Source organism: Diaphorobacter nitroreducens (assembly GCF_002214645.1).
GTDB classification, from domain to species: Bacteria; Pseudomonadota; Gammaproteobacteria; order Burkholderiales; family Burkholderiaceae_C; genus Diaphorobacter; species Diaphorobacter nitroreducens.
Map to the genome: position 1 here is coordinate 1689015 of NZ_CP016278.1, position 57671 is coordinate 1746685.

At 64.8% G+C, this 57671-nt stretch carries 49 protein-coding genes, 7 tRNA genes and 1 pseudogene (2 of these 57 cut by a window edge); 20 read left to right on the plus strand and 37 right to left on the minus strand.

From position 1 onward, the window contains the following. The 13 genes from BA022_RS07910 to BA022_RS07970 form a co-directional block, all read left to right on the plus strand. Positions 1-1596, plus strand: partial view of a heavy metal translocating P-type ATPase gene (locus tag BA022_RS07910; protein ID WP_088887099.1) — the 3' portion only. The gene continues 426 nt to the left of window position 1, outside the view; only the last 1596 of its 2022 coding nucleotides appear in the window; its start codon lies off the left edge, out of view; it ends in the stop codon at positions 1594-1596. After that, positions 1593-2012 (plus strand): DUF3703 domain-containing protein, encoded by a 420-nt coding sequence (locus tag BA022_RS07915; RefSeq protein WP_088887100.1) that lies wholly within the window; start codon positions 1593-1595, stop codon positions 2010-2012. Before BA022_RS07910 ends, BA022_RS07915 begins: the two co-directional genes overlap by 4 nt. A gap of 147 nt (positions 2013-2159) precedes the next feature. Further along, positions 2160-2786, plus strand: a complete 627-nt coding sequence (locus BA022_RS07920) for a YitT family protein (RefSeq protein WP_011805791.1) — start codon at positions 2160-2162, stop codon at positions 2784-2786. A gap of 75 nt (positions 2787-2861) precedes the next feature. Continuing rightward, complete coding sequence (locus BA022_RS07925) at positions 2862-3263, plus strand: hypothetical protein (RefSeq protein ID WP_088887101.1); 402 nt, start codon at positions 2862-2864, stop codon at positions 3261-3263. 103 nt (positions 3264-3366) lie between these two features. After that, the gene (locus BA022_RS07930; RefSeq protein ID WP_088887102.1) at positions 3367-3714 is read left to right on the plus strand and encodes a hypothetical protein; all 348 of its coding nucleotides are present in this window, start codon (positions 3367-3369) and stop codon (positions 3712-3714) included. Next, positions 3711-5144, plus strand: a complete 1434-nt coding sequence (locus BA022_RS07935; RefSeq protein WP_088887103.1) for a TolC family protein — start codon at positions 3711-3713, stop codon at positions 5142-5144. The genes BA022_RS07930 and BA022_RS07935 overlap by 4 nt, the downstream gene beginning before the upstream one ends. A 1-nt stretch (position 5145) precedes the next feature. Next, a complete protein-coding gene (locus BA022_RS07940) occupies positions 5146-6534 on the plus strand; it encodes a multicopper oxidase family protein (RefSeq protein WP_088887104.1) in 1389 nt (462 codons plus the stop codon). 16 nt (positions 6535-6550) lie between these two features. After that, complete coding sequence (locus BA022_RS07945; RefSeq protein WP_088887105.1) at positions 6551-7033, plus strand: cupredoxin domain-containing protein; 483 nt, start codon at positions 6551-6553, stop codon at positions 7031-7033. 67 nt (positions 7034-7100) lie between these two features. Then, entirely contained in the window at positions 7101-7562 is a 462-nt protein-coding gene (locus tag BA022_RS07950; RefSeq protein ID WP_172209192.1) for a DUF411 domain-containing protein, read from the plus strand. Further along, entirely contained in the window at positions 7562-7969 is a 408-nt protein-coding gene (locus BA022_RS07955) for a copper-binding protein (protein WP_088887106.1), read from the plus strand. Before BA022_RS07950 ends, BA022_RS07955 begins: the two co-directional genes overlap by 1 nt. A 55-nt stretch (positions 7970-8024) precedes the next feature. Next, a complete protein-coding gene (locus BA022_RS07960) occupies positions 8025-10235 on the plus strand; it encodes a copper-transporting P-type ATPase (RefSeq protein WP_088887107.1) in 2211 nt (736 codons plus the stop codon). 55 nt (positions 10236-10290) lie between these two features. Further along, positions 10291-11304: a P1 family peptidase gene (locus BA022_RS07965; protein ID WP_088887108.1), complete on the plus strand. Its 1014-nt coding sequence runs from the start codon at positions 10291-10293 to the stop codon at positions 11302-11304. Between the two features lie 2 nt (positions 11305-11306). Then, on the plus strand, positions 11307-12644 hold the full coding sequence (locus BA022_RS07970) for a TAXI family TRAP transporter solute-binding subunit (protein WP_088887109.1): 1338 nt from the start codon (positions 11307-11309) through the stop codon (positions 12642-12644). A 29-nt stretch (positions 12645-12673) separates the two neighbouring features. Here the strand turns inward: BA022_RS07970 and BA022_RS07975 are convergent, their stop codons facing one another. Next, positions 12674-14902, minus strand: coding sequence for a DUF1631 family protein (locus BA022_RS07975; RefSeq protein ID WP_088887110.1), 2229 nt, complete (start codon positions 14900-14902; stop codon positions 12674-12676). 57 nt (positions 14903-14959) lie between these two features. Then, positions 14960-16621 (minus strand): energy-dependent translational throttle protein EttA, encoded by a 1662-nt coding sequence (ettA, locus tag BA022_RS07980; protein ID WP_015912846.1) that lies wholly within the window; start codon positions 16619-16621, stop codon positions 14960-14962. Positions 16622-16877: 256 nt separating this feature from the next. On the opposite strand from ettA, the gene BA022_RS07985 reads away from it, so the two are divergent. The 3 genes and pseudogenes from BA022_RS07985 to BA022_RS07995 all read left to right on the plus strand — a co-directional run bounded on the left by BA022_RS07985 (position 16878) and on the right by BA022_RS07995 (position 20853). Then, entirely contained in the window at positions 16878-18611 is a 1734-nt protein-coding gene (locus tag BA022_RS07985) for a DEAD/DEAH box helicase (protein ID WP_088887111.1), read from the plus strand. Positions 18612-18746: 135 nt separating this feature from the next. Next, positions 18747-20566 (plus strand): annotated as a pseudogene (locus BA022_RS07990) (M14 family metallopeptidase). A 210-nt stretch (positions 20567-20776) separates the two neighbouring features. Continuing rightward, a tRNA-Arg gene (locus BA022_RS07995) sits at positions 20777-20853 on the plus strand. A 179-nt stretch (positions 20854-21032) separates the two neighbouring features. Here the strand turns inward: BA022_RS07995 and BA022_RS08000 are convergent. The 5 genes from BA022_RS08000 to hsdR all read right to left on the minus strand — a co-directional run bounded on the left by BA022_RS08000 (position 21033) and on the right by hsdR (position 28043). Next, a complete protein-coding gene (locus tag BA022_RS08000; RefSeq protein ID WP_228403747.1) occupies positions 21033-21293 on the minus strand; it encodes an integrase core domain-containing protein in 261 nt (86 codons plus the stop codon). Between the two features lie 128 nt (positions 21294-21421). Continuing rightward, the gene (locus tag BA022_RS19110; RefSeq protein WP_148665145.1) at positions 21422-22291 is read right to left on the minus strand and encodes a hypothetical protein; all 870 of its coding nucleotides are present in this window, start codon (positions 22289-22291) and stop codon (positions 21422-21424) included. 2 nt (positions 22292-22293) lie between these two features. Continuing rightward, positions 22294-23967: a restriction endonuclease subunit S gene (locus tag BA022_RS08005; protein WP_148665146.1), complete on the minus strand. Its 1674-nt coding sequence runs from the start codon at positions 23965-23967 to the stop codon at positions 22294-22296. 11 nt (positions 23968-23978) lie between these two features. Then, on the minus strand, positions 23979-25460 hold the full coding sequence (locus BA022_RS08010; RefSeq protein ID WP_088887113.1) for a type I restriction-modification system subunit M: 1482 nt from the start codon (positions 25458-25460) through the stop codon (positions 23979-23981). Positions 25461-25559: 99 nt separating this feature from the next. Next, on the minus strand, positions 25560-28043 hold the full coding sequence (hsdR, locus tag BA022_RS08015) for an EcoAI/FtnUII family type I restriction enzme subunit R (protein WP_088887114.1): 2484 nt from the start codon (positions 28041-28043) through the stop codon (positions 25560-25562). A 371-nt stretch (positions 28044-28414) separates the two neighbouring features. Here hsdR and BA022_RS08020 point away from each other — a divergent pair, with 371 nt between their 5' ends. Further along, positions 28415-28717: a hypothetical protein gene (locus BA022_RS08020; protein WP_088887115.1), complete on the plus strand. Its 303-nt coding sequence runs from the start codon at positions 28415-28417 to the stop codon at positions 28715-28717. Between the two features lie 562 nt (positions 28718-29279). Here BA022_RS08020 and BA022_RS08025 read toward each other — a convergent pair. From BA022_RS08025 to BA022_RS08100, 16 genes are all read right to left on the minus strand, one after another. Continuing rightward, positions 29280-29355: transfer RNA gene (locus BA022_RS08025), tRNA-His, on the minus strand. 49 nt (positions 29356-29404) lie between these two features. Then, positions 29405-31327, minus strand: a complete 1923-nt coding sequence (locus BA022_RS08030; protein ID WP_015912839.1) for a SurA N-terminal domain-containing protein — start codon at positions 31325-31327, stop codon at positions 29405-29407. A gap of 59 nt (positions 31328-31386) precedes the next feature. Continuing rightward, positions 31387-31462: transfer RNA gene (locus tag BA022_RS08035), tRNA-Val, on the minus strand. A 14-nt stretch (positions 31463-31476) separates the two neighbouring features. After that, positions 31477-31749 carry an HU family DNA-binding protein gene (locus tag BA022_RS08040; protein WP_011805814.1) on the minus strand — a complete coding sequence of 91 codons (273 nt, stop codon included), beginning with the start codon at positions 31747-31749 and terminating at the stop codon, positions 31477-31479. Positions 31750-32155: 406 nt separating this feature from the next. Further along, positions 32156-32722, minus strand: coding sequence for a CDP-diacylglycerol--glycerol-3-phosphate 3-phosphatidyltransferase (pgsA, locus tag BA022_RS08045; RefSeq protein ID WP_015912838.1), 567 nt, complete (start codon positions 32720-32722; stop codon positions 32156-32158). Between the two features lie 48 nt (positions 32723-32770). Then, positions 32771-34744, minus strand: coding sequence for an excinuclease ABC subunit UvrC (uvrC, locus tag BA022_RS08050; RefSeq protein ID WP_088887116.1), 1974 nt, complete (start codon positions 34742-34744; stop codon positions 32771-32773). A 100-nt stretch (positions 34745-34844) separates the two neighbouring features. Further along, positions 34845-35465 (minus strand): DUF6806 family protein, encoded by a 621-nt coding sequence (locus tag BA022_RS08055; RefSeq protein ID WP_015912836.1) that lies wholly within the window; start codon positions 35463-35465, stop codon positions 34845-34847. A gap of 12 nt (positions 35466-35477) precedes the next feature. Continuing rightward, positions 35478-35569, minus strand: a tRNA-Leu gene (locus tag BA022_RS08060). Between the two features lie 133 nt (positions 35570-35702). Continuing rightward, a tRNA-Gly gene (locus tag BA022_RS08065) sits at positions 35703-35778 on the minus strand. 115 nt (positions 35779-35893) lie between these two features. Beyond that, positions 35894-35967, minus strand: a tRNA-Cys gene (locus BA022_RS08070). Between the two features lie 53 nt (positions 35968-36020). Next, positions 36021-36096: transfer RNA gene (locus BA022_RS08075), tRNA-Gly, on the minus strand. 97 nt (positions 36097-36193) lie between these two features. Next, complete coding sequence (gene lon / locus BA022_RS08080; protein WP_088887117.1) at positions 36194-38614, minus strand: endopeptidase La; 2421 nt, start codon at positions 38612-38614, stop codon at positions 36194-36196. Positions 38615-38752: 138 nt separating this feature from the next. Further along, positions 38753-40018, minus strand: coding sequence for an ATP-dependent Clp protease ATP-binding subunit ClpX (gene clpX, locus BA022_RS08085; RefSeq protein ID WP_088887118.1), 1266 nt, complete (start codon positions 40016-40018; stop codon positions 38753-38755). A gap of 97 nt (positions 40019-40115) precedes the next feature. Then, positions 40116-40724, minus strand: coding sequence for an ATP-dependent Clp endopeptidase proteolytic subunit ClpP (clpP, locus tag BA022_RS08090; RefSeq protein ID WP_015912823.1), 609 nt, complete (start codon positions 40722-40724; stop codon positions 40116-40118). A gap of 122 nt (positions 40725-40846) precedes the next feature. Beyond that, positions 40847-42157 carry a trigger factor gene (gene tig / locus BA022_RS08095; protein WP_011804640.1) on the minus strand — a complete coding sequence of 437 codons (1311 nt, stop codon included), beginning with the start codon at positions 42155-42157 and terminating at the stop codon, positions 40847-40849. A gap of 220 nt (positions 42158-42377) precedes the next feature. Beyond that, positions 42378-43043, minus strand: a complete 666-nt coding sequence (locus BA022_RS08100) for an SOS response-associated peptidase (protein WP_088887119.1) — start codon at positions 43041-43043, stop codon at positions 42378-42380. Between the two features lie 66 nt (positions 43044-43109). Between BA022_RS08100 and BA022_RS08105 the strand changes: the two genes are divergently transcribed. The 3 genes from BA022_RS08105 to BA022_RS08120 all read left to right on the plus strand — a co-directional run bounded on the left by BA022_RS08105 (position 43110) and on the right by BA022_RS08120 (position 45970). After that, on the plus strand, positions 43110-43538 hold the full coding sequence (locus BA022_RS08105) for a LexA family protein (protein ID WP_088887120.1): 429 nt from the start codon (positions 43110-43112) through the stop codon (positions 43536-43538). A 22-nt stretch (positions 43539-43560) separates the two neighbouring features. Next, complete coding sequence (locus BA022_RS08110; protein ID WP_088887121.1) at positions 43561-44859, plus strand: Y-family DNA polymerase; 1299 nt, start codon at positions 43561-43563, stop codon at positions 44857-44859. Positions 44860-45343: 484 nt separating this feature from the next. Continuing rightward, positions 45344-45970 (plus strand): class I SAM-dependent methyltransferase, encoded by a 627-nt coding sequence (locus tag BA022_RS08120; protein WP_088887123.1) that lies wholly within the window; start codon positions 45344-45346, stop codon positions 45968-45970. A gap of 152 nt (positions 45971-46122) precedes the next feature. On the opposite strand, the gene BA022_RS08125 is transcribed toward BA022_RS08120, so the two are convergent. The 14 genes from BA022_RS08125 to gp17 form a co-directional block, all read right to left on the minus strand. After that, positions 46123-46683 (minus strand): hypothetical protein, encoded by a 561-nt coding sequence (locus BA022_RS08125; protein WP_088887124.1) that lies wholly within the window; start codon positions 46681-46683, stop codon positions 46123-46125. After that, the gene (locus BA022_RS08130) at positions 46680-47291 is read right to left on the minus strand and encodes a glycoside hydrolase family protein (RefSeq protein WP_088887125.1); all 612 of its coding nucleotides are present in this window, start codon (positions 47289-47291) and stop codon (positions 46680-46682) included. The genes BA022_RS08125 and BA022_RS08130 overlap by 4 nt, the downstream gene beginning before the upstream one ends. Further along, entirely contained in the window at positions 47288-47611 is a 324-nt protein-coding gene (locus BA022_RS08135; RefSeq protein ID WP_088887126.1) for a hypothetical protein, read from the minus strand. Before BA022_RS08135 ends, BA022_RS08130 begins: the two co-directional genes overlap by 4 nt. 34 nt (positions 47612-47645) lie before the next feature. After that, complete coding sequence (locus tag BA022_RS08140) at positions 47646-48299, minus strand: LamG-like jellyroll fold domain-containing protein (RefSeq protein WP_187306027.1); 654 nt, start codon at positions 48297-48299, stop codon at positions 47646-47648. Beyond that, the gene (locus tag BA022_RS19310) at positions 48296-49114 is read right to left on the minus strand and encodes a hypothetical protein (protein ID WP_187306028.1); all 819 of its coding nucleotides are present in this window, start codon (positions 49112-49114) and stop codon (positions 48296-48298) included. Before BA022_RS19310 ends, BA022_RS08140 begins: the two co-directional genes overlap by 4 nt. Next, the gene (locus tag BA022_RS08145) at positions 49114-51957 is read right to left on the minus strand and encodes a phage tail protein (protein WP_088887128.1); all 2844 of its coding nucleotides are present in this window, start codon (positions 51955-51957) and stop codon (positions 49114-49116) included. Before BA022_RS08145 ends, BA022_RS19310 begins: the two co-directional genes overlap by 1 nt. Beyond that, positions 51945-52376 (minus strand): NlpC/P60 family protein, encoded by a 432-nt coding sequence (locus tag BA022_RS08150; protein ID WP_088887129.1) that lies wholly within the window; start codon positions 52374-52376, stop codon positions 51945-51947. Before BA022_RS08150 ends, BA022_RS08145 begins: the two co-directional genes overlap by 13 nt. Further along, complete coding sequence (locus BA022_RS08155) at positions 52373-53218, minus strand: DUF2163 domain-containing protein (protein WP_187306029.1); 846 nt, start codon at positions 53216-53218, stop codon at positions 52373-52375. The genes BA022_RS08150 and BA022_RS08155 overlap by 4 nt, the downstream gene beginning before the upstream one ends. Beyond that, complete coding sequence (locus BA022_RS08160; protein ID WP_088887131.1) at positions 53215-53793, minus strand: DUF2460 domain-containing protein; 579 nt, start codon at positions 53791-53793, stop codon at positions 53215-53217. The genes BA022_RS08155 and BA022_RS08160 overlap by 4 nt, the downstream gene beginning before the upstream one ends. 17 nt (positions 53794-53810) lie before the next feature. Beyond that, positions 53811-56264, minus strand: a complete 2454-nt coding sequence (locus tag BA022_RS08165) for a hypothetical protein (protein WP_088887132.1) — start codon at positions 56262-56264, stop codon at positions 53811-53813. A gap of 3 nt (positions 56265-56267) precedes the next feature. Continuing rightward, positions 56268-56552, minus strand: coding sequence for a phage tail assembly protein T (locus BA022_RS08170; protein WP_228403749.1), 285 nt, complete (start codon positions 56550-56552; stop codon positions 56268-56270). 38 nt (positions 56553-56590) lie between these two features. Then, positions 56591-56938 carry a hypothetical protein gene (locus tag BA022_RS08175; RefSeq protein WP_088887134.1) on the minus strand — a complete coding sequence of 116 codons (348 nt, stop codon included), beginning with the start codon at positions 56936-56938 and terminating at the stop codon, positions 56591-56593. Continuing rightward, a complete protein-coding gene (locus tag BA022_RS08180) occupies positions 56935-57591 on the minus strand; it encodes a phage tail tube protein (RefSeq protein WP_088887135.1) in 657 nt (218 codons plus the stop codon). The genes BA022_RS08175 and BA022_RS08180 overlap by 4 nt, the downstream gene beginning before the upstream one ends. A gap of 67 nt (positions 57592-57658) precedes the next feature. Beyond that, positions 57659-57671, minus strand: the 3' portion of a protein-coding gene (gp17, locus tag BA022_RS08185) for a tail completion protein gp17 (protein ID WP_088887136.1). Its footprint extends 371 nt past the window's final position; 13 of the gene's 384 nt are visible here — the last part of the coding sequence; its start codon lies beyond the right edge, outside the window — the gene reads right to left on this strand; the stop codon is at positions 57659-57661.

Sequence of the window (57671 nt, forward strand, 5' to 3'; positions counted from 1 at the left end):
ATGGACCGCGCGCGCCATGCCATACGCCAGCTGCTGCAACTGGCGCCCGCCACGGCCGACGTGCTGCAGCCGAATGGCAGCACCCTGAGCCTGCCTGTGGACCAGGTGCCGCTGGGTGCCACCGTGCGCATCGCCCCGGGCGCGCATGTGCCGCTGGACGGCACCGTCACCCACGGCAGCAGCAGCGTGAACCAGGCCCCCATCACCGGCGAGAGCCAACTGGCCGACAAGGCCGCCGGCGACCCGCTGTACGCGGGCAGCGTGAACCAGCAGGGCGAGCTGCTGATGCAGGTGAACACCCCGCCCGGCGACACGCTGATTGCGCGCATCGTGCGCGCGGTGGAGCAGGCGCAGGCCAGCAAGGCCCCCATCCAGCGCTTCGTGGACCGCTTTGCCGCCATCTACACACCCGTCGTGTTTGCACTGGCCGTGCTGCTGGCGCTGCTGGCCCCCCCGCTGATGGGCTGGACCTGGACGCAGTCCACCTACCAGGCGCTGGCGCTGCTGGTCATCGCCTGCCCCTGCGCGCTGGTCATCTCCACGCCGGTCACGGTGGTCAGCGCGCTCACGGCCGCCGCGCGGCGCGGCATCCTCATCAAGGGCGGCAGCGCGCTGGAGGCCGCGCGCGGCCTGCGCGTGGTGGCGCTGGACAAGACCGGCACGCTGACCACCGGCAGCCCCGCCCTGGTGCAGTGGCGTGCCCTGAACGGCGCCGATGCCGACGCCGTGGCAGATGTGGCTTGGCAGCTGGCCAGCCGGTCTGAGCACCCCGTCTCGCGCGCCATCGCCGCCGGCCTGCCCGCGGCCCCCCACAACGGCGTGCAGAACTTGCAGGCCCTGCCCGGTCGCGGCGTGCAGGCCGAGGTGGGCGGCCAGCGCTGGTGGCTTGGCAACCTGCGCCTGATGCGCGAACAAGGCCTGGCCGACGCTGCGCTCGAAGACGCCCTGGCCCAACAGGAGCAGCAGGGCCGCACCGTCACCTTGCAGGCCGACGCGCAAGCCGTGCGCGCGCTGTTCGCCGTGGCCGACCCGCTGCGCGGCCACGCGCGCCAGGCCATCGCCGAACTGCGCGCGCTGGGCGTGCACCCGGTGGTGTTGAGCGGCGACAACCCGGCCACCGCACAGGCCATCGCGGCCGAGGCGGGCATTACCGACGCGCAGGACGCGCTCGGCGGCCTGCTGCCGCAGGACAAGCTCGACACCCTGGCCGCGCTGCAGCGCACGCGCGGCCCCACCGCCATGGCGGGCGACGGCATCAACGATGCGCCCGCGCTGGCCCAGGCCGACGTGGGCTTCGCCATGGGCGGCGCACACAGCACCGGCATGGCCATGGAGACGGCCGACGTGGTGCTCATGAACGACGACCTGCGCCGCATTCCCGACACCGTGCGGCTGGCACGCCGCGCACACGCCGTGCTGTGGCAGAACATCACCCTGGCACTGGGCATCAAGGCCGCGTTCTTCACCCTGGCGCTGCTGGGCATGGCCAGCATGTGGATGGCCGTGGCAGCCGACATGGGCGTGAGCCTGCTGGTGGTGGCCAACGGGCTGCGCCTGCGCCGCGGCGCCTCTATCGCGGCGAAGGAGGCCGCATGACCATGACCCAATCACCACAAAGCCGCCAGCGCGCCGCCTACGACTACCTGCTGCAGCGCTGGCGCACCAGCGTGGACGCGCCCGCGGAACAGCGTTGGCGCTACCTGGAGGCCGCCCATGTGGTGGGCCAGAACCGCCTGGGCCTGCACTGGCGCGCGCACTGGCAGATGCTGCGCTTTGCGCGCCAGTTGGGCGACGCGCCGGAGGCTCGGGGCCAATGGGCGCGGCTGGGCCTCACGCTGGTGGGCCACCTGGTGCGCCGGCTGCCGCAGGGCAACATCGGCCGTGCCAGCGTGCCCGCGCTGCGGCCCATGGTGCCCAGCGTGGCCGTGCGCGCATGCATCACCGAAGCCATGCAGGCCACCCAGCCCCCCGGCACGCCGGGTGCGCAAGAGATGAGTCCAATCGACCTCTAGCGCCCGCCTGACAAGCGCACACAGCTCATCTTTTAGGAGCATTACACCACCCAGACCCGGAAATTTGACCCAGCGCAAGACACACCGACCGATGCCGTGGTGCAATCGCGCCCCCGCCGGTCACCACGGCGACTGCCGATCCCGCCCATGTCCACCACCACCGCCAACGCCGCTCCCGCCATGGTCCCGCACACCCGCACCGAAGACGCCGTGGCGATTGGCGTGGGCGTGACGCTGATCTCCGTGGGCGTGGCCTTCCTCGCCAGCGCCGGGCTGCTCACCGGCGGCATGGCGGGGCTGGCCTTCGTGCTGCACTACGCCACGGGCATCGGCTTCGGCAAGCTGTTCTTCGCGCTCAACCTGCCGTTCTACTGGCTGGCGTTGCGCAAGCTGGGCCTGGCCTTCACGCTCAAGACCTTCGCGGCCGTGGCGCTGCTGTCGGTGCTGTCGGAGCTGCAGTCGCAGTTCCTGCAGATCAGCGAACTGCAGCCGCTGTATGCGGCCATCACCGGCGGGCTGATCATGGGTATGGGCTTTTTGGTGCTGTTCCGCCACCGCTGCAGCCTGGGGGGCGTGGGCATCATGGCGCTGTACCTGCAGGACCGCTTCGGCTGGCGCGCCGGCAAGGTGCAGATGGCCGTGGACTGCTGCATCGTGCTGGCGGCGCTGGTCACAGTGGAGCCGCTGCGCGTGCTGTGGTCGGTCATCGGCGCCGTGGCGCTCAACCTGGTGCTGGCCATGAACCACCGGCCAGGGCGCTACATGGCGGTCTGACGGCACGCGGCCGGGCCATCGCCGCGCGCTCGCTCTGGCGGGAACTTCCTGCACCGCGCCGGTATCATTCGCTGCATGCGCCACGCCGTTGCCATGATCCTGGGTCTGCTGCTGGTCCTGCGGGGCCTGCTGGGCGACGCCATGGCCATGGGCGTTGCACCGGCCACGCCCGCGCAGCCAACCATCGCGGCAGCTGCTACCCACCACGCTATGGCAAGCGACACGCATGACCACGGTGGTCATGACGGCGACCATGCCAGCGCATCAGCACAGCCGCACTGCTGCGATACCGGCGGGGCGGTCCACGCGGAACACCCAGCCGGCTGTTCGGCCTGCGGCGCCTGCCATTCGGCCTTCTACGCGCCGGTCTGGGCGCCCCCCTTCCATGGACGGCACGACAGCACGTTGCAACCGCACCATGGCACCCACTTTGCCAGCGCCACGGCTGCGCAAGCCATCAAGCCACCCATCTCCTGAGCACTGACGCCCGAAGTGCGTCCGCAATCGGCTGCATGTCCCCCAACGGGGCCGCAGCCGAGTGTCGCGGACGCGGTTGTGTCATGTTTGACGGGAGACTCCCATGCGCTTCGCGCACCCCACCAGCCCTGCGGCCATGATGGCCCTGGCGGCCCTGGCCGGCATCGCACCGCCGACCTGGGCGCAGGTTGACAATGTTCCTGCCGCCCCATCGCAGACCGCCACCGCCGACTCGGCACAGGCCCCCAGTCTGCCCTTGCACCACCAGCCCCTGCCCCCCAGCGGCGACGTGCCCGAGGCCGACATCGGCTGGAAGGCCGCCAACACCGCCGTGGGCGCCTTTCCCGGTGGCCACTCCGACATCGTGCGCTGGGAAGCCGAGCAGGCACGCGCCGCGCCGCCCAGCCATGCCATGCCCACCCCGAAACACCACCACGGAGGCCGGCCATGAGGCGCCCTCCGCTCGCCCTGGCTGCGCTGGCCGCTGCACTGGTGTTGGCCGGCTGCGCCAGCGTCGCCCCCGATGGGCTGCGCGGCGACGTGCAAAGCCATGTCCGGCCCCGCCTGCCCGACGGCGCGCAACTGCCCGCGCCCGATGCGCAAAGCCGCAGCGACGCGCAGGCCCAGATCACCGAATGGCTGCGCCTTCCCGTGGATGCGGACACCGCCGTGCGCGTGGCGCTCTTGAACAGCCCCGCGCTGCAGGCCCGCCTGGCCAATCTGGCCGCGCAGGATGCGCAGCGCGCACAGGCGCTGACCCTGTTCAACCCCACGCTGACGCTGGGGCGATTCACCAGCGGGCATGAGCGCGAGATCGAGCGCCAGCTCGGCTTCAGCCTGGTCAACGTGATCACCCTGCCCTGGCGCACGCGTTGGCAAGGCTGGCAGATGGAGCAGGCCACGCTGGCCGCCGCACAGGACGTGCTGCGCCTGGCCGCGGACACACGCCGCGCCTGGCTGCGCGCCGTGGCCGCCCGGCAGGTGCTGGCGGCGCGCGAACGCATGCACGAGGCGGCCGAGGCCGGCGGCGAGCTGGCGCGGCGCATGGCGCGCGTGGGCAACTTCAGCCGGCTGCAACAGGCACGCGAAATCGCCATCACACAGGACGCGGCAGCACAGCTGGCCCGCGCGCGGCTGAATGCCGCGCTGGAGCGCGAGCAGCTGGCGCGGCTGATGGGGCTGTGGGGTGCGCAGGCCGACTTCACGCTGCCCGATGCGCTACCCGCCTTGCCCGCGGCGGATGCACTGCGCAGCGGCGACGACGCCGAAGCCACGGCCCTGCGCGAGCGGCTGGACCTGCGCGCGCTGCGCCGCGACCTGGACACCACCGCCGACCGCAGCGGCTGGGCCGGTGTTGGATCCGTGTTCGGCGACATCGGCCTGAGCTACAGCCGCAACACTGCGACCGAGCGCGCCTCCGGCCACCGCGAGACCACACGCGGCTGGGAGGTAGAGCTGCCTCTGCCGCTGTTCGACTGGGGCGGAGCTGCCACGGGCCGCGCGCGGGCCGAGTTGCAGCACAGCGCCGCGCAACTGCAGGATGCCGCCATCCGCGCGCGCAGCGAGGCACGCAGCCACTGGCTGCGCTACCGCACCGCCTGGGACCTGGCGCACCAGCAGCAGGCCGAGGCGCTACCACTGGCGCGCTTCATGCAGGACGAGGCCGTGCTGCGCTACAACGGCATGTTCATCAGCGTGTGGGAGCTGCTGGCCGAGGCGCGCCGCGCCAGCCAGGCCGTGGCCGCCGCCACCGAGGCGCAGCGCGACTTCTGGCTCGCCCAGACCGACCTGCAACTGGCTCTCACGGGCACATCGCCCGGCGCGCCCACCGGCCTGCCGTCCGCTCCCACCACCCCCAACGCCCCTTCGGAAGGCCACTGACATGCAGCGCCGCCATTTCTTCTCCGGCGCCGCCACGGCCGTGGTCGCCGCCTCCGCCGCATCGGTGAGCCGCGTGGCCTTGGCCGCACTGCCCGAGGCGCCCTCGCAATCCTCTGCCGACACGGCCGCGCCGCTAACCCCGTCCAGCGGCCGGCCCTACCAGCCCGTGGTCACGCTCAACGGCTGGACGCTGCCATGGCGCATGAACGCCGGCGTCAAAGAATTCCACCTGGTGGCCGAGCCGGTAGTGCGCGAGGTAGCGCCCGGCTTCATGGTCAACATGTGGGGCTACAACGGCCAGAGCCCGGGCCCGACCATCGAGGTGGTGGAAGGCGACCGCGTGCGCATCTTCGTCACCAACCGCCTTCCCGAGCACACCAGCGTGCACTGGCACGGCCAGCGCTTGCCGAGCGGCATGGACGGCGTGGCCGGGCTTACCCAGCCGCACATCCCCGCGGGCAAGACCTTTGTGTACGAGTTCACGGCGCGCCGCCCCGGCACCTTCATGTACCACCCGCATGCGGACGAAATGGTGCAGCTGGCCATGGGCATGATGGGCCTGTGGATCACGCACCCGAAGGCGCGCCACCCCCTGATCGCGGAGGTGCAACGTGACTACGCCTTCCTGCTCAGCGCTTACGACGTGGAGCCGGGCAGCCTCACGCCCAAGGTCAACACCATGACCGACTTCAACATCTGGACCTTCAACAGCCGGGTGTTCCCCGCCATCGACCCGCTGGTGGCACGACAGGGCGACCGCGTGCGCATCCGCGTGGGCAACCTGACCATGACCAACCACCCCATCCACATCCATGGGCATGAGTTCGAGATCACGGGCACCGACGGCGGGCCGACCCCGAAGGCCGCGCGCTGGCCCGAGGTGACCACCGACGTGGCCGTGGGCCAGATGCGGCAGCTGGAGTTCATCGCCGACGAGCCCGGCGACTGGGCGCTGCATTGCCACAAGAGCCACCACACCATGGGCGCCATGGGCCACGGCGTGCCCACCATGATCGGCGTGGACCATCGCGGCCTGGTCGGGAAGATCCAGAAGATCATTCCCGACTACATGGTCATGGGCGAGCGCGGCATGGCCGACATGGGCGCGATGGAAATGCCGCTGCCCGACAACACCTATCCCATGATGACCGGCACCGGCCCCTTCGGCCCGCTGGAGATGGGCGGCATGTTCACGACCTTGAAGGTCCGCCAGGGCCTGGCCGCCCAGGACTGGCGCGACCCGGGCTGGTACCAGCACCCGGCGGGCACGGTGGCGCACGAATGGGCCGGTGCGCCCTTGGACGCCACAGCCCCGCGCCAGACCCCGCCCGGCCGGGTCCCCGGCGCCCCCAGCGTGCGCAAACCGGGCGCTAGCCACGAACACCATTGAACTCTCGGAGAAACCCATGAAATCTATCAAATTCATAGCTGCTTGCGCTTTATTGGCGGGCGCTACAGCCAGTTTTGGTCATGAGAACATGCACAACAGCCACCCTGCCGTCGCCCCGCAGCAGCAGGAATGGGGGATTGCGGGAGAGGCCAAGGGCGCAAAGCGCACCATCACCTTGCACATGACGGACGACATGCGCTTTACCCCGTCGCACTTCACCGTCAAACAGGGCGAGACCGTGCGCCTGCGCGTGGAGAACCAGGGCCAGGTCATGCATGAGGTGGTGCTGGGCACACAGGGCACGCTGGACCAGCATGCGGCCATGATGCGCCAGTACCCCGACATGGAGCATGCCGAACCCCACATGGCCCACGTGGCCCCGCGCGCCAAGGAAGATCTGGTCTGGCACTTCAACCGGCCCGGCCGCTTCGACTTCGCCTGCCTGATCCCCGGCCACTACGAAGCAGGCATGCGCGGCACCTTCACCGTCACGCCCTGAACAACACCACCACCCGCATCATCAGGAGTCCACCATGCGAATCACGCAACCCACCCGCCGCCAATGGATGACGGCCCTCGCCGCCGGCTTGGCCGGCGCTGCCCTGCCCGCCCTGGCCCGTGCCGCCGCCCCGCAGACTGCCGTGGAGGTCTGGAAAGACCCCAACTGCGGCTGCTGCAAGGATTGGGTGACCCACATGCAGGCCAACGGCTTCACGGTCACCGTGCACGAAACGGGCAACGCCGCCGTACGCGCCAAGCTCGGCCTGCCCACGCGCCTGGGCTCATGCCACACCGCGCTGGTGGGCGGCTACCTGCTCGAAGGCCATGTGCCCGCTGCCGACGTGCGCAAGCTGCTCAAGGACAAACCCAAGGCCCTGGGCCTCACCGTCCCGGGTATGCCGGTGGGCAGCCCCGGCATGGACGGGCCCGAGTACAACGGCCGCAAGGACCCGTACGACGTGCTGCTGGTCACCAAGAACCTGATGAACAGCGACGTCTCCACGCGCGTATTCACCAGCTACCGTTGATGCACACCATGAAAGGCCACGCCATGCCATCGCACACCCTGCCTGCGCGCGCGCCGCGCATCGCCCTCGCACCCGTGGCCGCTCTGGCACTGCTGGGCCTGCCCGGCAGCTGGGTACATGCCCAGGGCTCGGACCACGACGCCCATCACACCGAAACGCCCGCCGCGTCCGGCGACAGCACGCAGGATCTCAGCGAGGGTGAAGTCACGCGTTGGGATGCACGCAGCGGCAAGATCACGCTGCGCCACGGCGAGCTCAAGAACCTTGCCATGCCGCCCATGACCATGGTGTTCACGTTGCGCGACCCGGCACAGGCGGCCACCTTCAAGCCCGGCGACAAGGTGCGCTTTCGGGCCGAACGGGTGAAGGGCGTATTCGTCGTCACCCATATCGAACCATTGCGCTGACGCCCCACGGACCGGGCGGCAGTTGCCCGGCCCCTTGCCGCACCAAGGAGCCCTCATGCATTCCCACAGCACGCCGCCCGCAGCTGCCCCACACGGGCAGCACCTACACCACAGCCCCCACGTGCCCCGGCCATCGGCCGCTCCACCCGCCCCACCAACCGCCGACACGGTCTACACCTGCCCCATGCACCCGCAGGTGCGACAGAGCGGCCCCGGCCACTGCCCCAAGTGCGGCATGGCGCTGGAGCCGGTACTGCCCAGCCTGGACGCAGCCGATGACAACCCCGAACTGCGCGACTTCTCGCGCCGCTTCTGGTGGACGCTGCCGCTCACCATGGTCGTCACCACGCTGGCCATGGCCGGGCACCGGCTGGGTTGGGTCGGCATGGCCACGCAAAGCGGGGTAGAGCTGGTGCTGACGCTGCCCATCGTGCTGTGGGCCGGCGCACCGTTCTTCGTGCGCGGTTGGCAATCCGTGGTGCAGCGCAGCCCCAACATGTGGACTCTGATCAGTCTGGGCACGGGCGCGGCCTTCCTCTACAGCGTGGTGGCCACCGTGGCGCCGGGCGTGTTCCCGGCCTCATTCCAGTCCATGGGCCGCGTGGGCGTGTACTTCGAGGCGGCCGCGGTCATCATTTCGCTGACGTTGCTGGGCCAGATGCTGGAGCTCAAGGCGCGCTCGCAGACCTCGGCCGCCATCCAGTCGCTGCTGGGCCTGGCACCAAAGACCGCGCGCCGCATCGCCGCCGATGGCGGCGAGGAAGACGTGCCGCTAGCCCACGTGCATGTGGGCGACCTGCTGCGCGTGCGTCCCGGCGAGAAGGTGCCGGTGGACGGCGTGGTCGTCGAAGGCAGCAGCGCCGTGGACGAGTCCATGCTCACGGGCGAGCCGCTGCCAGTGAGCAAGCGCACGGGCGACAAGCTGATCGGCGCCACGCTCAACACCAGCGGGGCGCTGGTCATGCGCTCCGAACTCGTGGGTGCGGCCACGATGCTGTCGCAGATCGTGCAACTGGTGGCGCAGGCCCAGCGGTCGCGCGCGCCCATGCAGCGCATGGCCGACCGCGTTGCGGGCTGGTTCGTACTGGCCGTGGTCGGCGTGTCTGTGCTCACGCTGCTGGGCTGGGGACTGTTCGGGCCCGAGCCCAGGTGGGTCTACGGCCTGATCAACGCTGTGGCGGTTCTCATCATCGCCTGCCCCTGCGCGCTGGGCCTGGCTACGCCGATGTCCATCATGGTGGCCACGGGGCGCGGCGCCACGCAGGGCGTGCTGTTCCGCGATGCGGCCGCCATCGAGCATATGTGCCGCCTGGACACGTTGATCGTCGACAAGACCGGCACCCTGACCGAGGGCCGGCCACGCTTTGAGCGCACCGTGGCCGCGCCCGGCTGGCGCGAGGCAGAGGTGCTGCGCCTGGCCGCCAGCCTGGACCAGGGCAGCGAGCATCCGCTAGCGGCGGCCATCGTCGCTGCGGCACGCCAGCAGGGGCTGGCGCTGGACGCGGCCGAGCAGTTCGACTCGGCCTCGGGCATCGGCGTGCGCGGCCGGATCGCGGGCCGCACCTTGGCGCTGGGTAACACGGTGCTGATGCAGCAGTCCAACGTGAATACGGGACCGCTGGCGCAGACCGCCGAGGCATTGCGCGGCGAAGGCGCCAGTGTGATGTTCCTGGCCGTGGATGGGCAACTGGCGGGCCTGCTGGCTGTCTCCGACCCCATCAAGGCCAGCACGCCCGACGCGCTGGCCGCCCTGCATGCGGCCGGCCTGCGCATCATCATGGCCACCGGCGACGGGCTGACCACGGCAGGTGCCGTGGGACGGCGCCTGGGCATCGACGAGGTGCACGGCGAGGTATTGCCCGCCGATAAGCTGGCCCTGGTCGAACGCCTGCAGGCCGAGGGACGCACCGTGGCCATGGCCGGCGACGGCATCAACGACGCACCGGCACTGGCGCGCGCCGACGTGGGCATCGCCATGGGAACCGGGACGGACGTGGCCATGAACAGCGCCCAGCTCACCCTGGTCAAGGGCGACCTGCGCGGCATCGCCACGGCGCGCGCGCTGTCGCAGGCCACGGTGACCAACATGCGCCAAAACCTGGGCTTTGCCTTCGTCTACAACGCGCTGGGCGTGCCGCTGGCCGCCGGGCTGCTCTACCCATTCACGGGCTGGCTGCTGTCGCCGATGATCGCGGCGCTGGCCATGAGCCTGAGCTCGGCCTCGGTGATCACGAATGCCCTGCGGCTGCGCCGCGCACGGCTTTGAGAGCACCCCGCAAGACGCGGGGACAGGTGCCGGCGCGGCACCATAATCGGCGCCCATGCAAGCTTGCTCCCTGCACAGCGCCTGCGGCGCCATCACCGACGTTGCCGGCATCGAGGTCGGCCACTTCACCGACCCACGCCGCCCCACCGGCTGCAGCGTGGTGATTGCGCGCGAGGGTGCCGTGGCAGGCGTGGATGTGCGCGGCGCCGCCCCCGGCACGCGCGAGACCGACCTGCTGGCCCCGGGCAACCTGGTGGAGCAGGTGCACGCCATCATGCTGGCGGGTGGCAGCGCCTGGGGGCTGGAGGCCGCCACGGGGGCCGTGCGCTGGCTGGAGGAGCACGGCGTAGGGCTGGACGTGGGCGTGGGGCGCCTGCCACTGGTGCCAGCGGCCGTGCTGTTCGACCTGCACGTGGGCGACATGAAGGTGCGTCCCGATGCGGCGGCCGGCTATGCGGCCTGCGCCGCCGCCACACACAAGCCGCCAGCCGAGGGCAACGTAGGCGCCGGCGCTGGCGCCGTGGTGGGCAAGATGTTCGGCCTGCAGCACGCCATGAAGGGCGGCGTAGGCACAGCCTCGGTCACCGTCGCGGGCGTCACGGTGGGTGCGCTCATTGCCTGCAACGCCGTGGGCGACGTGGTCGACCCGGACACCGGGCGCCCACTGGCAGGCGCCCGCGCTGCCGACGGACTGACGCTGCGCGATACACGGCACGCGCTGCTGCGCGGCGAGCCCCCTCATCCCCTGCTGGCCGGCAGCAACACCACGATCGGCGTGATTGCCACCGACGCGCGGCTGACCAAGGTTCAGGCTCAGCGACTGGCCGTCGCCGGCCATGACGGCCTGGCCCGCAGCATCAACCCCGTGCACACCATGAGCGACGGAGACACGCTGTTCACGCTGTCGACGGGTCACGTGCCGCACCACCCCGGCATGATGGTGTTGGCCACGATGGCGGCCGAGGCGGTGGCCCGCGCCACCGTGCGCGCCGTGCTCGCCGCGCGCACCCTGCGCACGGCCGATGGCCTGGCACTTCCGTGCCATGCCGATCTGGCTGCCGGGAGCTAACCATGGGACAGATGTCACGCCGCCTGCGCACGGCGCTGCTGTCGCTGCGCGACCTGTTGGTGTCTGCCGGGCCGCTGGCGCTACTGGGCGCGGGCCTGGTGCTCCTGGCCTATTGGTGGCTCAACCCCACGCCGCCGCGCACGGTGACGCTGGCCACCGGCCCCGCGCAGAGCGCCTACGAGGCCTTCGGCCAGCGCTATCGCGACGCACTGGCGGCAAGCGGGATCAACGTGGTCTTGCTGCCCAGCGATGGCTCGTCATCCAACCTGCAGCTGCTGCGCGATGGCCACGCCGACCTCGCCTTCGTGCAAGGTGGCACGGGTGAGTTGCGTCCCGAGGACAGTGATGAGCTGGTCTCGCTGGGTAGCCTCTTCGTGGAGCCCATTTGGCTGTTCTACCGCGGCGATGTGGCGCGCCGCATCCACCGATCGGCCCGGCTGGAGGGGCTGCATCAGCTGCGCGGGCTGCGCGTGAACGTCGGCTCGCCCGGCAGCGGCGTACCAACGCTCATGGAGCGCCTGCTGGACGCCAACCACATTCCGCTGGATGCCCTGACGCTCACGCGTCTGGAGCAGACGCCCGCCACGGTGGCGTTCCTGGCGGGGCGGCTGGACGCCCTGGTGTTCGCCTCCGCCCCCGAGTCATTGATGGTGCAGATGCTGCTGCAAACGCCCGGCGTGCAGCTCATGCACTTCCCGCAGAACGAGGCCTACAGCCGCCGTTTTCCGTTCCTCACGCCGGTAGTGCTGCCACGCGGCGTGGTGGACCTGGCGGCCAACGTACCTCCGCGCGATGTACGGTTGGTGGCATCCACCACATCCCTGCTGGCGCGTGAAGGTACCCACCCTGCCCTGCTGCAATTATTTGCCCAGAGCGCGCAGGGCATCCATGGCAATGCGGGCTGGTTCAACCGTGCGCGCGAATTCCCCAGCACCCGGCACGCGGAACTGCCCATTGCCAAGGAGGGCGAGCGCGCCATCAACGAGCCGGCGCCGCTGATGCAGCGCTATCTGCCATTCTGGATCGCCAACCTCATCGAGCGCATGTGGCTGGTATTGGGTATCTTGATTGCGGTCATGCTGCCGCTGTCGCGCGTGGTGCCGCCGCTGTACCAGTTCCGCGTGCGCTCGCGCGTGTTCCGCTGGTATGGGCATCTGCGCGACATCGAAGACGACATGGAACGAGGAGAGGCCACCCCCGACGCGCTGCGCGAACGGCTGGACCGCATGGAGGCGCAGGTGGAAAAAGTGAGCGTGCCACTGTCCTATGCCGACGAGCTCTACGCCCTGCGCAACCACATCCAACTGGTGCGCCGGCGCCTGCCACGCGCGGCAGGCTGAACGGCAGTCCCCGCGACCGGCGGAGCGCCCTAACGCAGCTTGGCCGGCTTGGTGCGCACGGCGCGCAAAGCGCGGTCCACCACCGGCTGGTCGGAAATCAGGCGGAATGCCCCGTCAGAGGACAGTTTGTCGATCATGCGCCGCGTCATGGACTGCGTGCTCGCGTCGGCTCCGGTGAACAAAAACAGCGTGTTGTGCGGGCTGCACCAGGTGAGCTGGGTTCGCACCGCACGCTGGTTGGTGATGATTTCCACCCACTGGCCGATGCGCAATGCGGGCTGAGCCACTGCTCCGGCCATCGACGGGTCCGCCGCGGCGGCCGTATCGGAAGACAGCACATCGTCAGCGCGGGTTTCAGGGCTGACCTCTTCCGCCGGCGTGTCGCCGAAGACGCTCGCCGCTGCGTAGTTCAGCGCTTCACCCTGAAGCTGCGCCAAGCGCTGCGTCACTTCGGCAATACGCTCGATCGGGTGGTCAATGCTCTCCAGCCCACGCACCAACACCGGCACCATGTCAGCAATGGCCTGCCCCAGGCGCTCCGGGTCCGAGCGCAACTGCTCGGGCTGCGCGCAGCACAGCAGCAGCGGCACCAACGCCAAATAGCCTCCGGGGTCTCCGCCGGTTTCTTGGGGCTGGCTGCTTTGCGCCTGCGCCACCACGTCCGCCCACGGGCCGGTCACGAAGGCCAGCAGGTCGGCCGGTACCTTGTCCGCATCGGGCAGGCGGCGGAAGTCGGCGGCAATCTTCTCGGCCAGCAATTCCCGCTGCTCCCGCTGGAGCAGTTCGCGCTGCTGCGCTTCATGGCGCTCAAGCTGGCGACGCTCCTGCGCGGTCCAGGCCTTTTCCAGCGCCTTGAGCACTTGGGCGAACGGTGCGGCATCCCGGATCTCAATGGAAGCCAGGTGGCCTACGGCTTCGTTCACCAGCCGCATGAAGCGGCTGAAGGCGGGCCCATCCTCGGCGTTGAATGCCAGGCTGCGCTGGGTCAACTCGTCCAGCAGGCGCCGGGCGGGGTGCTGCTCATCCGTGAAGAACCGCGTGTCGTGCTGCACCAACTCCTTCAGCGCGGGCTCCAGGCTTTGCACGGCACGCTGCATGGGGGGCAGCAGCCGCGAATCCTGCGCAATGTTGTCCATCATGCGGCTCACGACCTCATGCGCCGTCCGCGTGGGGGATGCCGCCACCGGCGCATGTGCAGAGGTGCCGTTCCAGCCCGTCACCGGGACCGCGGCCCCTCCCGACAGACGGCCCACGATGCGTTCCAGCTGCGCAATGTCTTCCATTGCTTCCGCCGCGGCCGGCGTGACGTACGCGTTGGCCGGAGCAGCTGCCGTATAGCCGCCGCGTGCATCGTAGGCGAAAGGATCCCCACCACCGGCCAGCATCTGGCGCAGGATACCCACCGTCAGCAGCGCTTCTTCGGCCTGCGGCGCCAAGGCCACGTTGCCCGATGCGCCTCCCCAGCCTGCCCCGTAACCTTGGCCATAGGCGCTCGCGGCACCATATTCGCTAGCCGGCGCACCATAGGCCGAGGGCGGCGCGTAGCCCACGCCCATCTGGGAACTGTGGGCATATCCACCACCATGCCCGCTGCGCACACCCGGGGCTCCCGCCACCGCATAGCCCACGGGCTCGACGCCATGCTCGCGCAGGCTCTGGGCGGCGCGCTTATAGGCGCTTACCAGTTGCATGCCCAGCAGTTCGCGCATCTGGCTCATCCATAGCTGCCGCACTTCCCCGCTTACACCGGTATCGCTCACCACTTGCTGCAGCGCGCGGATGTAGTTCTCGGGGCGAAAAGGGTTGCTTTCGGGTTGCACGCTGTGCAGGCCCTGCGCCGAACTGACGAGCGTGTTGAGTTCCGCCAGCGTTGCCTCTGTCGCCAGAGCGGCGATCTGCTGCGCCCGCGACAACTCCACCTGGACCAGCACGTCGGCATCGTCCATGAGGGCGAGCTCGCCCAGGTCCATTCCGCCGGGCTGCCCGGCCCTCGTCTTCGCGGCCGAGGGGCCTTCGGCAAAAATCTCCAGCAAGGCCATGGGGTAGGCCTTGGGCAACGACGCCTCGTGCTGCTTGAGCAGGCGCAAGGCATCGCTGATCTGGGTGCGCTTGTGAAGGTCGCGGGTGGAGGATTCCTGCGCCGTGAGCGCTTCGCGCGTACCAGTCACCAGCGCCTCCATCAGGGCCTCGCTGTCCCTGACGGCGTTGACAACGCAGGCGCGAAAAACCGTACGGGCGCGGGACGCGGAAAGGGACATGGTGGGGACGGACGAAGAATGGGCGGCGGTCCGCCCGATGCTACTACCTGTAAGTGCTTATTTGAGGGCCTTGTAGCGCATACGCTTCGGTTTCGCACCCTCTTCACCCAATCGTTTTTTCTTATCAGCTTCGTATTCTTGGTAATTGCCGTCAAAGAATACCCATTGGCTGTCGCCCTCGGCTGCCAGGATGTGCGTCGCGATACGGTCGAGGAACCAACGATCGTGGCTGATGACCAGCACGGTACCAGCGTATTCCAGCAACGCGTCTTCCAGCGCACGCAGGGTTTCCACGTCCAGGTCGTTGGACGGTTCGTCCAGCAGCAGCACGTTGCCGCCCTGGATCAGCGTCTTGGCCAGGTGCAGGCGGCCGCGCTCGCCCCCGGACAGGTTGCCCACCTTCTTCTGCTGGTCCTGGCCGTTGAAGTTGAAGCGCCCGGCATAGGCGCGCGACGCCATTTGGAACTTGCCCACGTTGATGATGTCCAGCCCGCCGGAGATGTCCTCCCACACGGTCTTGTCATCGGCCAGTGCGTCGCGGTGCTGATCGACAAAGGCCATCTTCACGGTCTGACCGATTTCCACGGTACCGGAATCAGGTTGCTCCTTGCCCGCGATCAGCTTGAACAGGGTCGACTTGCCGGCACCGTTCGGGCCGATGATGCCGACGATGGCGCCGGCAGGGATGTTCATGCTCAGGTTGTCGATCAGCAGGCGGTCACCAAAGGCCTTGGAGACATTCTTGAATTCGATGACCTTAGAGCCCAGGCGATCCGCTACAGGAATGAAGATCTCCTGCGTTTCGTTGCGGCGCTGGTATTCGTAATCGCTCAGCTCTTCGAAGCGGGCAATACGCGCCTTGGACTTCGCCTGGCGGCCCTTGGCGTTCTGGCGCACCCACTCCAGTTCCTTCTTCAAAGCCTTGGCGCGAGCCTCCTCGCCTTTTTGCTCGGCTTCCAGACGGTTGCCCTTCTGGATCAGCCAGTCAGAGTAGTTGCCCTTGTAGGGGATGCCGTGGCCTCGGTCCAGTTCCAGAATCCACTCAGCGGCGTTGTCCAGGAAGTAGCGGTCGTGGGTGATCGCCACCACGGTACCGCTGAAGCGGTGCAGGAATTGCTCCAGCCAGTCCACGGATTCGGCGTCCAAGTGGTTGGTGGGTTCGTCCAGCAGCAGCATGTCGGGCTTGGACAGCAGCAGCTTGCACAGGGCCACGCGACGCTTTTCGCCACCCGATAGCTTGCCGATCACCGCATCCCACGCCGGCAGACGCAGCGCGTCGGCCGCAATTTCCAACTGGTGTTCGGAATCGGTACCGGCCGCGGCGATGATGGCCTCCAATTCACCCTGCTCTTTGGCCAGCGCGTCAAAGTCGGCATTCTCTTCCGCGTAGGCAGCGTATACCTCTTCCAGGCGGGCTTTGGCGTTGTTCACCTCGGCCATGGCTTCTTCCACGGCCTGGCGCACGGTGTGCTCGGGATTGAGTTGGGGCTCCTGGGGCAGGTAGCCGATCGACAGCCCGGGCATGGGCAGTGCCTCGCCTTCGAATTCCTTGTCCACGCCCGCCATGATCTTGAGCAGAGAGGACTTGCCGGAGCCGTTCAGGCCCAGCACGCCGATCTTGGCGCCCGGAAAGAAGCTAAGGGAAATGTCCTTCAAGATCTGCCGCTTGGGCGGCACGGTCTTGGTGACGTGGTTCATCGAGAAAACGTATTGGGCCATGGATTTATTCAGGAAACGGGCAGAAGAAGGCGCCAAAATTTTTTGCGCACAAACGCGGATTATCGGCGCATGCGACAATAGACCCCGTCTTGGGCTCCAGTTGCCCACGGCATCAGCCTAGACAAGCTGGGGACGAAGGAAGAATTTTCCGGGCTCCCACCCTTGCAATCATCTGCCTAACAAACTGGCTCGGCGGCCCGTAAAGTCGCCTGCGACAGGCCGATACCCAGCGCCCCGGATGGGCGCATCCAATTACATGACATTTGAAGAACTGAAGCTGGCGCCGACCATTTTGCGGGCCGTGCAAGAACAAGGCTACGACAACCCGACCCCTATCCAGGCCCAGGCCATCCCAGCCGTCCTCGCTGGACACGACCTTCTCGCCGGCGCACAGACCGGCACCGGCAAGACCGCCGCGTTCACGCTGCCTATGCTGCACCGCCTGGCCGAAGGCCAAGCCCCACGCAGCCAGTTTGGCGGCAAGGGGGTGCGCGCCCTGGTGCTCACGCCCACGCGGGAGCTGGCAGCGCAGGTCGAAGAATCCGTGCGCGGCTACGGCAAATACCTGGATCTGAACTCCACCGTGATCTTCGGCGGCGTCGGTATGAACCCGCAGATCGAACGCATCAAGCGCGGCGTGGACGTGCTGGTGGCCACCCCTGGCCGCCTGCTGGACCTGCAGCAGCAAGGCTTCATGGACCTGTCCACCGTCGAGATCCTGGTGCTGGACGAAGCCGACCGCATGCTCGACATGGGCTTCATCCACGACGTGAAGAAGGTGCTGGCGCTGCTGCCCCAGTCCAAGCAAAGCCTGCTGTTCTCGGCCACGTTCAGCGACGACATCCGTGAACTGGCCAACTCACTGCTCAAGAACCCGCAGAGCATCCAGGTCACCCCGCGCAACACCACGGTGCAACGCATCAGCCAGGTGATCCACCCCGTGGGGCGCGGCAAGAAGAAGCAGGTGCTGCTGCACATCATCCAGGAGCACGACTGGAGCCAGGTGCTGGTGTTCACGCGCACCAAGTTCGGCGCCAACAACGTGGCCGAGTACCTGACCAAGAACGGCGTTTCGGCCATGGCGCTGCATGGCAACAAGAGCCAGAGCGCCCGCACCCAGGCGCTGGAGGGCTTCAAGACGGGCCAGATCCGCGCCCTGGTGGCTACCGACATCGCGGCACGCGGCATCGACATCGACGACCTGCCGCACGTCGTGAACTACGAAATCCCCAACGTGCCCGAGGACTACGTGCACCGCATCGGCCGCACGGGCCGCGCCGGCCGCGAGGGCCATGCCGTAAGCCTCGTCTGCATGGACGAGGAAGGTTTCATGATGGAGATCGAGCGCTTCACCAAGCAGGAAATCCCCGTTCAGGTGATCGACGGCTTTGGCCCGGACGAGGGAGAGAAGGCCGAGCCCATCGCCATGGGCCGCCAGACCATCTGGGGCGGCGCGGGCAAGCCGCCCAGCCGCGAAGTCATGCAGGCAGCGGCCAAGGCGGCACGCCAGGAGATGATGGAGCGCATCCGCACCAACAAGGCGGCCACTGGCGGCCAGCGCGGTTCGCGCCAAGGCGGTGGCCAGGGCGAAGGCCAGCAGCGCGCCGGGGGTCAGAACGGCAGCGGGGGCCGCGGCGGCAACGCAGGCAATGCAGGCCGTACTGCCGGTCCACGTGATCAGCAACGTCCGCAGAACACGGCCGGTGGCCGCCGCCGCGGCGGTCCCGCTGGTGCAGGCAATGGCGGGGGTAATGGCGGAAATCGCCGTTTCGACGACAGCCAGCCTCGCAGCGAGAACGCCCACCTGGGCACGCAGCTCGGCAACATTGGCATCGGCCCACGTCATGGCAGCGGCCGTGCCAGCCAGCCGGACCCCATGCGCACCAGCGTGGACAGCATGGCGGACCGCGGGCGTCGGGGCGGCTTCGGCCGTGGCAACGGCGGCGGCGGTGGTGGCCGCGGCCCACGCGGCGGCGGCTTCGGCCGCTGAGACCTTCACGACAACAGAAAGCCCGGCACAGCCGGGCTTTTTCCATGGCCCCTGAGCCGACCACCCCGCCGCACGCGCAGGTCATCAAAGCTGCCGGGTAACATCCGCCCCAGCACCACTTCCGCCACGCCCACCATGACGCCGAAGAATCTGCTCTCCCACACTTACGCGCTGCCAATCGCCGCAATCGCTGCACGGCACCGCGCTACCGCACTGCTGGGCGCATTCCTGCTGTCCGCCTGCTCCAGCACGCCCCTGCCTCCGTGGCCCGCGCAGTCCTCCCCCCCGCGCCCACTGGTCCGCAAACGTCCCGCGCCGTACCGCCGCCGCTGGGAACAGTGCAGCGTGGCGAAGTCGTGCCCAGCCCAGTCACGGTAACGCCCGTCGCCCCGGCCACCGAGCCGGCCTCCACCGCGCTCCCCTACAGCGCGGCTGTCGCGGCACGCTTTCCCGCGCCTTCCGTGCGGTACGAAACGCCGGGGCTCGCCGAGGGGCGCCAGGCTTTCACCACCAACGCAGAACTCACCCAATGGCTGCGTAATCTGGCCACGGCGCAGCGCGGCACGACCCGTGTGCAAATGCTGGACCTGGGGGTATCGCAGCGCGGCACACCCTTGCACGGCCTGGTGCTGACCCGCGCGGCTGGCACCAACGTGGCCGCGCTGGACGCCAGCCGCCGCCCCACGGTGCTGCTGCTTGGGCAGCAACATGGCGACGAGCCCGCCGGCAGCGAGGCATTGCTCGTACTGGCGCGCGAACTGGCACAGGGTCTGCTGGAGCCCATGCTGGAGCGCATCAACGTGATCGTCGTTCCCCGCGCGAATCCCGACGGAGCCGAGGCCGGCACGCGGGCCACGTCCAACGGCATCGACATGAACCGGGACCACCTGCTTTTGCAGACTCCGGAGGCCCAGGCACTCGCCAAACTGGTGCGCAACTATCGCCCGATCGCCATTTTCGATGCGCATGAATACACCGTCACCGGACGGTTCCTCGAGAAATTCCATGCCATTCAACGCTACGACGTGCTGCTGCAGCACGCAACGACGGCCAACCTGCCGGAATTCATGACCAAGGCAGCTCTGGAATGGTTCCACCACCCCATGATCAGGGCCCTGGAAGCGGAAGGCCTGAGCCAGGAGTGGTACTACACCACCTCGACCCGCGCCGAAGACCTTCGCCTGTCCATGGGAGGGACGCAACCCGATACCGGCCGCAACGTGAATGGTCTGAAGAATGCCGTCAGCATGCTCGTGGAAACGCGCGGCGTGGGCATTGGCCGCACCCACATCCAGCGGCGCGTGCACTCGCAGGTGACGGCCCTCACCAGTGCACTGCGCAGCACCGTGGACCGCGCCGCCGACTTGGAGCAGGTGCGCTCCTATGAAGCGCGGGATATTGCCTCCCAGGCATGCCGTGGCGAGATCGTGGTGGAAGCCACGCAAACCCCTGGCCAGCGCGACCTGGTCATGCTGGACCCACAGACCGGCGCAGACCGGACCCTGCGCGTGGATTGGAATTCCTCGCTGCAACTCAAGCCGGTCAAAAAACGCCACCGTCCCTGCGGCTATTGGTTGGCAAGCGGCGCAACGGATGCAGTGGAGCGCCTGAAGCTGCTGGGCATCCAGGTGATGCACGTCGCCGAGGCGGGCTCCGTACTGGCGGACATCTATGAGGAAACCAGCCGGGAGAGCTCCGAGCGAGAGGACGTGCGCGGAGCCATCCCTGGCGCCCGCCCGATCATCCGCGCCACCGTGACCCCCATGCGCAGCGCCATCGACGTGCCGGGGGGCAGCTATTACGTGTCTCTCAACCAGCCCTTGGCCAATCTGGCCGTGGCAGCGCTGGAGCCCGATACGCAGAACAGCTATTTCGCCAACCATGTCATCGGCCAGCTCGGCGATGTGGCACGGGTCATGGCACCTCCATCGCTGGTGTTTGAGGAGATGGACTGAAGAGCACGCCAGACTGCGGCCACTCTTTAAATGATAGCTGCTTGCGCTTGCTGGATAAGCGCTAAAGGCATATTTGGCATCATACACAGCACCCGCATGCCGTCTTCTATTTCATGGGCTGCGCAGGCTGGTGCGGGAGCGCTCCGGGCGCCTGTATGATCCTGCACTCCGAGCGCGCACATCACCGCTCGCACCGCATACCTGCATCATCTGCCCGTAGCTCAACCGGATAGAGCAATTGCCTTCTAAGCAATAGGTCGGGGGTTCGAGTCCCTCCGGGCAGGCCAAAATAGACCTCCACACAATCTCACGGCCTCTTAGAACCCGCATGCTTCCTAGCGTTGCGGGTTTTTTGTTGTCTCAAGCCGTCTCACCGCGTACCGTGACATACCAACAAAAAAGTTGGTACTTTTGCCGGCATCTCCACATACTGTATTGACCCAGCAGAAACTGCACAGGTCATGGGTCATGCCGCTAATGCGAATGCCTCAGCGGGGGTTCTCATGTTCAGCGCCTGGTGCGGGCACCGGTGGTTGTAGAAATGGATCCAGTCCCCGATCAGGCGATTGGCATGCTGCAGCGAGTCGAAGCGATGCCGATGCACGCACTTGAGCGTGCGGATCACCCGCTCGACCAGACCGTTCTGCTCAGGGCTGTGCGGCGTGATGAATTCTTGACGCAGTCCGTAGCTTCCCAGGGCCGTGAAGCTGCGGCTGGTGAAGACCAACCCATTGTCCGAACGCAGCAGGAACGGCTCGGGTACTCGGCCCAGCGTGGCGAAGCGCGCGATCAGGGCCTGCTCCAGCGCTGACTCGGCCGTCTTCGATTTCCCGCTGCGCGACAGGTGCGCAAGCTCTACTGGCCAGCCTGATCGAGAGGCTCTGCCGCAGGCGTTGCGGCCTGGGACGCAGTGACGGTGTCTGGCCGCGCCAACAAACCCTGCCCACCATGCCACATAGCCTGACGCCACGGCGAATCGTGCTGGGGAGGTGGGTTCACCAGATCGGTGGGATACCAACTGCCCGGCGTGCGCTGCAGCAGTTCCGGCACCATCGCTTGGCCTTCTTGCAGGCGCACCAGGTCAGGCGCCCTCAACTCCTTGCCCACCACCAGCACACCCGCCTGCTGCGCCACATGCACCACGGCCGCCAGGTTTTCCACACAGGGGGCATGGCCCATGGTCCATCCATCGGCCAACAGCCAGTAACGCGACCGCTCCATGCCGTCCAGCCCTGCGATGGTTTCCTCATAGACAAGACACAGTGGACCATCCGCACCCGGCCCTACCGGGGTCCCGTAGGCTTTCCAGACGGACAAATAGCGTTGCACGTCCGGCGCTTCCGCCTTGCGCGCCTGCAGCCAAGGTCCGTATCGGGAGGGGTGCTTGTAATGGTCTACAACCAAGTGCGGCGGCACATCCTCCCTGCCGTCCAACCAATCCCTGCGCAGATTCAAATAACCTGCCGCCCAATCCAGCAATGCCGGAGTCAGCTTGGGTTTGAGTTGTTCAGGCGACGAGCAATCGGCCATACCCAGCCCAGGCTTGGCCTGGGCGATAGCGGCGGGCACTAGGCGAATGATCTGCTGCCGAGCCACGCCATGCGCCTCAAAGGCACGGATCAGGCGCTGAGCCGCACGACGGGCCGGGTCGCGCCTGCCCCGCCACCAGTCCCAGCCCTTGCTGAGCACACCCCACAGGCCCGTGGCTTCGCCTACCCAAGACATGGTCAGGCGACCTCTTGCACCAGCGCCTCGGCCAGACGGGCCTGCACGGACTGGCGTTCGGCCAGGCGCTGGCGCAGGTCGGCGCACAGGCGGCGCAAGGCGGTGACGCGGGTGACGATGCGGGATTGTTCGGGGAGGGGAGGCAATCCAAACTCTGCGTGGGTAACGTCTTCGCGACCAATTCCAGGAATAGCGATGCCAATCGACTTCGCTTGGAAGTAAAGAGACATCGTCTGCAAAAAGATCATCAGAAATTCCGGATTCAAAAGAATCGGTCGAATAGCCATCAACTGCCGACTGATAGCCATTTCATCGTGTTTCACCACGTTCAGCTTCCCAACTCCTGATCCTTTCACCGTGATCAGAATGTCATCGCAGATTGCTACCGCACGTCGTTCGTGCGTTGATCGTGTCGGGTCAGGTGATAGCGCACCAAACTCTGCTGGACCTGTCAAATAAGGCAAGCTCGCAGTAAGACCGTCTACGTATTCACTTGGCCCTAGATGCTGACCGGATACCAACTCAATTAAGGCGCCCATCCGTACGCATTCCCACCCCACCGGCAACTCAAATGGCTTTTCCTCGTCGGTGATGGGTGGCAGGGGTTTGTCGCGCTTGATCTGGCCGGTGGCGATGAGGCGGTCTTTTTCGGCGCGGATTTTTTGCAGCAGGGCGCTGGCGGGTTCGTCGGTGGGGTCTTGGGGCACGAGCAGGCCGCGCACGGCCAGTTGCAGCAGGGTTTGCTCCAGGGCGTCGATGGCCTCGGGGCGGTCGAGCAGCAGGTCGAAGTGCTGGGCCACGCGCTGCCAGTTGGCGGCCAGCTCGTCGGGCGTGGTGCTGGCGGTGAGCGTGCCCAGTAGGGTGCTGACCAGTTGGGCGTGCTGCGCGGCCTCCAGCTGGCCCTTGGCCTCCAGCGCATCACACAGGCGCATGAGGGCTTCGACGCGGGTGACGATGCGGGATTGTTCGGCAAGGGGTGGGAGCGCCAACAACGCACTGAGCAAGATGCGCTGGTTCAAGTTGGTCATCGTTGTGCCAACAGACTCACCCTGCAAATGCTGGCGAAAACGCACGTCGCTAAAGATCAGGCCCAAGTATTCGCGATTGCATTGCGAATACAGCCGTACAAAGAAGCTTCCGGTGCCACATAGCCAGCCGTGCTCTTGCTCCGTAACGTACGCGTAGCGTCCGACTTCGCCACGACGCGCAAGCACCATGTCCCCAGCGCTGAGGGCATAAGCGGATAACCGCTCTGCATCGGCGACCTTGATCGTCACGCGTGGGTCATGAATGATGCGCCCACCGATCATGTGGGAAGGATTTATCAACGGAACGCCATCGTGAACGTAGTCCTCTTGATGAATCATCGAACCAAAGGGGCCAGTGCAGAGTTCGAGGAAATAGTCGTCGCAGCGAACCCACTCCCACCCCTGCGGCAACTCAAACGGCTTTTCCTCCTCCGCAATCCCCGCCACCGGCTTGTCCCGCTTGATCTTGCCTTCAGCGATCAGCCGATCCTTCTCCGCCCGAATCTTCTGCAGCAGCACACCCGCCGGTTCATCGGCCGGGTCCTGCGGCACCAGTTTGCCTTGCACGGCCAGGGTGAGGATGAGTTCGCGCAGTTTGGCGACGCCACCGGGGGCGGTGGCGAGTAGCTCCATATTTGATAGCAGCATGCGCTTATTCCTCAAGCGCTAGCGGCTGTTTTGGCTGATAAAGACTGGGCGAGGATGCCCTTGAGCTCATCGCGCAGGGCCTGGGCCTCGGCCTGCAGGCGGGCGTAGTCGGCCAGCAGCGCGTCGGGGTCGTGGCTTGGCTGTTCGCCAATGTGGGGGTTCTTTTGGTCCAGGTTGTAGCCTGCGGCCTTGATCTGGTCGATGCTGACCTTCCAGGCCCGTTCGTTTTCCACGCGGGCGGCAAACCCATCGGCCTCGGTGCCCCACCAGGCTTTTTCGGCGTCGAATTCGTCGATGCGGATGGGCTTGGTCTTGTTGTAGGTTTTGACGCCCTGGGGGTAGGGGTGCTCGTAGTACCAGATGTGCTGGGTGGGCTGGCCTTTGGTGAAGAACAGCAGGTTGGTTTTGATGCCGGTGTAGGGCGCAAACACGCCGTTGGGCAGGCGCACGATGGTGTGCAGGTTGCAGTGCTGCAGCAGTTGTTCTTTGATGCGGGCCTTGACGCCTTCGCCAAACAAAAAGCCGTCGGGCAGCACCACGGCGGCGCGGCCGCCGGGTTTGAGCAGGTGCTGGATGAGCACCAGGAACAGGTCGGCGGTTTCCTTGGTGCGCACGTCGGCGGGAAAGCCCTGCTCGATGCCCGGCTCCTCGATGCCGCCAAAGGGCGGGTTGGTGAGGATGACGTTGACGCGGTCTGTAGCGGTGTAGTCGCGCAGCGGGCGGGCCAGGGTGTTGTCGTGCACGATCTGGCTGGGCACTTCAATGCCGTGCAGCAGCAGGTTGGTAACGCACAGCATGTGCGGAAGCTGCTTTTTCTCCACGCCCCGAATGCTGTTTTGCAGCACGGCCTCTTGTTCTGCGTTGTGCACCTGTTTGCGCAGGTGCTCGATGGCGCAGACGAGGAAGCCGCCGGTGCCGGTGGCGGGGTCCATCACGCTTTCGCCCAACTGGGGGTTGGTCATGTCCACCATGAATTGGGTGACGGCGCGGGGGGTGTAGAACTCGCCCGCGTTGCCCGCGCTTTGCAGGTCGCGCAGGATCTTTTCGTACAGGTCGTTGAACTGGTGGCGTTCGGCCTGGCGGTTGAAGTCGATGGCGTTGAGTTTGTTGACCACCTGGCGCAGCAGGTGGCCACTTTTCATGTAGTTGTAGGCGTCTTCAAACACGCCACGCACCACGTAGCCGCGCGGGTTGCGTTGTGGGTCGGCGCTCAGGCCCTTGAGGGCGGGGAAGAGTTGCTTGTCCACAAAGTCGAGCAGGGCGTCGCCGGTCATGCCCTCGGCATCGGCCGCCCAATTGCGCCAGCGCAGGTGCTCGGCGATGGGGCTTTGGTAGTCGTCGCGGGTGTGTTCGAGTTCTTCTTCCAGCGCGTCGAACACCTTGAGGAATAGCAGCCAGGTGAGCTGGCTGATGCGCTGCGCGTCGCCATCCACGCCAGAGTCTTGGCGCATGATGTCTTGGATGGATTTGATGACGGGGGTGAGATTGGACATGGAACGCGGGCTTTACGCAAAAACAGGCTCTAGCGCTTATCCATCAAGCGCTAGCAGCTATCAAATCAGGAGTATTTGGCGGTACTCAGCGGCACACAGCTAGTGGGCCGGGTGCGTAGCGTACAGCGCTTGCTCCAGCGCCTGCAGTGCGCTGAGGTATTGGGGGCGGCCACCAAAGCTGCGCACCAGCTCCACCGGGCTGCCCAGGTCGGTGAAGGGCTGGAGCTTGAAGACTTCGTTGCTCTCAATGGTGGCGATGCCTTCGTCGGCGTATTTGTCGAGCAGGGCGTCGAGCACCTTGCGGGCCACGGGGCCGTATTGGGTGAAGACGTTGCGCTTTTGCACGCGGCGGGCGCGTTCGCGGCGGGTGAGCGGGGGCTGGTCATAGGCCACATGCAGCAGCAGATCAAATGGGTCGAGGTCTTTGCCTACCTCGTCGGCCAAGGCCTCCAGCGGCACGCCCTGCCCTTCGAGCTCTTGCAGGAGCACGGCCTTGCGGTCGGCCTGCTGCCAGGCCTGCAGGAACTGGTCGAGCGAGTCGTATTGCTTGCGCAGGTTGATGCGGGTGTAGTCGCGCAGGCTTTCGGTGATGAGCTTGCCCTGGGCGTTGAGGTACTGCACGCGCTCGCGGGCCACGGACACGGTGACGTTGTTGCCGAGGACATATTTCTTGGGGCCGGCACCCGCACCACCGCCGCCCGCGAAGGGGCCAAGAGGGTTCAGGGGGTCAAGAGGGTTCAGAGGGTTTGACGCACCGCCGGGCGTGCCTGCGTCGCCCGGAATGTCGCCTGGCATTGCCGGTTCGGGCGGCGCCACGGGCTGCCCGCTGCCCGGCTCGTAGATTTGCACGGGCTCGCCATCAAAGTCCTTGTCAGCAAACAGTTCAGTGGCGCGCTTGAAGTCGAGGATGGTGAACCAGGTCTTGCCCAGGTCTTCGCGCAGGCGGGTGCCACGGCCGATGATCTGCTTGAACAGCGTCATGGACTTGATGGTCTGGTCCAGCACGATGAGCTTGCAGGTCTGGGCATCCACCCCGGTGCTCATGAGCTTGGAGGTGGTGGCGATCACCGGGTAGGTTTTCTCGGGGTCGATGAAGTTGTCGAGTTCCAGCTTGCCCTCGGTGTTGTCGCCGGTGATCTGCACCACATATTTGGGCTGGGTGGCGCACAGGTCGGCGTTGGCGTTGCTCAGCGCTTGGCGCATGCGCGCGGCGTGGTCGATGTCTTCGCAAAAGACGATGGTTTTGGCATAGCGGTCGGTGGCCTTGAGGTATTCGGTGATCTTGGCGGCCACCACGGCGTCGCGCTGCTCCAGCACGAGCTTGCGGTTCATGTCGGCGCCGGTGTAGATGCGGTCTTCGATGGCGTGGCCGTGTTTGTCGGTCATGCCCGCCGTGGGGCGCCAGCCAAAGGTGTCTTTGTCCAGATCGACGCGGATGACCTTGTACGGCGCCAGGTAGCCGTCTTCGATGCCTTGCTTGAGGCTGTAGGTGTAGACGGGCTCGCCGAAGTAGTCGGTGTTGGAAACGTCCTTGGTTTCTTTGGGCGTGGCGGTGAGGCCGATCTGCGTGGCGCCGGCAAAGTAGGTGAGGATGTCGCGCCAGGCGGAGTCTTCAGCCGCGCTGCCCCGGTGGCATTCGTCCACCACGATCAGGTCGAAGAAGTCGGGGCTGAACTGCTTGTAGATGTTGCGCTCTTCCTCGGTGCCGGTGACGGCCTGGTACAGCGACAAGTAAATCTCGTAGCTCTTGTCCACCAGCTTGGTGGTTTTGTTGACAGCCAAGTCCACGTCTTCGACCGACACCGTGCCCTGCGCATCGACGCGCTCCACGCCCTTTGCGTTGGGGCTGAGCTTGGCCATGGCACCCTTGAAGGGGCGAAAGTCGTTGACCATGGTCTGGTCGATGAGGATGTTGCGGTCGGCCAGGAACAAGATGCGCTTCTTGGCGCCGCTCTTCCACAGGCGCCAGATGATCTGGAAGGCGGTGTAGGTCTTGCCGGTGCCCGTGGCCATGACCAGCAGCACGCGGTCTTGCCCTGCGGCGATGGCCTCGACGGCGCGGTTCACGGCGTTCAGCTGGTAGTAGCGCGGGGTCTTGTTGGGGGCATAGTCAAAGCCGGCGATGCGGCTTTCTTCGGCGGACCAGCCCTTCCAGGCGGAGTAGCGACTCCACAGCTCGGCAGGTGACGGAAATTCCTCCAGAGTCAGGTTGCGCTCCAGCACACCATCGGCCAGCGTGGCATCACGGAACACGAAACCATCGCCATTGCTGGCGAAACTGAACGGCACGCCCAGCAGCTCGGCATATTGGATGGCCTGCCCCATGCCTGCGCCCACGGCATGCTGGTTGTCCTTGGCCTCCACCACGGCCAGGGGGATGTTGGCCTTGAAGAACAGGGCGTAGTCGGCACGCAGCACGGTGCTTTTGTCGCGCTGGGCCTGCTTGCCGCGCACCACCACACGGCCCGCGCGCAACGGGTACTCCCGGTAGATCTGGTCCATGCCGTCCCAGCCCGCCTGCTCCATGGCCGGCCGGATGAACTTTTCGCAAATGTCGCTTTCGGAGAGTTTGGTTTTATCCATTCGGCAGTTCGCACCATCCCAGTGCATGCAAAGGCGGCGTGTGGTTGTTACCGGATACTACCGCCCCTGCCCGAGACCACCGAAAGAATCACTACCATTAAAGCCGTCTCATAGCGTGTCCTAAGCGCCACAAAGGAGACGCACCGAAAATGATGGTACTTTTCAAAATCGAAAGTACGAAACGTAGCACCTGTGCGGCTTTCGAGGCGTTATGTGAACTCCTCCGGGCTTCGAGTGTGCCTGGGCATCCTGGAGAAGACGTCTCTCTGCGGCCGAAGTGCCACTGTCGGGCGGAAATGCGGGACGCCGTCCGACACTCTACAGCGCGTTGCGCGCTCTATGGTCTTGCTACCCCTTCACAGGAGAAGACCATGCTCAAGCGCCTCTTTGATCCCGCTGCCATGTATGCCCGCCGTCTCGAGACCAGCCTGAATGAAGCGCGAATGGCGGCATTCGAACACGAAAACGCTGCCGAACACCATGCTGCACTGGCACGGATGTACCGGCAGCGCATTGCACGGCTGGAAGCCGAGCTGGCTCCCGCAACTGCGGGTATACCTTCGCGGTTGATCCTCGACCCTGCGGGGCCCATTCCACGTGTGACACCGCTCAAGAAGCCTCGGGAGCCCCACCAACGCATGCCAGCTTATCTGCCTCAAGGGGCGGGAGGATAGTGTGCGGTGCGACTGTGCAGAGCAACCTTTGGTACCCCCGCCCCTTCCCAGGATTCACGCCATGACGCCCCACGACCCGACAGAACACCCGCTGCACACTGTGCCAGACGACTTACCGCGCCCGCCCGGTGATCTGCCACCGGCCCCACCACCGACCTCGCCACCGCGGCAGCCCAACGAGGAAATACCAGCCAACTTACCGGGTTAAACCACCTGCAGGCTCCACTAGCTTGGTTCTTGCATAGGGTCACCGGGCAGTTCGATGGGCGGCGTATTGTCGGGCGGATCAATAGGAATGGGTCGCGGCGACACCTCACCGGGATTCGGCGGGACGGGCGGGACCGGTTGAGGGGCGGGGGTTGCTGGCATGGGGCATCCTTTGTGCTGGTTGTAGTGCCTTTGCACTTGGCACTCCCGTCGGACAAAACCGTATGCAGGCGAACGGCTTCCAGCACGATGAGTCTGCTGTTCGGGAGTGCCTCTTCAGTCAGGCCACCGGTCACACCAACCTTGTTGAATGCAAAAGGCCCCCGCAGCTTGCGCTGCGGGGGCCTTTGTTATTTGGGGTGGCTGATGGGACTCGAACCCACGACGACAGGAATCACAATCCTGGACTCTACCAACTGAGCTACAGCCACCGTAGCCTTGAATTATAGCCTGATAAATCTACCCTCTGAGGTAACCGGCTTAGTTTTGTAGCTCTGCCTGGGCCACCGGTCGGGGGGCCTTGATCTGGACCTTGAAACGCTGCTTGAGCAAATCGTAATACGCTAGCGCCTCGGCCGACGCCCACGATTGCAAGTATTGCTCTCGCTCCATACGCGCACGAGCGTCGTCCACACCGTCCCGGGGAACGACGCGGTTGATTTTCACCACGGCATAGCCCTGCGCACCAAGGTCCACACCTGTCCAGGCCGGGAGTTGGTCCACATTGGCACGCAAGGCGGCATCCACCACGGAACGAGGCTGATCCTGCAGCCGGTCCCGCGACACCGTCAACGCAGCAGTCAACCCGGAGGCTGCATCCGGCGCGGCCTTCCAAGCGGTCAGTTTGGCTTGGCCTTCCTGCCGCGCAAGTTCAGCGGACTTCTCGGCGATATAGATCGCGCGCACCTGGTCGCGCGCCTTGTCCAGCGGCAGCGTCATGGCGGGCTGGTATGCCGTAACGCGGCCGGCTGCCAGCACACTTGTACCGATCTCGATGGCCTCGGTATTGCGCTTGTTCTGCAGCGAGTCCGACTGGAACAGCGCCTCCAGGAAGCGTGCGTTGGCAAGCGGCCCCGCGCCGCCGGCAGCCGGAGTACGGGTAACCCCGTCGGCCGTCTGAATCTTGAGCTTGAGCTTGTCGGCAACGGGCTGCAGGCTGTCCGCCTGTTCATACACACCATTGGCAAACGCCTCGGCCACTTCTGCGAACTTGCGTTGAGCCTGCTGCTGCTTGAGTTCTGCCTCGAGCGAGGGGCGCAGCTCCTCGAAACTGGGCTGGCGCGGAGTCTTGATATCGGAAAGCAGGATGATGTGGAAGCCGAAGTCGGTTTCCACTACGTCGCTAATCTCCCCCTTCTTCATGGAAAAAACGGCGTCTTCAAAGGGTTTGACCATGGCTCCCCGGCCAAAAAAACCGAGGTCACCGCCGGACGGTGCTGAGCCCGGGTCCTGCGACTCCTTTTTGGCAATCTCCGCGAAGCTGCCCGGCGCTTTGCGTACCTGCGCGAGCAGTTCCTCCGCCTTGGCCTTGGCCTGGGTGCGCGCATCCGCAGGGGCGTCCTTGCTGGCGTTGATCAGTATGTGACTTGCGCGGCGCTCCTCCTTGCCCGCGAGGCGATTCAGGTTTTCCTTGTAATAGGTGCGCAGGTCATCTTCGCTGAGCGTGATTCCCGCTTTCACGGCATCAAGGTCAAGCACCACATACTCCACTGACGCTTGTTCAGCCTGCTGGAATTTCGCAGGATGGGCGGTGTAATAGGCCTCCAGGTCGGCATCCGTCACCACGACCTTGGACACAAACGCCGAAGCATTGAAACGAGCGATTTGGATTTCACGGCGCTGGAACAGTGCATCCAGTGCCAAACGTGCTTCCGCCGGGCCGCTGAATGCCGAACCCATTACACCGCCCATGACCTGGTTGACCGACAAGTCCTGCCGGATGCGTGCTTCAAGCCCCTCAGGGGTGAGTCCCTGCGCACCAGCCAGGGCGCGATAGGCTTCGGCATCCAGCGTGCCGTCAGCTCGTTTCAACGCCGCTATCTGCGGAATGCTCTGCAGCTCGCGTGCCAACCGCGCATCGCTGGTCAGCATGTGCATGTCCTGCGCCGCGACTTGCAGCACGCGGTCACGCACCAGCCGCTCCAACGTGGCATAGCGTGCCTGCGGTGAATCCAGCAGCTTGGCGTCGATACCTGGCGACTGAGCGCGGATTCGATCACTCTCCATACGGTGAGCGTTGTCCCAGTCGGCTTGGGTGATGTCCTTGCCATCGACCCGCGCTACCACCGGGCTTCCTCCGCTGAAATAGTTGCTGTCGATACCCACGAGGATGAACGACGGGATGATCAGCAAGAACAACAAGAACATGACGATCTTGGAGTGCTTGCGGATGGATTCGAACATGGTCAATCTTTCAACAGCTGCAAAAGAAAAGGCGAACTTGCGTTCGCCTTTGAATGGGGTGGTGGGTGCTAACGGGGTCGAACCGCTGACCTACGCCTTGTAAGGGCGCCGCTCTACCAACTGAGCTAAGCACCCCCCATATTTCACAATCAGTTCAAAGCATCTTTCAGTGCTTTGCCTGGACGGAACTTTGGAACTTTAGCAGCCTTGATTTTAATCGTAGCGCCCGTGCGGGGATTACGACCAGTGCGCGCAGCGCGCTTGCCGACGGCGAATGTGCCGAAACCGACGAGCGACACCGTGCCGCCCTTCTTGAGAGTCTTCTTAACCGCTTCGATCGTGGACTCCAGTGCGCGCGCAGCTGCAGCCTTGGAGATATCAGCGTTGTTGGCGATGTGCTCAATCAATTCGGTTTTATTCACAAGAAGCCTCTCGGGAAAAGAGTGGATGAATGTCTTTATGCAAATCTGGCCTCCGCGCCCCCTGCAACGGAAGCGGTCCGAAAGGCAGAGGCGGAGGGAACTGAAGCAGCGTCAGAAATTGCTGTGTCAGATTAAAGCCATCGCACTGTAGGGTGTCAATAAGACGTACCGCGTGGGCGACAGCATGGGAGCGAATTCTAGTCGTATTTGATCCCCGTCCCGGATTCGAGCACCGCTTTTGTTTCGACCTTGCGCGCTAGGCGCATTCCGTATTGACAAGCACTTTCGCCCTGCGGTGCCGAGTTGCCGCCACCAGCCTTCTCCATGTGGGCGCGGATTGCCTTGCTATACCATATATAGCAATGAACCCTTTTGGCACAAGACTCTCCCAGCAGTAGCAAGAAACTTAACGGACTCTCGCTCGAATTTCTGGCAGTGCTTTTTGCAGGTAATAAACCATGGACCACACCGTCAGCACTGCGGCGACCCAGATCAGCCAGGTACCCCATACACCCGTGTCAATGACGCCAAACAACTGCCCGTCATACAACAGGAAAGGAATGGCAATCATCTGCACCGTGGTCTTGAGCTTGCCGATCATGTGCACGGCCACACTCTTGCTCGCCCCGATCTGCGCCATCCATTCCCGCAAGGCACTGATAGCGATTTCGCGGCCGATGATGATGAGTGCCACGAACACATCGGCACGTTGCATATGCACGAGTACCAATAGCGACGCACATACCAAGAACTTGTCAGCCACGGGATCCAGAAACGCCCCGAACGCGGAGGTCTGGTTGAGCTTGCGTGCAAGAAACCCATCGAGCCAATCGGTGGCCGCAAAAACGATGAACATCACCGTGGCGATGAGGTTGCGCATCGCCGGGTCCAGCGGCGCATAGAACACTCCCACGATCAAGGGTATCGCGACAATGCGCGTCCAAGTCATGATGGTGGGAATAGTGAAAAACATGGGTGCCAATTGTGGCACGCGCGGCAATGCCCCGGGCCGTCAACCGGGTCAGCGCAGCGCGCGATAGATCTCTTCCGCCAAGTCGTGAGATATGCCCTCGACCGTGGCGAGGTCGTCCACGCTGGCATCTGCCACGCCGCGCACGCCGCCAAAGCGCTGAAGCAGCCTTGCCCGTTTTTTAGGCCCCACACCGGGTATATCTTCCAATCGGCTGCCGCCTACGCGTACTTTTGCACGAGCGGCGCGCATTCCGGTGATGGCGAAGCGGTGGGCCTCGTCACGGATCTGCGCCACGAGCATCAGCGCAGCCGAGTCTCGCCCCAGATAGACTTTGTCGCGTCCATCCGCAAAGACCAGTTCTTCCAGCCCCACCTTGCGGCCCTCCCCCTTTTCGACACCAACGATGCGTGAGATATCCAGGCCCAGTTCCTGGAACACATCGCGCGCCATGCTTACTTGCCCCTTGCCACCGTCCACCAGCACCAGGTCCGGCAAGCGCGGGGCATTTGTCACCTCCGCTCCCCCTGCCTCACGCTGTGCTTCGGCAACCTTGCTGTAGCGACGCATGAGTACCTGACGCATAGCTGCATAGTCATCGGCCGGGGTAATGCCCTCGATTTTGAAACGGCGGTACTCGCCACTTTGCATTTTGTGGTGATGAAAAATCACGCAAGAAGCCTGGGTCGCCTCCCCTGCAGTGTGCGAAATGTCGAAACACTCGATGGTGAGTTCATCCAAGCTCTCTGCCTCCAGATCCAGCGCTTCCGCCAGGGCACGCGTGCGCGCCCGCTGGGAACCCTCCTCCGCCAGCAACCGTGCCAACTGGATCTGTGCGTTCTGCTCCGCCATTTCCAGCCAGATTCGCCGTTGTTCACGCGGCTGGTGGACGACTGTCGCTCGCACCCCCGTCTGCTGTGCCAGCACCCAAAGCAATGCGGGGTCGACTGGCTCGCTCGTAATCAGTGTCGGTGGCAAGGGTACCCCAAGGTAGTGCTGCGCAATGAACGCAGCAAGGATCTGCGCCGGCACCGACTGCTCGAGTCCGCCAGCCTCCTCTACCATTAGGTTATCCGGGGCATCCTCGCGCGTTTCCAGTTGGAAGACACCTGTCGCTTCCTCTACGTGAACCGGAAAGTAAGGCCTGTCGCCAAGGTGCCGGCCACCGCGCACCATCGCCAGGTTGACGCAGGCACGGCCGCCAGCCACTTTAACGGCGAGTATGTCCACGTCCTTGTCCGATGCCGTCTCCACCGCTTGTTGATGCAACACACGTGCGAGTGCCGTGATCTGGTTGCGGACCTCAGCCGCCTGTTCAAACTCCAGCTTCTCGGCGTACGCGAGCATGCGCTCTTCCAGCTTTTGAAGCAGTTCCTGGGTTTCACCCAGCAGCAGCGCCTCCGCACTGCGGACATCTGCTGCATAGGCCGTTGGGGAAATCAAACCCACACACGGAGCGGAGCAGCGTTTGATCTGGTACAGCAAGCAGGGACGCGTGCGATTCGCAAACACCGTGTCTTCACAAGTACGCAACCGAAAAACCTTCTGCAGTAGCTGAATGCTTTCTTTGACGGCCCATGCGCCAGGGTAAGGACCGAAGTATCGGTGACGTTTATCCACTGCCCCCCGGTAATACGCCATGCGCGGGTAGCACTGTCCCGGAGCATCCCCCGTACCGTCCTTTGCCGAGACACCGGTGATCTTGAGATAAGGGTAGCTCTTGTCGTCCCGAAAAAGAATGTTGTACTTCGGGCCCAGGGACTTGATGAGATTATTTTCCAGCAGGAGCGCTTCGGCCTCGGAGCGCACCACCGTCGTTTCCAGCCGCGCAATTCTGCCCACCATATGGCCAATGCGCGTGCCTCCGTGCTGCTTGCTGAAGTAGCTGCTGACCCGCTTTTTCAGGTTGCGCGCCTTGCCGACATATAGCAAGACATTCTGTGCATCGAAGTAGCGGTACACCCCGGGCAAAGGTGGCAGCGCCGCCACCTGTGCCAGAAGCTCATCCGAATAGGTTGTGGTCATGACGCTATTGTGGGCACGCGTCGAAAGCCTCTTCTATACCGTGCGGGGGGAGCACTGCAACTCACGCCATGGTGCTCGACACAGAGATTTGTCGAGCACGTTAGTGAAGGTGACGCGGCCGGCGTCCGCCGCCATGCCCGCTGCCACCCGGACCTCGTGGCGGTTTACCAATTTCAAGCGAACTCACCAGCGCATCAAAACGTTGAGAGAAGAGCTTGTCAATCTCTGAGACAACGCCACCTAGCTCGGAGCCGTCGAAGTGCCGCTCCATCAGATTGACCACATCTTGCACAAGAAGGTCACGTTGTACTTGCATGATGGCGGCGGGAGTGGGCCCCACAAACAGCATCACGAAATCATCACGCGCCTCTTCGTCCTCGGGTGCCTCATCCTCATCGAACTCGGCATCGTAGAACGTCACCTCGATGGCTGCGCCCTGCTCAGCCAATTCATTGAGACTCATGCACATTTCATCCAGAGACTGGCGGAAGTCTTCGTCGCCACGCACCGTCCAGCACATCTGCAGGATGTGCTCCTTGGCATCGAACTGTATGCCCGGCTCCTCCTCATAGGCGCTCGAAGCTCCATCCGCGAGAGAACGCGCACCAGCGTACTTCCACAATGGCTTGAGTGCTTCCTGAAGCTGACTGAAGTCCACATCAGCACGCAATTGCACTTGACCATGGACGTGGATTTCAAAGGGAGCGTTGTAATGTGACATAGCGAATCCAGATGGTGCCCCGAGCCGGGGTCGAACCGGCACGCCCCTTCTCAGGAAGCGGCGGATTTTAAGTCCGCAGTGTCTACCAATTTCACCATCGGGGCGCCGGTCGGTATGCAAGCCATGAAGACAGAGTAGCGGGGCCGGCATTGTTGCGCAACACCACAGACGAACCGACTTCTTGCACCAGCACTTCGACCAATAAAAAAGGGAAGCCGTAGCTTCCCTTTCAAATTTTGGAGCGGGAAATCGGTCTCGAACCGACGACCTCAACCTTGGCAAGGTTGCGCTCTACCAACTGAGCTATTCCCGCATTTTTCCGCCACCAACTGGCACCGGAAAGATTTTGATTGTAGCATCAATTTTCCACCATTAGGCTTCCAATTGACCCTTTGAAGAAGCTTGCGCCTCCTCTACATACCACCATCTGGAGGCGCGGCCCGGAGTCGAACCGGGCTAAACGGATTTGCAATCCGGTGCATAACCGCTTTGCTACCGCGCCAAGTCTTGCGCCTTGATGAAAAGCGGAAGCATTGCCTCCTCTTTTCCTGGATATGGAGCGGGAAATCGGTCTCGAACCGACGACCTCAACCTTGGCAAGGTTGCGCTCTACCAACTGAGCTATTCCCGCATTTACCTAAGCCTCACACTGTAGCATGTTTAGCGTCGATAAGTGAAATTATAGAGTACTTTTCGCGTGCTCCAAGAATAGTGCAAAGTTTTTTCCATCAATGTTTCACGGAGCCCCGTGACACATCGGCGGATGCAGGCACAGCAACGGTTTGGGCACCGTCGTCCTCTGCCAATGCAACAGGCTTGCGCTCGAGTGCTATCTCCAGCACCTTGTCGATCCACTTCACGGCAATGATCTCCAGACCACTCTTGACGTTGTCTGGAATTTCCTGGAGGTCTTTTACGTTTTCTTCAGGAATCAACACCGTCTTGATCCCTCCCCGCAATGCCGCCAAAAGTTTCTCCTTGAGCCCACCAATTGCTGTGACCTCTCCGCGCAATGTGATCTCCCCCGTCATCGCAACATCTGCGCGGACCGGTATTCCGGTCAGCGCAGAAACGATCGCCGTCGTCATCGCAATGCCGGCGCTAGGACCGTCTTTAGGGGTCGCACCATCGGGCACGTGGATATGAAGATCTCGCTTCTCGAACGCCTCATCGCGAATACCAAGTAAGCGCGCACGGCTACGTACTACTGTGCGGGCCGCTTCGACCGACTCCTTCATGACATCGCCCAGCGATCCTGTGCGAAGGATGTTGCCTTTGCCGGGCATGGTCGCGACCTCGATCGTGAGCAGATCCCCGCCGACTTCGGTCCATGCCAGGCCAACCACTTGTCCCACTTGGTTCTGCTGTTCCGCGCGACCGTAGGTGTACTTGCGCACTCCCAAGTATTCAGGCAAGTTGTCCGCCGACACCTCCACGGGAGCCGTCAGCTTCTTGAGCTGGATTGCCTTGACCACTTTTCGGCAGATTTTGGAGAGTTCGCGCTCTAGGGAGCGGACGCCCGCTTCACGCGTGTAGTAGCGCACGATGTCCCGTACGGCGGATTCCATGACCTGCAACTCGGCGTCTTTCACGCCATTGTTTTGCATCTGCTTGGGGAGCAAATACTTGATGGCAATGTTGGTTTTTTCGTCCTCGGTATATCCGGAAAGACGTATCACCTCCATGCGATCAAGTAGCGCCGGCGGTATGTTCATCGAATTCGAAGTCGCGACAAACATGACATCGGAAAGGTCGAAGTCGACCTCCACATAGTGGTCGCCGAACTTATGGTTCTGCTCAGGATCGAGGACTTCCAATAACGCGCTCGAGGGGTCACCTCGAAAGTCCATGCCTAGTTTGTCAATTTCATCGAGCAGGAACAACGGATTGCGCGCCCCCACCTTGCCCAGACTCTGCAACACCTTGCCTGGCATCGCCCCAATGTAGGTACGACGGTGACCCCGGATCTCTGCTTCGTCACGCATCCCCCCCAGCGCCATACGCACGTACTTGCGCCCCGTTGCCTTTGCAATGGACTGCCCGAGCGAAGTCTTGCCCACACCCGGTGGGCCGACCAAGCACAGGATGGGCGCCTTCACCTTGTCCACCCGCTGCTGCACGGCGAGATATTCCAGGATTCGGTCTTTCACCTTTTCCAGGCCATAGTGGTCCTCGTTTAACACAACCTCTGCATGGGCAAGATCGTGCTTGACCTTGGACTTCTTGCTCCAGGGCAGTCCCGTGAGCACATCAATGTAGTTGCGAACCACAGTGGCTTCGGCAGACATAGGAGACATGAGCTTGAGCTTTTTCAGCTCGCCTTCCGCCTTCTTGCGCGCTTCGACCGGCATGCGCGCGGCCTTGATCTTTTTCTCGATCTCCTCAAGATCCGCGCCTTCTTCGCCTTCGCCCAGTTCCTTCTGGATCGCCTTGACCTGTTCGTTGAGATAGAAGTCCCGCTGGTTTTTCTCCATCTGGCGCTTCACGCGACCGCGAATGCGCTTATCCACATTGAGGATATCCACTTCGCGGTCCAACTGCTCGAACAGATTCTCCAGACGCTGCTTGACGCCTGCCAAGTCGAGAACAACCTGCTTGTTCTCCAGCTTGAGCGGCAAGTGCGCGGCAATGGTGTCAGCCAGCCGCCCCGGATCGTCGATGGCCGAAATGGAAGTCAGAATCTCAGGGGGAATCTTCTTGTTCAGTTTGACGTACTGATCAAACTGCTGCATTACCGCCCGGCGTAGCGCTTCAATTTCACTCGAAGCGGCGTCCTCAGCGGATGCCTGCATGGGCTCAACCGTCGCCGTGAAGTGAACGTCCGATTCATGCACCATGCGAACGTGGGCGCGCTGCTGCCCCTCCACCAGCACCTTCACCGTGCCATCGGGAAGCTTCAGCATCTGCAGGATGGTGGATATGCAACCGACTTCGAACATATCCGAAACCTGCGGTTCATCCTTGGCGGCTGCTTTTTGCGCAACCAGCATGATTCGCCGATCCGCATCCATAGCGGCTTCCAGCGCCTTGATGCTCTTGGGACGCCCCACAAACAGGGGAATCACCATGTGAGGAAAAACCACCACATCCCGCAAAGGCAACAGTGGTAGATCCAGGGGCGTATCGGGCAGGGGTGTGTGTCCGGACATGGGGCAATCCTCTAGTAGTTCCATGGAATATGGTCCATGGACCACATTTTTCAACCCGGCAGCATCTGCGCCCAGGTGTTAGCAACATGGCTCGCCGGGTGCATCATTCACGTGCTCTGCTCCCGGCGGCTCACGGCTTCAGGCGGTCTTGGCGGCCTCGCGATAAACCAGCAAGGGGGCCTTGTTCTCTTCGATGGTGGCCTCGTCCACCACCACCTTTTCCACGTTGGAGACGTTGGGCAAATCAAACATGGTGCCAATCAACGCTTGCTCAAGAATGGAGCGCAAGCCGCGGGCACCCGTCTTGCGTGCGATGGCTTTTCGCGCGATGGACTTCAACGCAGCGGGACGAATTTCCAGCTCAACGCCTTCCATCCCCAGCAACTTGCTGTACTGCTTGACCAAGGCGTTTTTGGGCTCGGTGAGGATTTGCACCAGCGCGTCCTCGCTCAGTTCGGCCAGGGCTGTGACCACGGGCATGCGACCCACCAACTCTGGAATCAGGCCGAATTTGATGAGGTCCTCAGGCTCGATATCCTGAAACACCTCGGTCAAAGAACGCTGCTTTTTGCTACGCACTGCCGCGCCAAAGCCAATACCGGAAGCTTCAGTACGGTTCTCAATGACCTTTTCCAGCCCAGCAAACGCACCACCACAAATGAACAGAATGTTGGTGGTATCGATCTGCAGAAAATCCTGATTGGGATGCTTGCGTCCACCTTGTGGAGGCACGCTCGCCATGGTCCCCTCGATGAGCTTGAGCAGCGCTTGCTGCACACCTTCACCTGAGACATCCCGCGTAATACTGGGGTTGTCGGATTTGCGCGAAATTTTGTCGATTTCGTCGATGTAGACAATGCCCCGCTGGGCACGTTCCACATCGTAGTTGCAGCTTTGCAGGAGTTTCTGGACGATGTTCTCCACGTCCTCTCCAACATAGCCGGCTTCCGTCAGCGTGGTGGCGTCAGCCATCACGAAAGGCACATCGAGCTGCCGCGCCAAGGTCTGCGCAAGCAACGTCTTGCCCGACCCCGTAGGGCCGATCAACAGGATGTTGCTCTTGGACAGTTCCACCTCGTCCTTACCGGCCTTGTCCTTGTGGCGCAGGCGCTTGTAGTGGTTATACACGGCGACGGCCAGCGTACGTTTGGCCTTTTCCTGGCCAATCACGTAATGATCGAGGTTTGTCTTGATTTCCGCAGGCGTAGGCAGATCTCCGCGGCCTTCGCGTCCGGCATCGCCGGTGGGCAGCTCATCACGGATGATCTCGTTGCACAGGTCAATGCACTCGTCGCAGATAAAGACCGACGGACCGGCGATCAGCTTCTTTACTTCGTGCTGGCTTTTACCGCAGAAAGAGCAGTAAAGGGTTTTTTCGCTGGAGGAGCCTTTTTTCTCGGCCATGGGGGCAATGCCTTATGACTGGGGATGTTGTCAAGATGATAACGAAATAAAAACGGCGTTTCCCACAGGGGGAAACGCCGCGCGCGCCGGCCCAAACTCAGGGGCGCTTGGCGATGACCTGGTCAACGATGCCGTAATCCTTGGCTTCGTCCGCGGTCATGAAATAGTCCCGCTCGGTATCCGCCTTCACCTTCTCGATGGGCTGTCCCGTGCGCTCCGCCAGGATGCGGTTCATCTGATCCTTGGTACGCAGAATGTCGCGGGCGTGGATCTCGATATCCGTCGCCTGTCCGCGGGCGCCGCCCAGCACCTGGTGGATCATGATTTTGGAGTTGGGCAGCGAATAGCGCTTGCCCTTGGCACCTGCAGCCAGCAGGAAAGCCCCCATGCTCGCCGCAAAGCCGCAGCACAGCGTGGACACATCCGGCTTGATGAATTGCATGGTGTCATAGATGGCCATGCCCGCCGTCACGCTGCCCCCCGGGGAGTTGATGTAGAACGAAATATCCTTGTCCGGGTTCTCGCTCTCAAGGAACAGCAGCTGCGCAACCACCAGGTTGGCAGTCTGGTCATTGACCTCACCCACCAGGAAGATCACGCGCTCCTTCAACAGGCGCGAATAAATGTCGTAGGACCGCTCGCCGCGGCCGGACTGCTCAATGACCATGGGGATCATGCCCAGGGCTTGCGTTTCCAATGCGCTCATACGTTTCTCCAGTCAGGCGGATACTGTACCCAGAAATGAATTGGGGCTTGTGCCGCAAAGCACAAGCCCCGCCGGGTTTCGTCCTCACCCCTGGGTCAAAGCCCGGGGCAAGGGCCAGCTACTCAGGCCTGGCCCATCAGTTCATCGAAGGACACGGCCTTGTCGTTCACCTTGGCCTGGCCCAGCACGAAGTCGGTCACATTGTTCTCGATGACCACGGCTTCCACCTCAGCCAGGCGATTGCGGTCGCTGAAGTACCAGCGCACCACGTCCTCAGGCTTCTCGTAGCTGGCGGCCAGCTCGTCCACGTGGGCCTTCAGCTGCTCCGGCTTGGCCTGCAGGTTATTGGCACGCACGAGTTCGGCGACCACCAGGCCCAGGCGCACGCGGCGCTCGGCCTGAGGGCGGAACACGTCCTCGGGGATTTCGGCCTTGTCGGCGTCCTTGATGCCGCGCTGCTTGAGGTCGGCGCGTGCAGCTTCCAGCAGGCGGGCAATTTCAGCCTGCACGCTGGCGTTAGGCAGATCCAATTCCGCTTTGGACACCAGAGCGTCCATCACGGCTTGCTTGTTGCGGGCCAGCAGGCGGAATTTGACTTCGCGCTCCAGGTTCTTCTTGATGTCGGCGCGCAAGCCTTCCACCGTGCCGTCGGCAATGCCGAGCGACTTGGCCAGTTGCTCATTCACTTCGGGCAGGTGGGCCGCTTCGATCTTCTTGACGGTGACCATGAAGTCGGCCGTCTTGCCAGCCACGTCCTTGCCGTGGTAGTCCTCGGGGAAGGCCAGGGGGAAGGTCTTGCTCTCGCCCGACTTCATGCCGCGCACTGCGTCTTCGAATTCCTTGAGCATCTGGCCTTCGCCCACCAGGAATTGGAAGTCCTCGGCCTTGCCGCCCTGGAAGGGCTCGCCGTCGATCTTGCCCTCGAAATCCACCGTCACGCGATCGCCGTCTTCAGCAGCAGCGGCCAGGGCACGCTGCGCGAAGGTACGGCGCTGCTTGCGCAGGATGTCCACGGTCTTGTCGATGGCGCTGTCGGTCACTTCGGCGGAGAGCTTCTCGACTTCCGCGGTGGACAGATCGCCGATCTTGACCTCTGGGAACACCTCGAACACGGCGTCGAAAGTCACTTCGCCTTCAGGCGCGCCATCCTTCTCCGTGATGCGCGGCTGGCCTGCCACGCGCAGGTTGGCTTCATTGGCGGCCTGTGCAAACGCCTCGCCCACCTTGTCGTTCAGCACTTCGTATTGCACCGAATAGCCGTAACGCTGAGCCACTACGCTCATGGGGACCTTGCCGGGACGGAAACCATCCATCTTCACCGTACGGGCCAGGCGCTTGAGGCGCGCGTCCACTTCGGTCTGGATCGTGGTCAGGGGCAAGCTCAGCGTGATCTTGCGCTCAAGCTTTTCAAGGGTTTCAACAGTTACGGCCATGGTTGTTCCTAGTGTCTGGATGTGGACCGTGCCGACTTGCAGTGCAAGCCTGCACCACGTTCCGCCAAAGTCTCACGTTGGTGCGCGGGGGGCGGCTCGTCACTTGAATAAAATCAACAACTTAGCCCCTCTGCGCGGGAATTGCGCGGGATGCACACGTGTGCACCGCTCCCGGCAAAACACGCGATTATATCGAGCGGCCCAGCGACGATTCCATGGCCTATGTCCCGAGAACTGGCATGGCCCTCAGTAATTCGGGCGAAATCGCCAACATAAAGTCCAGCGACTTCTCGGGCGGCGCATCCAGCCAAGCGTCATAGCTCGCCTCAGGCAGCACGACGATCATTCGCTTTTCCTTGCCCGGCTGGTGGTACTGGTTGAGCAGCGGGTGATCGTCGGCGTTGATCGTGAGCATCGTGTAGCTCACGATCTCCTGGCCATCCGACCCCGTGAACACATCCCACAGGCCCGCGACCCCCATCACACCGCCGTCAGCTCGCGTGAAGCGGGTTGCGACGGCCTTGCCCGTGCGCCAATCTGGTTCGTAGAACGCCTCAGCGGGGATGATGCAGTGCTGCCCCATGCGCCACGCGTGTGCAAACGTGTGCTTCGTGCGGGCCGTCTCGCTGCGGGCGTTGAACGTGGACAGCTTGAGCGCGATCGACAGGTCGGTGGTCTTTGCCGACACCAGGCCCCAACGCCCCACCACCAGCTCCACGGGGCGCACACCCATATCGCCCGGCGTGGGCTTCCACCCCAGCGGCCGGCGCGCGAAGACGCCAGACTTGCGCGGCCACATGTCCTGCAGCACCTCGGGTGGCAGCGCCGTAATGCCCGGCATGAACTTGAGGCGTTCTCGCGCGGGGATCTGGTAGTGGCTGCACATGGGCGCAGGATAGTCCCGGCGCGCAATCGGTGCCAGTCAGCCGGGTTCCTGATTTATACTGGATAAATGCACAGTATTACCGCGCGCCCTGCCCTCGCCCAGCCGCCAGCCTTGCTGCCGCTGGCCGACGCCAGTGTGCGTGCAGGCTTCCCATCCCCTGCGGCCGACTTTGGCGAGACGCGCATCGACCTGATGGCCGAGCTGATCACCCACCCGCAGGCCACCTTTCTGCTGCGCGTGCGAGGTCTGTCGATGGTGGACGCGGGCCTGGGCGATGGCGACACGATCATCGTGGACCGCGCGATCAAGCCTGCCAACGGGCATATCGTGGTGGCCGTGGTGGATGGCGAGTTCACCGTGAAGCACCTGCAGATGCGCGCCGGCCGCGTGAAGCTGAAAGCCGCCAACCCCACCTTTCCCGACATCGTGCCCAAGGATGGGCAGACGATCGAGGTGTGGGGCGTGGTGACGGCCTGCATCAAACAATTCCGCTGAGGGCACGCGCCAGTGCACACGTATGTACGCCCTCGTCGATGGCAACAACTTCTATGTGAGCTGTGAGCGGGTCTTTCGGCCGTCGCTGAACGGGCGGCCGGTTGTGGTGCTGAGCAACAACGACGGCTGCGCCGTGGCCCGCAGCAACGAGGCCAAGGCCCTGGGCATCGCCATGGGGGCGCCGTGGTTTCAGATCCGCCACCTGGAGGAAACCGCCGGCCTGGTCGGACTATCAGCCAACTTCGTGCTGTACGGCGACATGAGCGACCGCATGATGAGTCTGGCCGCAGGCCTGGGCCCTACGCAAGAGATCTACAGCATCGACGAGAGCTTCATTGGCCTGCACGGCGTGCGGGGCGACCTTACCCGGCGGGCCCATGCCATCCGCGCGCGCATCCTGCGCTGGACGGGCATTCCCTGCGGCGTGGGAATTGGTCCGACAAAGACCCTGGCCAAGCTGGCCAACCACATCGCCAAGACCGCCGAGCGCAAGCCCGGCAGCTACCCCGCCGACCTGGCCCAGGTGTGCAATCTGGCCGCCCTGCCCGCCCAGGACCTGGACGACGTGCTGCGCGCCACCGCGGTGGGCGAGGTGTGGGGCGTGGGCCGCCGCATCGGCGCGCAGCTGGTGGAGGCCGGCATCTGCAACGTATTGGACCTGGCACGCATGGACCCGGCCACGGTGCGCCGGCGCTGGAATGTGACGCTGGAGCGCACTGTGCGCGAGCTGCAGGGCATGCCCTGCGTGCAGCTGGAGGACGCGCCCGCGCCCAAGAAAGAGATCGCGTGCACCCGATCTTTCGGCCGCCCGGTGACAGACCTGGCGCCGCTACTGGAGGCCGTGAGCGAGTTCGCCAGCCGCGCAGCCGAGAAGCTACGCGACCAGGGAAGCCTCTGCGCCAGGCTGCTGGTGTTCGCCCACACATCACCCCACCGGCCGGGGCCACGCTTCAACCGCTCCACGGTGGTGCCGCTGCGCCGCCCCACGGCCGACACCAACCAGCTGGTGCAGGCGGCAGTGAATGGCATGCGCTACATCTACCTGCCCGGCTACCAGCTCATCAAGGCCGGCGTGATGCTGCTGGAGCTGCAGGGCAACGATGTGCACCAGGGCGAGCTGGATCTGGAGCCCGAGGCAGGCCGCGATCGCTCCCAACTGATGACCGCGCTGGACGCGATCAATGGGCGCTACGGCAAGGGGACGCTACACGTGGGAGCGACTGGCGCCACCGAGCAGGAGCGGACCTGGGGGATGCGGCAAGAGCGGAGGACGCCGCGTTACACGACGCGTTGGGAGGAGGTGCCGGTGGCGAAGGCCTAGCGCTTTCTCTTTGGAAGCGTGAGATACCAAACCCCTTCAACGAAAGCGGTGCGACGACATCAAGTTGCTGCATTGCAACCGCGCGTAAACACACCTTGCGTACCGAAAAATGCGGACAGCAACGACCAAATTCAGCGCCCATTGCGCCCCACCCAAGGGGCGCAACCCAGCCTCCAGCGCAGCGCAGGCCAAGGCCGTTCTGCGGTCGTACACCACCAGCGTACCGCTGTCGCGGCGCTGGCCAGCGAGCAAGTTGGCGTACGTGCTGCGATTCACACCCAGGGCCGCGGCCCCGGTGTCATACGTGTAGCCCATGCGCTCATGCCACAGCAATGCACTAGCGCAAGCATTATTTTTTGAGCGATGCCCCTAATTTCTTTGACCTCTTTTCCGCCCGCTATCAACTACAAAAACTTAGTGTGATTCATCGCGCCAAGGCGCGGCAAAAAAGAACCCATCCGCATCCGCTATCCTCGCCGGCACCATGCCCCCTCTACTTGGCTCAATACGCAACGTTTTCTGGCGCCTCTCCATGCTCGGGCTGGCGCGCGGACCGCACATCACGCGGTACTCGATGTACCGCACGCTGGCGGGCGTCCCGCTGCCCGCGCGTCGCGGGTCCGTGTTGTCTATCAGTGGATCTGATCGGCTGTGCGACGTGATGGGCATCGAGCCCACGGCCATCACGAAAGCAGACTACCCCGAGCACAACATGCTTGATCTGCAATTCGCACACGAGTCTTTTGACTTCGTGCTGTCAGATCAAGTACTGGAACACGTAGCTGGCGACCCGCAGCGCGCGATCGATGAATGCCACCGCGTGCTCAAGCCGGGCGGCATAGCGATTCACACGACGTGCTTCATCAACCCCGTTCACGGCGCGCCGAGCGACTACTGGCGCTTCACGCCTGCGGCGCTGGAGCTGCTGGCCAGCAAGCACAGGCGCATTCTGAGCGTGGGCGGCTGGGGCAATTTCGAGGCGTGGCTACACATGCGCGACGGCCTGCGCTGGATCGGCATTCCACACGCGACGTGGCACCCGCTGCACCGCGCGGCGACGCGCAATGACCCGGAGTGGCCCATCGTCACGTGGGTCGTTGCAGAAAAATAAGCGCCCACGCGGTGGGGCGCGATGCTCAGTCGATACGCGGCGGCGGCACTGAGTCGTCGCGCGGCATGGACTCACGCACAGCCCTGTCTCGCAGTGCCTGCTCCAGCTCGCGCTGCTCTCGCCGCAGGCGCTCGGCGAGTTGCTTCACAGCTTTACGGCTGGCCGTCCTCAGCGGCTTTAGCTCTCGCATCCTCGATGTCCAGGATCTGATTGAGCTGCCCGCTCACGGCCGCGTAGCGGGCGCGGCAGAGTGCGATGTGCTCGGCTGCGTCGCGCTCGCTGGCGTAGCCTGCAGCCGCGTCGTCGGCAGGTCCGGCAGCGGCTGGGGGCGCACTCGCAGCGTCGCCGGCAGCGGCTCGCACGTCCACACCTGAGGCGGGTTTGCCAATGGCGTTGAGCATGCCGACAGTGCCAGCATCGAGGCAGCGGCGATCAGAGAGTTTTGCAATGCGCGCACGGGCGTCTCCCAGTTGAGTGTTGAGTGCGGCCAATGCGGCCGCATGTTCGCCGGCCGCGCGGTCTGCGGTGGCGCGCTGCTCGCGCGCTTGCGCGTCGCGGCGCTCGCGGGCCTGGGCTTCGGCCTGCTGGCGCTGCTGGTCGGCGGCCGCGGTGTTGGCCTGCCAGCGCCATTCCTGCACGCGCCAGGCGCCGGCGCCGGCGATCGCGGCGGCCACCAGGGCGGTGGCGGCATAGGTGTAAAGACGATCGATCATCGGCCTGCCTCCCCAATCAAACCCGCGCTGAAATGCCCGTCCCTACCCCACTGCGCACACAGCTCGCGCGTGGCATCGCGGCGATCCACCAGGCCCGGTAGGCGCGTGCGTTGGCCCGCCACCGTGCCGTACACCCAGCGCTGCATCTGCTCGCACGCGCCGGCCAGGTCGCCAGCGTTGGCCCTGGCCAGCAGCGTGCTGCCTTCCACCGCAGGGGCGCCCACGTTGTAGAGCATGTCGAGAATCGACGCCTTCACCCAGGCGTTGTAGTCGCCCCAGTGCGTGAACATGCGCGCCGCATCTTTGCGCGCCGCACGGTAGCGCGACAGCTCCATGCGCTTGCAGTCGTCTGGCGTGTAGTAGCGGCCCGGCACCACGTCGGGCCCAGTGACACCGTTGCACACCGTCCAGGGCTGGCCGCGGCCGATCTTGTCAACGTACGGCGTGCCGATGTGCCTGCCGCCGCTCTCGAAGTGCGCGCCCAGCTCCCACGCCAGCATGACCTCTGGCGGGTCTTGTCCAGCGTAGTGCGTGGCCGCTGCGCCGGCGGCGGCCGTGGTGATGGCCAGCGCTGCATTGATGAGGCGCTTGCGAAGTAGAGCTTTCATTTCGGGCTCACCCCCGCTTTGACAGCCGACCACAGACCCAGTAGCGCGATGCCCAGGCTGATGATCGTCACCAGCGGTTTTGCAATGCGCGCGATCCAGTTCAGCACTTTGATGGCCCCCTGCGCGGCGTGGTATGCGGCCACCAGTTCGCTGGTGCTCTCCGCCACCGCCTTCGTTGCTGCCGTGTTGTCCTGCAGGTCCGCGCGCAGGGCAGACACATCGCCCTCGATGCGCTGCATGCGGGCATCTCCATCGTCCAGGCGAGCGCTGATGCTGCGCACGACGTGCGGTCCGATTGCGTTGCCGAAGTCGTCTTGCATGTGTTTCCCTCCCTTGGTTTTCGATCAGCGGGCGCTATCCTTTGCGGACGACGAGCTGATCCATGTAGCCCGCGTACTGCCGCCCCGTGGTAGACGGATCAACTCCGATGCGCAGCGCGTTCGTGCTGTCGGCAATCGCGGATGCGAGAACCGCGGAGCTAGCTACAACCGCGTCATTAATCAACAGCTGGAACTGGCCGGACACCCGTCGGTACTCGACCCGCTGCCACGCATTGAGCATCAGCGTGCCGCCGGTGATGTCGCTCATCGTTGTGCCTGCCGCAGGGCCCCATGAGAGCCCGCGCAGCGCGGTGCCGGACAACAGGAAAAAGATGCCTGCGTCCGATCCGGAGCTCGCGCGGTTGGTCACGAGAATGCGCAGCCCAGACAGTGCCGTGGGGTACACCGCGGCTTTGACGGAGAAGTCCCCCGCGCCGAAGTTGAAGTCCGCACTCGCCGGGGTAGTCAGGTAGTCTGATGTTCCGCCCGGAAAGTACCCCGACGATGCGCCGCTGTACGCCTGCGCCGTGGACAGCACCACCGCACCGGAGCGCGAAATGGGCTTGCCGTACGTGTCCACGATGGTCGTGGACCCATCGGCCCCGTCGAACTCCAGCCGCAACACTTCTCCGCTGGCCGACGCCGCGGGCCTGGGCACTGCGCCCAGCGATGCAGGAAGGGCCATCATGCTGCGGTGTCTCCGCACAGCACATACTCCGCCGCCGTGCCGCCAGCGTTGGTGCGCACGTGCAGCGTGGCCATCGCCCACTGCCCCGCCAGCTTGGCGTGGCCCTGGCGGTTGCGCAACGTGGCGCCTACAGCAGCGCTGCATGTCACCTGGCCGGCGCCGGCCTGCACCAGCGTACAGCACCAGCCCACGGGCAGGTTGTTGGGCAACGTGAGCGTGATGGCGGAGGCATTCGACAGATCGATCACCTTGCCGGCGTCACCGGCCTGCGCGGCGTATGCCGTGCCGGTCTGAGCGTTGCGGTGCGCGCGGTAGCCGCTGATTTCGTCAACGTCGGACACCAACACGCCGCTGCCCTGCAGCGTCTTGCCGCCCGCGCCGTCGAATCGCGGCAGCGCGTTGTCCGTAGACGCAGCGGGCCCCGTCACATCACCAGTTCCCGATCCGCCCACGCCGGCGATGGATTGCCGGTGGTCTTCGTATCCCGTGACCGCTGCGGTTCCCGTGGTCACTTTGTACAAGCGCACGTTCTCGGGCGCGTCCCAGTCCGCCAATAACGTGCTGGCGCTCACCACGCCCGTGGTGCGGCTGGCCACCACGTAGTTTGTGGTGCTGGGTGTGAGCACCACCGTGCCGTTGGCGATCAACGCATTGCCAAATCGCCCGCCCACGTAGCCCCAGGTAAGCAGCGTGGTGGTGCGCGCGTCCCGGCCGTACAGCATCGCCGGGCTGGCCGCGTCGAAGTTCTCGTTAATGAGGTCCACGGCGTTGCTGCCCGCCGCGATCTGTTGAAGTGGGGATGCCTGGTCTGCCATCAGATACTCGCCGGTTGACCGCGCCCGACGGACGCGGAGAGTTGATAGATGCGCGCCGCCACGGTGGTGACTGGCGCGCCGAAGTCCGCCACCTGGTCGGCCTGCGTGTAGTTCACCGCCGGTGTGCTGGCGGTCAGCGTGCGCACCACCACCGCGCCGTTGAGAATGTCCACTTCGTAGGCCTCAACGGCCTCCGCCAGCGGCAGCACGCCCAGCAGCACGTTGCTCACGTACCTGCTGCGCCGGCCCCAGGTGATGGCAATGTCTCCGCTGGCCTGCAGCAGCTGGCGCGCACCCACGGGCGACAGCGGCCGCAGGCCCTGCCATGTGGGCGTGATGGTCACCACGGTGCCGCTGTCGGCCCGCGCGCCCAGCGTGGTGCCGGTGTACGTGCGCGGCAGGCCGATCTCGGCCAGGTTGCCCACGTCGCGCTGCATGCCGTTGCCGTCCAGCGCGACGAAGCGGTCGCCCGCGGCGTGCGTGCCGCGCAGGTGCTCAGTGCCCAGCCGCCCTCGCGCCAGTCCGCTCACGCGGTAGACGCCATCGGCGAGCAGCTGGGCGCGCTGGTACTGCACGATCTCCCATCGCCCAGGTGCGCCGATGGCGGCATAGTTCAGCGTGCTGCCGGCCATTTCCGCATGCGTGATGCTCACCAGCTGGTCGCCCGGGTTGACAGTCACCGTGAGTGCGTTGCTCTCATCGATGAGCAGGCTCTGCCAGTCCGTCATGGCTTCAGCCACGACACCCATGGCCGCACCGGTTGTCACGGCGCCCAACTGCACGCCGTCGCGCGCCAGCAGGTAGCCGGGCCAGCGCCCGCGCAGGCCGTCGCCGGCGACGTAGACACCGGGGTTATCGTCGCGGTCGCGCAGCAGCGGTATGTCGAGCACTGCAAGGTCCGTGGCTGCCAGCGGCACCACGGTGTAGTCGCCGTCGTAGTCATCGCCGGTGATGCCCAGCTCGCGCAGCACGCGTGCGTCATCTGTCACCAGGTCCAGCGATCGCACGCCGGCGGAGTCGCCCACTTTGATGACCCGCGCGCGGTGTCCCAGTCCTGCGCTGTCGTTGATCACCACCACGTCGGTGGGCTCCAGCGCGGCATAGCGCGCATCCAGCGCCGTGCGCAGCGTGCGCGCGGCCAGGGTCTGGTCCAGCACCGCGGTGTCGGCAATAGCCTTGGCCGCTGCGGGCGTGAGGCCCATGGCCAGCTGCACATTGCTGACGGCCGTGGAGTCCGTCGTGAGTCGGTCGCTTACCTCGTTGCCCTGCTGATACGCGTTGGACAGATTGAGATACGTGACGTTGACCTGGCTCGGCAGCTCCAGATCGTTGGCCTCTTCCACTGACAGCAGCGCTTCTGCGCCCGTGTGCGCGTACGGAATGGTGGCCACCGGCGCGCCGCCGCGGCGGCGGAAGTACAGCTTGTCGCTCTCCACACACTCGAAGTAGTACGCCGTGGCCAGCTGCTGGAGGACTGACGCGATGCTGGCTGGCTGGATCGCCATGGCATGCACCCACTGGGCCTGCAGCGCCGCAGCATCGATCAGCGATGCATCAATGCCGCTGCGCACGCACAGCGCTCGCACTACGTCGTCCAGTCGCTCAGGCTCTTGCAGCGCACGCGCGCGGGAACCGACCTCGATGTCGGCATAGATGACTTCGGAGGTCTCGGAGAAGATCGCCGTCTCGTCCACGGTGTAAGAGATCGCATCGACAGAAAACGCTGGCGTAGCCACCGTCCCCGAAGCCACCACGGTGGCACCGCTGCTGATGGTCCATTCGGCAATCTCCGCCGCGCCGTCCACAGCAGCCTCCACGCGGTACCACACGCCCATCTCCAGCGTGGCCGCCGCAATGGATGCGCGGCCAGGACCCACTGCGATGGTGGAGCGGCCCGCCGCATCCACCGACAGCTCACGCCGCGCATTGAACGAGAACACCCGCGTGGCGCCGCTGTACAGCTCCAGGATGCCCGCATCATCGTTGCGCGGGTTCGTCACACACACGTCGAACGCAATGCGCGCGGCAGCGGTGATGGGGATGGCCTTGCGGATGCGGCCCACCTGCGTGTTGTACCGTGAGCGGCACAACAGGCCCGTGCCCGTGGGGATGGATGCAAGCTCAAAGTCCGCCAGCGAGCCGCTTTGCAACACGTAGCCGAAGCTCTCGATGTCCGTGGCCTGGCTGTAGTCCTCGCGGTACGCATCGGAGCTGCCTGCGACGCCGCGCGTAAAAATCTCGAACGTCAGGTTGGGTAGCTGCCCGCCGTTGCCAAGCTGCAGTCCCTCCAGCATCAGCGTGCCGCGCCCGCGGTATGCCGGCGCATTGCCGGCGCCCACGGCGGCCTCATACGTGGGGTCTGGCAGCTGGTCTTGTGCACCCGTGTGCACACGCATGGCGCGCCAGCTCGTGGCGTCTTCACTCGCCGAGATCGTGTCATCGTCGGACTCGTCCGCAGAGGACCACACCAGCGCGCCGCTGGACCAGATGCGGCGCACACCCACGATGGGGTTGTCGCTCAGCATGATGAGCAGATCGATCTCGTACGAGTACGTTGTCATCTCCGCGCCGCCGCCCTTGCCCTGGCGCGTTGTGGTGGCGATCTCGCGCTTGTCGCTGGCCCACACCACCGTGCCCGCGACACGTGGGTGCGCCACGATGTAGGGAATGGGCGCGCCGTATTCGCTGGCCGTCACCTTAAGGTCCGTGAGGCGCGGGCCGCTGCTTTTTTGCGTGGGGGCGAACATGCCGCCAATGGCTGCACCGATGGCCCAGCCGAGCTGCGGCGCGCCGAACATGCCGCCCACCACCGCGCCGGCAACCCCCAGAACTAGCTGCGCCATGCGCCCTCCTCGGGCAGCGCGTAGGCCGCCACAAATTGCATGTTGTTGTCCAGCAGCAGGCGTGTCTCCACGACGCCGCGCCCCACCATTGCGTGGATGATGGAAAGCCCGCCGTGCAGGTAGTCGCCCACGATGCCGATGTGCTGCGGATGCCGGCCGAAGCGCACCACCACGCAGCTACCCGGGGCCATCTGCGCACGCGCAATGCGGCGCATATACTGGTCGCTCCAGGCCAAGAAAGACCACCCGTCGGGCTGTCGCGCATAGCCTTCGATGTCGAAGCCTGGCGCCACGCGATCCAGCTCGCGCGCCACGCCGATCACCAGCCCGGCGCAGTCCACGCCCACGCCTTTGGCACGCGCCTGGTGGTGGTAGGGGGTGCCCAGCCAGGTGCGCGCGCAGGCCACCACGGCGCTCATGCGCCGCTGCCCGCCGCGGGGTACGCGGTGAGCGCATCAATGCCGGGGATGTGTGGCTCGCCTCCAAAATTCAGCACGTTGGCGAACGTGTCGCGGCAGTCCTGCAGGCGCTTGCGACACCCCGCAATGGCGGTGAACGCATCGCCCACCGCGGCAGGGAACGGCAGCGGCGTGGCCAGCGTGAAGGTGTTGCCCGCGAACGCGCGCACCTTGCGCGAAACGCCGGCATTGAGACCGCTGGTGAAGGCGATCACGCCATCGGTGTAGTAGTCGTCCACCGCAGCCAGGCCGGTGATGGTGTAGCGGTCGGGCGCCGTGGCCACCACGCCCAGGTGCGTGAGCGGCGCCAGGTCTACGGTGCAGCGCGCGTCCCCCAGGCGCCACCGGCATGTCTGCGTGGTGTAGCTGCCCACCTGCTGCTGCAGCGCCTGGCGCAGACTGCGCAGCTCCACGGTGACGGCCTCTGCGCGCAAGCGCGACTCACCCAGCCAGCCACGCTTGAGCACGTTGCGGCCCATGGCCACGTCGGCCCAGTTGTACTCGAACAGCTCGAAGCGGCCACCCTGCCACAGGCCCGCGATGAACGAGTCGCGCGTGAGCAGCGTGTCGTCGGGGAACACAGTCAGCTCCAAGTTGTCCACCGCAAAGCCCGCGGCAGAGGACACGTTGGAGATCTCCAGGCCGGGCGCGGCGAGGTAGCGCACACCATCGATCACCGCGTCCCGGTCGGCCGAGGTGAACGCGAAGACGGCGCCATCCTTGCGATCGATGCGCAGCGCCGTGGCCACGGTGGTGCTGCCGCTCTGGTAGTGCGCGAGCAGCGGCGCGGAAAGGGCCTTCATGGAATGCGAATCTCCGTGAGCTGCAGCGAGGCCCATGACAGGAACAGGCCCTTGCTGCTGGACTTGTTGACCACTTCCACGTCCATCAGGTCTTCAGCGAACTCGACCGGCACGTCGAACTCGCCCACCCACGCGGTGGGCGCGCCCCCGGTGACGATGCCGGTGGTGTAGTCAAGCACCCCGCCACCCGTCAGGGTGACCGTGCCGGGCACCGGCTTGGCTATGGGCCGCGTGAACGTGCGCACGCCGTACGTGTAGGCGCGCGCGAGCTGCTTGAGGCCGTCGTCGCGCGTGATGATCACGCCCTTGCCAGCGGTCACGCGGTAGTCGCTCCAGTCTTTGAAGCGAAAGCCGTCATAGCCGCCGTACACGTTGTAGAAGAACGCGCGCACGGCCTCGAAGTCGGCTTCGCTCTGCACCGCCTGCGCTGCCTGGTAGGACTGCAGCGGGTACTGCCAGTTGCGCTGCTTGGCACCGAAGCCGTTTTGCGCCGTGGTGCGCGTGGTGCTGAAGCGCGGCCCGCCCGTGACGCCGAAGCGAATGCACTCCGGGAAGCGCTCTTCAAAGAATGCCATGAGGCATCTCCCTTTCTTTACGCCGTGCCGCGCGCGATGGCGCGGTTGGTGGCCGCGTACACGGTGGCTGCGATCTGGCTTTGCGTGCGGGCATCCACCTGCCCCTGCAGGTGGATGTTGACGGTCTGCGCCATGCTCGCGCCGCCGGCGTTTGGCGTGATGCGCCCACCACGGCCGCCAGCCATCAAATAGGTCTTGCCGCCCTGGCTGTACAGCTCGGGGCCCTGCTCGTTCACTTCGTAGAACTTGCCGGGGCTCACCGCGCCGCCCACCGCCTTGCCACCGCCGAACAGGCTGGCGAAGAAGCCACCGATGCCGCCCCCGCCACCGCTGCCACCGAAGAGGCCGCTGAACAGCGAGGTGGCCAGGTCGTTGGCAACCATGCGCGAGATCTGCTGCACCACGGAGTCGGCGAAGCTCTGCATCGCTTCCTTCGCGGACTTCGTTCCGCTGATGAAGTCCGCGAACGCATCGCCGAAGCTGCCCGACACGATGGTGTCGAACTTCTGCGCCACCAGGTCCGATTCAGCGCGCAGCTTTTCCCACGCGGCGCGGGCCTGCTCGGCCTGCAGAACAAGGCGCGGGTTGTCGCTGGCGCGGGCGATGGCTTCGAGCGCAAGCACCTCTGCCTCTTGCTGCGCCACGGCCGCGCGGCGGGCCTCGGTGATCTGCTGCAGCGCTGTCAGCTCGCCGATCGCACCCAGGTTGCGCGCGGTGTTGACGCGCTCTTCCTGGATCTGCAGGCGTGCAACGATGTCGCTGCTGTCCTGCTGGCGCTGGTTGTAGTCGGCCTGCGCCACGGTGAGCTGCCGCAGGCGATCGAGCTGGGCCAGGCCCTGCGTGTCGCCCTGCGCCGTGAGGCGGTCGCGCAGGTCAGCATTGCTGGCGTCAAAGCGCATCTGCGCGGCCTGGCCGCTCAAACCGATCATCTCCAAAATAGATGCGTTGACGCCCTCCATGCTGCGCTTGAGGCCGTCGTAGGCCTTGGCCTCGTCAGCCGCAAGGGTGATGGCTTCGGTAGCGGCGTCGCGCTGCAGCTTGGCCTTGCGCTGCAGCAGGTCGTTGATCTTGCCCTGCGCGGACTCGCGTTCGCTGGCCTTTGCGGCCGTGGACTGGTAAGCCTGCAGCTTGGCGATCTCGGCATCCAGCACGCGGGTTTGTTCATCCAGCGCTTCTTGCGCAGCGGCGCGGCGCGCGCTGTAGTAGTCGGCGAACGAGATGAGGTTCTGGCCGTTGACCAGGTCCAGCATCTTGTTGCGATCGCGCAGCAGCTCTTCCTCGGTCTTGTACGCGTTCTCCAGCAGCTTGAGATCGTTGTCCAGCTGGCGCTTGAGCGGGTCATCGCCGCCGCCTGCGGACTTGCCCGATGGCGAGGTGTAGCGCAGCGGCTTGGGCGCTGCGCCGGGCGTGGTGGCACCAGAGGTGCCAGGGGCATTCAGACGGTCCTGCAGACGCTTGGAGAACAGCGGCGAATTGAGCAGTCCATCCATGTCGCTCATCCACTCGCGGCCGATGCGCATGGCGCCCTTGAGGTCGCCTTGTGCGACGGCTGCGGCCTGCGCTGCGGCGGCGCCGATGGTCTTGCCGATGCCGGAGAACACACGCGCCACGCCATCGCCTGCATCCACGATGAAGCCCAGGGCCTCGACCGCATTGCGCGAGAAATCTTTGATGGCCGTGCTGTTCTTGAGGTTCTGCGTTTTCTCGTCCAGACCCAGCGTCTCTTTGATCGCATCCGTCAGCGCTCCCGTGAAGGCGCCCACGGCGGGCACGCTCTCTGCAACGATGATCTGGCCCAGGGCCGACAGCTCGCTTCTCTGGCGCGCGATGCGCTTGCTGAATTCGTCGGCCGCGGCGATCTGGTCTTCAGTCAGACGCACGTTCAGGCCCTGTTGCTCGGCCTGGTCTTTCAAGAACGGAATCAGCTCTGCGCCAGACTTGCCGAACAGCGCCACGGCCACGGCGGTCTTGCTCGCGCCGTCTTCGTACTCTGCCAGCGAGCGCGCGATCTCATCCAGTTGCGCCACGGGCGAGAGCTTGCGGAAGTTCTCGCTCTCGATGCCGATGGCCTTCAGCGCGGCCACGGTGCCCTTGGCTTCATCGTCGGTCTTGGAGAGTGACGCTGTGAGCTTGACCGATGCGCCGGCGACGGTCTCCATGGCCGTGCCAGACAGGTCGGCAGCGAGCTGCAGCGCGGACACGTTGGATGCCGTGTCGCCGATTTTGTCGGCGAGGTCCTGGAAGCCCGCGATGGAATCCACCTGGTTGCTGATGAGCGCCAACGCTCCTGCGCCGGTGAGGCCCAGCGCCGCCAGGCCGGCGGTGGCCAGGCCCGCAGCTTTGACTATGCCGCCGCCCAGGGCCTCGCCAAAGCGGCGCGCACGCAGCTCGGACTTGTTCAGGCCGCTGTCGAACTCAGCGGCATCCAGGCCGAGGAAGACGGTGAGGTTTCCAAGTCCGCCGGTTGCCATGTGTCATTCCTCTCGTTTTCTGCCTTGGCCCAGGCGCCGCAGGCCGGTGCCGGCAATCGATGCCACGGCCTCTGCGGCCTCGTTCAACGTGGCGCGCTGGTCGGCGCGTGGGTCGAACAGATCGAAGTCCTGTGCGGTGTGCTTGTTGCCGTTGACTTGTGCCAGCACGCTGGTGAGCTGCGCCAGCAGTAGCTCCAGCCGGCGCGGCCACAACGGCTTGCCGCGGGCCAGCCACATGCGGAACTCGGCCTCGGGCATGGCGCCGATGGAGGCTAGGGGGAGCCCCAAGGCCTCGGCCAGGTCCAGCTTGGCCAGCTCGCGCGGCGTCAGCCGTTTCCCGCTTCGTCCTGGCCTATTGCGCCGCTGGAATTACGCTCGGCGGCGGCCAGCACCTGGCGCAGCTCGGACCACGGCAGCGTGGCGATGGCGGCCACGTCGCTCTTCGACTCGGGATCGAAGATCAGCGTGCCGGATGCATCGCACAGCACGCGGGCCGCACCGCGTGCGATGCGCTGCTTGTCGCTGGGGTCGGCCTTGGCTTCGTCCACCTCGGCCACGGTGAGCACGCGCACCCACACGCGCCCCCACGACGGCGTGTCCACCGGAACGGGCTTCGGCGAAGCGCTTGCGAGGATGCGCGCGCGCAGATCGGCAGCGGTATCGGTCTTGCTCATGCGGCATCCAGTACGAAGATTTCACCCGTCAGGCGCAGCGTGGCGGAGCCCGTCCACAGGGCGCCGTTGGAGCCCTGGAAGCTGGTCTGCTGCACGCGCCCGATCATCACGATCGTGCCGCCGTCCTTGGGCAGCGTGAGGCGCACCACCACTTCCTCGCCCGACACCTTGGCGGCACGCATGGCGGCTTGCACGAGCGTGTGGGGCGCGAAGTTGTAGTCCAGCGTGATGGTGCCGCTGTCGCCCAGGCCCTGCTCGAATTCCTTGGCAGTGGAGCAGATGGAGGTGGCATCGATCTCATCGGCCGTGCCGTCCTGCTGATTGGCGCCAGTCAGCTCGCAGAATGCGCTGTACGTGAGGGGCGCCAGCGTGCCACCGCTGGTGTACGCGGTGTAGCCCGCGGAGTTGATGTTGGCCGCCTCGAACGTGTCCGCGATGGGATTGTCCACCACCACCAGCTGGTCGTTAATTTCCGTCATGCCGACGACGGCCGCGACGCGTGCAACTGCGCCGAGCGTGAGGCCATGGCCCACCGCTGTGAAGACGGCAGGGTCGGCCTGCGTGATGCCCGTGATGGGCTTGGTGACGGCATCCACGCCGGTGGATACCTGCAGGGTAGAGCCCTGGAACTTGTAGCGCTTGCCAGCAGACATGGCGACGTCCTTTCAGGAAAAGAAAAAGCCGCCTCGGTGGGCGGCTGGTGGTGGGTGATGAGTGCGATCAGTTGGACTGG

Bases quoted from the DNA above. Each gene is read 5' to 3' on its own strand.
- BA022_RS08030 (WP_015912839.1), bottom strand. From the start codon at position 31,327: ATGTTCGAATCCATCCGCAAGCACTCCAAGATCGTCATGTTCTTGTTG.
- BA022_RS07975 (WP_088887110.1), bottom strand. From the start codon at position 14,902: ATGTCCCTTTCCGCGTCCCGCGCCCGTACGGTTTTTCGCGCCTGCGTT.
- BA022_RS07935 (WP_088887103.1), top strand. From the start codon at position 3,711: ATGAGGCGCCCTCCGCTCGCCCTGGCTGCGCTGGCCGCTGCACTGGTG.
- BA022_RS07970 (WP_088887109.1), top strand. From the start codon at position 11,307: ATGGGACAGATGTCACGCCGCCTGCGCACGGCGCTGCTGTCGCTGCGC.
- BA022_RS07945 (WP_088887105.1), top strand. From the start codon at position 6,551: ATGAAATCTATCAAATTCATAGCTGCTTGCGCTTTATTGGCGGGCGCT.
- BA022_RS07940 (WP_088887104.1), top strand. From the start codon at position 5,146: ATGCAGCGCCGCCATTTCTTCTCCGGCGCCGCCACGGCCGTGGTCGCC.
- BA022_RS08145 (WP_088887128.1), bottom strand. From the start codon at position 51,957: ATGGCGCAGCTAGTTCTGGGGGTTGCCGGCGCGGTGGTGGGCGGCATG.
- BA022_RS19310 (WP_187306028.1), bottom strand. From the start codon at position 49,114: ATGGCAGACCAGGCATCCCCACTTCAACAGATCGCGGCGGGCAGCAAC.
- BA022_RS08020 (WP_088887115.1), top strand. From the start codon at position 28,415: ATGCTCAAGCGCCTCTTTGATCCCGCTGCCATGTATGCCCGCCGTCTC.
- BA022_RS08150 (WP_088887129.1), bottom strand. From the start codon at position 52,376: ATGAGCGCCGTGGTGGCCTGCGCGCGCACCTGGCTGGGCACCCCCTAC.
- BA022_RS19110 (WP_148665145.1), bottom strand. From the start codon at position 22,291: ATGTCTTGGGTAGGCGAAGCCACGGGCCTGTGGGGTGTGCTCAGCAAG.
- BA022_RS08055 (WP_015912836.1), bottom strand. From the start codon at position 35,465: ATGTCACATTACAACGCTCCCTTTGAAATCCACGTCCATGGTCAAGTG.
- BA022_RS08110 (WP_088887121.1), top strand. From the start codon at position 43,561: ATGTACGCCCTCGTCGATGGCAACAACTTCTATGTGAGCTGTGAGCGG.
- BA022_RS07925 (WP_088887101.1), top strand. From the start codon at position 2,862: ATGCGCCACGCCGTTGCCATGATCCTGGGTCTGCTGCTGGTCCTGCGG.
- uvrC (WP_088887116.1), bottom strand. From the start codon at position 34,744: ATGACCACAACCTATTCGGATGAGCTTCTGGCACAGGTGGCGGCGCTG.
- BA022_RS07920 (WP_011805791.1), top strand. From the start codon at position 2,160: ATGTCCACCACCACCGCCAACGCCGCTCCCGCCATGGTCCCGCACACC.
- BA022_RS08155 (WP_187306029.1), bottom strand. From the start codon at position 53,218: ATGAAGGCCCTTTCCGCGCCGCTGCTCGCGCACTACCAGAGCGGCAGC.
- BA022_RS07960 (WP_088887107.1), top strand. From the start codon at position 8,025: ATGCATTCCCACAGCACGCCGCCCGCAGCTGCCCCACACGGGCAGCAC.
- BA022_RS08125 (WP_088887124.1), bottom strand. From the start codon at position 46,683: ATGATCGATCGTCTTTACACCTATGCCGCCACCGCCCTGGTGGCCGCC.
- tig (WP_011804640.1), bottom strand. From the start codon at position 42,157: ATGGCCGTAACTGTTGAAACCCTTGAAAAGCTTGAGCGCAAGATCACG.
- BA022_RS07955 (WP_088887106.1), top strand. From the start codon at position 7,562: ATGCACACCATGAAAGGCCACGCCATGCCATCGCACACCCTGCCTGCG.
- BA022_RS08180 (WP_088887135.1), bottom strand. From the start codon at position 57,591: ATGTCTGCTGGCAAGCGCTACAAGTTCCAGGGCTCTACCCTGCAGGTA.
- pgsA (WP_015912838.1), bottom strand. From the start codon at position 32,722: ATGTTTTTCACTATTCCCACCATCATGACTTGGACGCGCATTGTCGCG.
- BA022_RS08135 (WP_088887126.1), bottom strand. From the start codon at position 47,611: ATGCAAGACGACTTCGGCAACGCAATCGGACCGCACGTCGTGCGCAGC.
- BA022_RS08175 (WP_088887134.1), bottom strand. From the start codon at position 56,938: ATGAGCAAGACCGATACCGCTGCCGATCTGCGCGCGCGCATCCTCGCA.
- BA022_RS08100 (WP_088887119.1), bottom strand. From the start codon at position 43,043: ATGTGCAGCCACTACCAGATCCCCGCGCGAGAACGCCTCAAGTTCATG.
- BA022_RS08105 (WP_088887120.1), top strand. From the start codon at position 43,110: ATGCACAGTATTACCGCGCGCCCTGCCCTCGCCCAGCCGCCAGCCTTG.
- clpX (WP_088887118.1), bottom strand. From the start codon at position 40,018: ATGGCCGAGAAAAAAGGCTCCTCCAGCGAAAAAACCCTTTACTGCTCT.
- BA022_RS08120 (WP_088887123.1), top strand. From the start codon at position 45,344: ATGCCCCCTCTACTTGGCTCAATACGCAACGTTTTCTGGCGCCTCTCC.
- BA022_RS08140 (WP_187306027.1), bottom strand. From the start codon at position 48,299: ATGATGGCCCTTCCTGCATCGCTGGGCGCAGTGCCCAGGCCCGCGGCG.
- BA022_RS08010 (WP_088887113.1), bottom strand. From the start codon at position 25,460: ATGTCCAATCTCACCCCCGTCATCAAATCCATCCAAGACATCATGCGC.
- BA022_RS07985 (WP_088887111.1), top strand. From the start codon at position 16,878: ATGACATTTGAAGAACTGAAGCTGGCGCCGACCATTTTGCGGGCCGTG.
- BA022_RS07950 (WP_172209192.1), top strand. From the start codon at position 7,101: ATGACGGCCCTCGCCGCCGGCTTGGCCGGCGCTGCCCTGCCCGCCCTG.
- BA022_RS08160 (WP_088887131.1), bottom strand. From the start codon at position 53,793: ATGGCATTCTTTGAAGAGCGCTTCCCGGAGTGCATTCGCTTCGGCGTC.
- hsdR (WP_088887114.1), bottom strand. From the start codon at position 28,043: ATGGATAAAACCAAACTCTCCGAAAGCGACATTTGCGAAAAGTTCATC.
- BA022_RS08130 (WP_088887125.1), bottom strand. From the start codon at position 47,291: ATGAAAGCTCTACTTCGCAAGCGCCTCATCAATGCAGCGCTGGCCATC.
- lon (WP_088887117.1), bottom strand. From the start codon at position 38,614: ATGTCCGGACACACACCCCTGCCCGATACGCCCCTGGATCTACCACTG.
- BA022_RS07930 (WP_088887102.1), top strand. From the start codon at position 3,367: ATGCGCTTCGCGCACCCCACCAGCCCTGCGGCCATGATGGCCCTGGCG.
- BA022_RS08005 (WP_148665146.1), bottom strand. From the start codon at position 23,967: ATGCTGCTATCAAATATGGAGCTACTCGCCACCGCCCCCGGTGGCGTC.
- BA022_RS08165 (WP_088887132.1), bottom strand. From the start codon at position 56,264: ATGGCAACCGGCGGACTTGGAAACCTCACCGTCTTCCTCGGCCTGGAT.
- clpP (WP_015912823.1), bottom strand. From the start codon at position 40,724: ATGAGCGCATTGGAAACGCAAGCCCTGGGCATGATCCCCATGGTCATT.
- BA022_RS07965 (WP_088887108.1), top strand. From the start codon at position 10,291: ATGCAAGCTTGCTCCCTGCACAGCGCCTGCGGCGCCATCACCGACGTT.
- ettA (WP_015912846.1), bottom strand. From the start codon at position 16,621: ATGGCCCAATACGTTTTCTCGATGAACCACGTCACCAAGACCGTGCCG.
- BA022_RS07915 (WP_088887100.1), top strand. From the start codon at position 1,593: ATGACCATGACCCAATCACCACAAAGCCGCCAGCGCGCCGCCTACGAC.